59 protein-coding genes and 2 pseudogenes (1 of these 61 only partly in view) are annotated in these 54,834 nt (G+C 60.2%); 28 read left to right on the top strand and 33 right to left on the bottom strand.

All coding sequences use genetic code 11. The features are described from left to right. Both AC3WTO_RS27800 and AC3WTO_RS27795 read left to right on the top strand, forming a co-directional pair. Positions 1 to 861 carry the 3' portion of a DNA topoisomerase IB gene (locus AC3WTO_RS27800; protein ID WP_492464248.1) on the top strand. The gene continues 435 nt to the left of window position 1, outside the view, so 861 of the gene's 1,296 nt are visible here — the last part of the coding sequence; the start codon falls outside the window, past its left edge; its stop codon occupies positions 859 to 861. Positions 862 to 1,086: 225 nt separating this feature from the next. Next, the gene (locus tag AC3WTO_RS27795) at positions 1,087 to 2,028 is read left to right on the top strand and encodes a cation diffusion facilitator family transporter (RefSeq protein ID WP_492464309.1); all 942 of its coding nucleotides are present in this window, start codon (positions 1,087 to 1,089) and stop codon (positions 2,026 to 2,028) included. A gap of 61 nt (positions 2,029 to 2,089) precedes the next feature. Here AC3WTO_RS27795 and AC3WTO_RS27790 read toward each other — a convergent pair whose 3' ends face one another. Beyond that, a complete protein-coding gene (locus AC3WTO_RS27790) occupies positions 2,090 to 2,620 on the bottom strand; it encodes a PRC-barrel domain-containing protein (RefSeq protein ID WP_492464249.1) in 531 nt (176 codons plus the stop codon). A gap of 242 nt (positions 2,621 to 2,862) precedes the next feature. Here AC3WTO_RS27790 and AC3WTO_RS27785 point away from each other — a divergent pair, with 242 nt between their 5' ends. Further along, complete coding sequence (locus AC3WTO_RS27785; protein ID WP_492464250.1) at positions 2,863 to 3,228, top strand: PRC-barrel domain-containing protein; 366 nt, start codon at positions 2,863 to 2,865, stop codon at positions 3,226 to 3,228. A gap of 60 nt (positions 3,229 to 3,288) precedes the next feature. Here AC3WTO_RS27785 and AC3WTO_RS27780 read toward each other — a convergent pair whose 3' ends face one another. From AC3WTO_RS27780 to AC3WTO_RS27745, 8 genes and pseudogenes are all read right to left on the bottom strand, one after another. Beyond that, on the bottom strand, positions 3,289 to 3,732 hold the full coding sequence (locus AC3WTO_RS27780; RefSeq protein WP_492464251.1) for a PPC domain-containing DNA-binding protein: 444 nt from the start codon (positions 3,730 to 3,732) through the stop codon (positions 3,289 to 3,291). Between the two features lies 1 nt (position 3,733). Then, a pseudogene (locus AC3WTO_RS27775) lies at positions 3,734 to 4,653 on the bottom strand (alpha/beta fold hydrolase). Positions 4,654 to 4,694: 41 nt separating this feature from the next. After that, positions 4,695 to 5,087 (bottom strand): YybH family protein, encoded by a 393-nt coding sequence (locus AC3WTO_RS27770; RefSeq protein WP_492464252.1) that lies wholly within the window; start codon positions 5,085 to 5,087, stop codon positions 4,695 to 4,697. A 73-nt stretch (positions 5,088 to 5,160) separates the two neighbouring features. Then, positions 5,161 to 5,857 (bottom strand): annotated as a pseudogene (locus tag AC3WTO_RS27765) (alpha/beta fold hydrolase); the annotation flags it as partial. Between the two features lie 608 nt (positions 5,858 to 6,465). After that, a complete protein-coding gene (locus tag AC3WTO_RS27760; RefSeq protein ID WP_492464253.1) occupies positions 6,466 to 6,804 on the bottom strand; it encodes a low affinity iron permease family protein in 339 nt (112 codons plus the stop codon). A gap of 8 nt (positions 6,805 to 6,812) precedes the next feature. Continuing rightward, positions 6,813 to 7,121 carry a hypothetical protein gene (locus AC3WTO_RS27755; protein ID WP_492464254.1) on the bottom strand — a complete coding sequence of 103 codons (309 nt, stop codon included), beginning with the start codon at positions 7,119 to 7,121 and terminating at the stop codon, positions 6,813 to 6,815. 86 nt (positions 7,122 to 7,207) lie between these two features. Next, positions 7,208 to 7,687 carry a pyridoxamine 5'-phosphate oxidase family protein gene (locus AC3WTO_RS27750; RefSeq protein ID WP_492464255.1) on the bottom strand — a complete coding sequence of 160 codons (480 nt, stop codon included), beginning with the start codon at positions 7,685 to 7,687 and terminating at the stop codon, positions 7,208 to 7,210. Between the two features lie 60 nt (positions 7,688 to 7,747). Further along, positions 7,748 to 8,068: a plasmid stabilization protein gene (locus AC3WTO_RS27745; RefSeq protein ID WP_492464310.1), complete on the bottom strand. Its 321-nt coding sequence runs from the start codon at positions 8,066 to 8,068 to the stop codon at positions 7,748 to 7,750. Between the two features lie 348 nt (positions 8,069 to 8,416). On the opposite strand from AC3WTO_RS27745, the gene AC3WTO_RS27740 reads away from it, so the two are divergent. Both AC3WTO_RS27740 and ligD read left to right on the top strand, forming a co-directional pair. Further along, positions 8,417 to 8,623 (top strand): KTSC domain-containing protein, encoded by a 207-nt coding sequence (locus AC3WTO_RS27740; RefSeq protein WP_492464256.1) that lies wholly within the window; start codon positions 8,417 to 8,419, stop codon positions 8,621 to 8,623. Positions 8,624 to 8,708: 85 nt separating this feature from the next. Continuing rightward, complete coding sequence (gene ligD / locus AC3WTO_RS27735) at positions 8,709 to 11,327, top strand: DNA ligase D (protein ID WP_492464257.1); 2,619 nt, start codon at positions 8,709 to 8,711, stop codon at positions 11,325 to 11,327. Between the two features lie 225 nt (positions 11,328 to 11,552). Here the strand turns inward: ligD and ku are convergent, their stop codons facing one another. From ku to AC3WTO_RS27705, 6 genes are all read right to left on the bottom strand, one after another. Continuing rightward, a complete protein-coding gene (gene ku / locus AC3WTO_RS27730; protein ID WP_492558455.1) occupies positions 11,553 to 12,416 on the bottom strand; it encodes a non-homologous end joining protein Ku in 864 nt (287 codons plus the stop codon). A 78-nt stretch (positions 12,417 to 12,494) separates the two neighbouring features. Further along, on the bottom strand, positions 12,495 to 13,775 hold the full coding sequence (locus AC3WTO_RS27725) for a CapA family protein (protein ID WP_492464259.1): 1,281 nt from the start codon (positions 13,773 to 13,775) through the stop codon (positions 12,495 to 12,497). Between the two features lie 63 nt (positions 13,776 to 13,838). Beyond that, a complete protein-coding gene (locus tag AC3WTO_RS27720; RefSeq protein WP_492464260.1) occupies positions 13,839 to 14,687 on the bottom strand; it encodes a transporter substrate-binding domain-containing protein in 849 nt (282 codons plus the stop codon). A 45-nt stretch (positions 14,688 to 14,732) separates the two neighbouring features. Next, complete coding sequence (locus AC3WTO_RS27715) at positions 14,733 to 15,455, bottom strand: ABC transporter permease (protein WP_492464262.1); 723 nt, start codon at positions 15,453 to 15,455, stop codon at positions 14,733 to 14,735. 9 nt (positions 15,456 to 15,464) lie between these two features. Continuing rightward, positions 15,465 to 16,124, bottom strand: coding sequence for an ABC transporter permease subunit (locus AC3WTO_RS27710; RefSeq protein ID WP_492464311.1), 660 nt, complete (start codon positions 16,122 to 16,124; stop codon positions 15,465 to 15,467). A gap of 288 nt (positions 16,125 to 16,412) precedes the next feature. Then, a complete protein-coding gene (locus tag AC3WTO_RS27705; protein ID WP_492464263.1) occupies positions 16,413 to 16,634 on the bottom strand; it encodes a helix-turn-helix domain-containing protein in 222 nt (73 codons plus the stop codon). A 168-nt stretch (positions 16,635 to 16,802) separates the two neighbouring features. Between AC3WTO_RS27705 and AC3WTO_RS27700 the strand changes: the two genes are divergently transcribed. Beyond that, entirely contained in the window at positions 16,803 to 17,738 is a 936-nt protein-coding gene (locus tag AC3WTO_RS27700; protein ID WP_492464264.1) for a LysR family transcriptional regulator, read from the top strand. 682 nt (positions 17,739 to 18,420) lie between these two features. Here AC3WTO_RS27700 and AC3WTO_RS27695 read toward each other — a convergent pair. From AC3WTO_RS27695 to AC3WTO_RS27685, 3 genes are all read right to left on the bottom strand, one after another. After that, positions 18,421 to 18,789 carry a response regulator gene (locus AC3WTO_RS27695; protein WP_492464265.1) on the bottom strand — a complete coding sequence of 123 codons (369 nt, stop codon included), beginning with the start codon at positions 18,787 to 18,789 and terminating at the stop codon, positions 18,421 to 18,423. A gap of 115 nt (positions 18,790 to 18,904) precedes the next feature. After that, complete coding sequence (locus AC3WTO_RS27690; RefSeq protein WP_492464266.1) at positions 18,905 to 19,099, bottom strand: hypothetical protein; 195 nt, start codon at positions 19,097 to 19,099, stop codon at positions 18,905 to 18,907. A 261-nt stretch (positions 19,100 to 19,360) separates the two neighbouring features. Continuing rightward, a complete protein-coding gene (locus AC3WTO_RS27685; protein WP_492464312.1) occupies positions 19,361 to 19,633 on the bottom strand; it encodes a DUF1236 domain-containing protein in 273 nt (90 codons plus the stop codon). A gap of 305 nt (positions 19,634 to 19,938) precedes the next feature. Here AC3WTO_RS27685 and AC3WTO_RS27680 point away from each other — a divergent pair, with 305 nt between their 5' ends. Together AC3WTO_RS27680 and AC3WTO_RS27675 are read left to right on the top strand one after the other, a co-directional pair. Then, a complete protein-coding gene (locus tag AC3WTO_RS27680; protein ID WP_492464267.1) occupies positions 19,939 to 20,808 on the top strand; it encodes an NmrA family NAD(P)-binding protein in 870 nt (289 codons plus the stop codon). 220 nt (positions 20,809 to 21,028) lie between these two features. Further along, the gene (locus AC3WTO_RS27675; RefSeq protein ID WP_492464268.1) at positions 21,029 to 21,229 is read left to right on the top strand and encodes a hypothetical protein; all 201 of its coding nucleotides are present in this window, start codon (positions 21,029 to 21,031) and stop codon (positions 21,227 to 21,229) included. A gap of 427 nt (positions 21,230 to 21,656) precedes the next feature. Here AC3WTO_RS27675 and AC3WTO_RS27670 read toward each other — a convergent pair whose 3' ends face one another. From AC3WTO_RS27670 to AC3WTO_RS27655, 4 genes are all read right to left on the bottom strand, one after another. Continuing rightward, on the bottom strand, positions 21,657 to 21,947 hold the full coding sequence (locus AC3WTO_RS27670) for a hypothetical protein (protein ID WP_492464269.1): 291 nt from the start codon (positions 21,945 to 21,947) through the stop codon (positions 21,657 to 21,659). Between the two features lie 198 nt (positions 21,948 to 22,145). Then, positions 22,146 to 22,655 carry a lipocalin family protein gene (locus tag AC3WTO_RS27665; RefSeq protein ID WP_492464270.1) on the bottom strand — a complete coding sequence of 170 codons (510 nt, stop codon included), beginning with the start codon at positions 22,653 to 22,655 and terminating at the stop codon, positions 22,146 to 22,148. 132 nt (positions 22,656 to 22,787) lie between these two features. Further along, complete coding sequence (locus AC3WTO_RS27660) at positions 22,788 to 23,120, bottom strand: ElaB/YgaM/YqjD family protein (RefSeq protein ID WP_492464271.1); 333 nt, start codon at positions 23,118 to 23,120, stop codon at positions 22,788 to 22,790. A gap of 27 nt (positions 23,121 to 23,147) precedes the next feature. Then, positions 23,148 to 23,315 carry a Thivi_2564 family membrane protein gene (locus AC3WTO_RS27655; protein WP_492464272.1) on the bottom strand — a complete coding sequence of 56 codons (168 nt, stop codon included), beginning with the start codon at positions 23,313 to 23,315 and terminating at the stop codon, positions 23,148 to 23,150. 217 nt (positions 23,316 to 23,532) lie between these two features. On the opposite strand from AC3WTO_RS27655, the gene AC3WTO_RS27650 reads away from it, so the two are divergent. Continuing rightward, positions 23,533 to 23,712 (top strand): hypothetical protein, encoded by a 180-nt coding sequence (locus AC3WTO_RS27650; protein WP_492464273.1) that lies wholly within the window; start codon positions 23,533 to 23,535, stop codon positions 23,710 to 23,712. Then, positions 23,712 to 23,939 carry a hypothetical protein gene (locus AC3WTO_RS27645; protein ID WP_492464274.1) on the top strand — a complete coding sequence of 76 codons (228 nt, stop codon included), beginning with the start codon at positions 23,712 to 23,714 and terminating at the stop codon, positions 23,937 to 23,939. Before AC3WTO_RS27650 ends, AC3WTO_RS27645 begins: the two co-directional genes overlap by 1 nt. Here the strand turns inward: AC3WTO_RS27645 and dinB are convergent. The 5 genes from dinB to AC3WTO_RS27620 form a co-directional block, all read right to left on the bottom strand. After that, on the bottom strand, positions 23,936 to 25,057 hold the full coding sequence (gene dinB / locus AC3WTO_RS27640; RefSeq protein ID WP_492464275.1) for a DNA polymerase IV: 1,122 nt from the start codon (positions 25,055 to 25,057) through the stop codon (positions 23,936 to 23,938). The genes AC3WTO_RS27645 and dinB overlap by 4 nt on opposite strands. 172 nt (positions 25,058 to 25,229) lie before the next feature. Continuing rightward, positions 25,230 to 26,381: a response regulator gene (locus AC3WTO_RS27635; RefSeq protein ID WP_492464276.1), complete on the bottom strand. Its 1,152-nt coding sequence runs from the start codon at positions 26,379 to 26,381 to the stop codon at positions 25,230 to 25,232. After that, a complete protein-coding gene (locus AC3WTO_RS27630) occupies positions 26,378 to 26,956 on the bottom strand; it encodes a chemotaxis protein CheB (protein WP_492464277.1) in 579 nt (192 codons plus the stop codon). The genes AC3WTO_RS27635 and AC3WTO_RS27630 overlap by 4 nt, the downstream gene beginning before the upstream one ends. Next, positions 26,953 to 27,792, bottom strand: a complete 840-nt coding sequence (locus AC3WTO_RS27625) for a CheR family methyltransferase (RefSeq protein WP_492464278.1) — start codon at positions 27,790 to 27,792, stop codon at positions 26,953 to 26,955. The genes AC3WTO_RS27630 and AC3WTO_RS27625 overlap by 4 nt, the downstream gene beginning before the upstream one ends. After that, positions 27,789 to 31,220 carry a response regulator gene (locus AC3WTO_RS27620; protein WP_492464279.1) on the bottom strand — a complete coding sequence of 1,144 codons (3,432 nt, stop codon included), beginning with the start codon at positions 31,218 to 31,220 and terminating at the stop codon, positions 27,789 to 27,791. The genes AC3WTO_RS27625 and AC3WTO_RS27620 overlap by 4 nt, the downstream gene beginning before the upstream one ends. Positions 31,221 to 32,095: 875 nt before the next feature. Between AC3WTO_RS27620 and AC3WTO_RS27615 the strand changes: the two genes are divergently transcribed. Continuing rightward, complete coding sequence (locus AC3WTO_RS27615) at positions 32,096 to 32,929, top strand: carotenoid oxygenase family protein (RefSeq protein ID WP_492464280.1); 834 nt, start codon at positions 32,096 to 32,098, stop codon at positions 32,927 to 32,929. Between the two features lie 464 nt (positions 32,930 to 33,393). Here the strand turns inward: AC3WTO_RS27615 and AC3WTO_RS27610 are convergent, their stop codons facing one another. The 4 genes from AC3WTO_RS27610 to AC3WTO_RS27595 form a co-directional block, all read right to left on the bottom strand. Further along, on the bottom strand, positions 33,394 to 34,383 hold the full coding sequence (locus AC3WTO_RS27610; RefSeq protein ID WP_492464281.1) for a FecR family protein: 990 nt from the start codon (positions 34,381 to 34,383) through the stop codon (positions 33,394 to 33,396). A 420-nt stretch (positions 34,384 to 34,803) separates the two neighbouring features. Beyond that, entirely contained in the window at positions 34,804 to 35,313 is a 510-nt protein-coding gene (locus AC3WTO_RS27605) for an RNA polymerase sigma factor (RefSeq protein ID WP_492558454.1), read from the bottom strand. A gap of 208 nt (positions 35,314 to 35,521) precedes the next feature. Beyond that, positions 35,522 to 36,223: an energy transducer TonB family protein gene (locus tag AC3WTO_RS27600; protein ID WP_492464283.1), complete on the bottom strand. Its 702-nt coding sequence runs from the start codon at positions 36,221 to 36,223 to the stop codon at positions 35,522 to 35,524. Positions 36,224 to 36,234: 11 nt separating this feature from the next. Beyond that, positions 36,235 to 36,915 carry an STN domain-containing protein gene (locus AC3WTO_RS27595; protein WP_492464284.1) on the bottom strand — a complete coding sequence of 227 codons (681 nt, stop codon included), beginning with the start codon at positions 36,913 to 36,915 and terminating at the stop codon, positions 36,235 to 36,237. A gap of 841 nt (positions 36,916 to 37,756) precedes the next feature. Between AC3WTO_RS27595 and AC3WTO_RS27590 the strand changes: the two genes are divergently transcribed. The 14 genes from AC3WTO_RS27590 to AC3WTO_RS27525 all read left to right on the top strand — a co-directional run bounded on the left by AC3WTO_RS27590 (position 37,757) and on the right by AC3WTO_RS27525 (position 50,536). Beyond that, positions 37,757 to 39,406 carry a ShlB/FhaC/HecB family hemolysin secretion/activation protein gene (locus AC3WTO_RS27590; protein ID WP_492464313.1) on the top strand — a complete coding sequence of 550 codons (1,650 nt, stop codon included), beginning with the start codon at positions 37,757 to 37,759 and terminating at the stop codon, positions 39,404 to 39,406. A gap of 2 nt (positions 39,407 to 39,408) precedes the next feature. Continuing rightward, a complete protein-coding gene (locus AC3WTO_RS27585; protein ID WP_492464285.1) occupies positions 39,409 to 41,433 on the top strand; it encodes a DUF2341 domain-containing protein in 2,025 nt (674 codons plus the stop codon). 5 nt (positions 41,434 to 41,438) lie between these two features. Beyond that, positions 41,439 to 41,843, top strand: a complete 405-nt coding sequence (locus AC3WTO_RS27580; protein WP_492464286.1) for an ExbD/TolR family protein — start codon at positions 41,439 to 41,441, stop codon at positions 41,841 to 41,843. Positions 41,844 to 41,985: 142 nt separating this feature from the next. Then, positions 41,986 to 42,453, top strand: a complete 468-nt coding sequence (locus tag AC3WTO_RS27575; RefSeq protein WP_492464287.1) for a hypothetical protein — start codon at positions 41,986 to 41,988, stop codon at positions 42,451 to 42,453. A 308-nt stretch (positions 42,454 to 42,761) separates the two neighbouring features. Then, positions 42,762 to 43,244 (top strand): TonB C-terminal domain-containing protein, encoded by a 483-nt coding sequence (locus AC3WTO_RS27570; protein ID WP_492464288.1) that lies wholly within the window; start codon positions 42,762 to 42,764, stop codon positions 43,242 to 43,244. 68 nt (positions 43,245 to 43,312) lie between these two features. Then, entirely contained in the window at positions 43,313 to 45,154 is a 1,842-nt protein-coding gene (locus AC3WTO_RS27565) for a putative porin (RefSeq protein ID WP_492464289.1), read from the top strand. A 2-nt stretch (positions 45,155 to 45,156) separates the two neighbouring features. Beyond that, complete coding sequence (locus AC3WTO_RS27560; protein ID WP_492464290.1) at positions 45,157 to 45,795, top strand: hypothetical protein; 639 nt, start codon at positions 45,157 to 45,159, stop codon at positions 45,793 to 45,795. 214 nt (positions 45,796 to 46,009) lie between these two features. After that, positions 46,010 to 46,822 carry a peptidylprolyl isomerase gene (locus AC3WTO_RS27555; RefSeq protein WP_492464291.1) on the top strand — a complete coding sequence of 271 codons (813 nt, stop codon included), beginning with the start codon at positions 46,010 to 46,012 and terminating at the stop codon, positions 46,820 to 46,822. A 4-nt stretch (positions 46,823 to 46,826) separates the two neighbouring features. Then, on the top strand, positions 46,827 to 47,630 hold the full coding sequence (locus AC3WTO_RS27550) for a hypothetical protein (protein WP_492464292.1): 804 nt from the start codon (positions 46,827 to 46,829) through the stop codon (positions 47,628 to 47,630). Next, positions 47,617 to 48,258, top strand: a complete 642-nt coding sequence (locus AC3WTO_RS27545) for a YbjN domain-containing protein (RefSeq protein ID WP_492464293.1) — start codon at positions 47,617 to 47,619, stop codon at positions 48,256 to 48,258. The genes AC3WTO_RS27550 and AC3WTO_RS27545 overlap by 14 nt, the downstream gene beginning before the upstream one ends. A 102-nt stretch (positions 48,259 to 48,360) precedes the next feature. Beyond that, a complete protein-coding gene (locus AC3WTO_RS27540; RefSeq protein ID WP_492464294.1) occupies positions 48,361 to 48,837 on the top strand; it encodes a hypothetical protein in 477 nt (158 codons plus the stop codon). A gap of 132 nt (positions 48,838 to 48,969) precedes the next feature. Continuing rightward, entirely contained in the window at positions 48,970 to 49,197 is a 228-nt protein-coding gene (locus tag AC3WTO_RS27535) for a hypothetical protein (protein WP_492464295.1), read from the top strand. After that, the gene (locus AC3WTO_RS27530) at positions 49,197 to 49,913 is read left to right on the top strand and encodes a lytic transglycosylase domain-containing protein (RefSeq protein WP_492464296.1); all 717 of its coding nucleotides are present in this window, start codon (positions 49,197 to 49,199) and stop codon (positions 49,911 to 49,913) included. Before AC3WTO_RS27535 ends, AC3WTO_RS27530 begins: the two co-directional genes overlap by 1 nt. A gap of 245 nt (positions 49,914 to 50,158) precedes the next feature. Further along, on the top strand, positions 50,159 to 50,536 hold the full coding sequence (locus AC3WTO_RS27525; protein WP_492464297.1) for a hypothetical protein: 378 nt from the start codon (positions 50,159 to 50,161) through the stop codon (positions 50,534 to 50,536). 79 nt (positions 50,537 to 50,615) lie between these two features. Here the strand turns inward: AC3WTO_RS27525 and AC3WTO_RS27520 are convergent, their stop codons facing one another. Together AC3WTO_RS27520 and AC3WTO_RS27515 are read right to left on the bottom strand one after the other, a co-directional pair. Beyond that, the gene (locus AC3WTO_RS27520; protein ID WP_492464298.1) at positions 50,616 to 51,068 is read right to left on the bottom strand and encodes a hypothetical protein; all 453 of its coding nucleotides are present in this window, start codon (positions 51,066 to 51,068) and stop codon (positions 50,616 to 50,618) included. A gap of 52 nt (positions 51,069 to 51,120) precedes the next feature. Further along, a complete protein-coding gene (locus AC3WTO_RS27515) occupies positions 51,121 to 51,834 on the bottom strand; it encodes a S1 family peptidase (RefSeq protein WP_492464299.1) in 714 nt (237 codons plus the stop codon). Positions 51,835 to 52,324: 490 nt separating this feature from the next. Here AC3WTO_RS27515 and AC3WTO_RS27510 point away from each other — a divergent pair, with 490 nt between their 5' ends. Genes AC3WTO_RS27510 through AC3WTO_RS27500 form a run of 3 tightly spaced genes read left to right on the top strand, consistent with a single transcriptional unit; the run spans position 52,325 to position 54,543 of the window. Beyond that, positions 52,325 to 52,930 carry a secretin and TonB N-terminal domain-containing protein gene (locus AC3WTO_RS27510; RefSeq protein WP_492464300.1) on the top strand — a complete coding sequence of 202 codons (606 nt, stop codon included), beginning with the start codon at positions 52,325 to 52,327 and terminating at the stop codon, positions 52,928 to 52,930. A gap of 3 nt (positions 52,931 to 52,933) precedes the next feature. Then, positions 52,934 to 53,518, top strand: a complete 585-nt coding sequence (locus tag AC3WTO_RS27505) for an RNA polymerase sigma factor (RefSeq protein WP_492464301.1) — start codon at positions 52,934 to 52,936, stop codon at positions 53,516 to 53,518. A gap of 44 nt (positions 53,519 to 53,562) precedes the next feature. Continuing rightward, the gene (locus AC3WTO_RS27500; protein WP_492464302.1) at positions 53,563 to 54,543 is read left to right on the top strand and encodes a FecR family protein; all 981 of its coding nucleotides are present in this window, start codon (positions 53,563 to 53,565) and stop codon (positions 54,541 to 54,543) included. Positions 54,544 to 54,834: the final 291 nt, after the last annotated feature.

Here is a 54,834-nt window from a genome sequence, read left to right as displayed (position 1 = left end):
GCATGGACGCAGGTGTGGATCTGTCGCGATGACAGGGGGCACATCCAGGCCATCGGCAGGGATGCGCGTGGCCGCCGGCAATATCTCTATCATCCTGATTGGCTCAGCATGCGCGATGAAGCGAAGTTTTCGAGCCTGGTCCCGTTTGCGCAGGCCCTGCCTGCAATGCGACAGCAAGTGGATCGTGATCTGCGTCGGCATGGCCTGCCTCGGGAACGGGTGTTGGCGGTGATCGTCTGGCTGCTCGACAACACCCTGATCAGGATCGGCAATCGGGCCTACGCCAGGGACAATGGCAGTTTCGGGCTCACGACGCTGCGCGACAAGCATGTCGAGATCGTCGGCTCGACCCTGCGCTTCATGTTCAAGGGCAAGTCCGGCAAGGAATGGAAGCTGAAACTGGCGGATCGTCGTATTGCCGCGATCGTTCGTCACACGCAGGATCTGCCGGGCCAGACCCTGTTTCAATATCTCGACGACAACGCTGACCGCGCCTCGGTCACGTCGCATGCGGTCAACGCCTATATCGGCGACATCTGCGGCTTCAGCTCGAAACACTTCAGGACCTGGGGCGCCACGGTGCAGGCCTTGTCGCTGTTTGCGCACACACCTTTGCCGGAAACCAAAAAAGAGACGGCGCAATTGCGCAACCAGGTCATTGACAAGGTCGCCGCCAAACTTGGCAACACGCGTGCGGTATGCCGTAGCGGATACATTCATCCCCAGATCATCACGTCCTGGGAAAGCGGGCAGCTTGCCGATCAACTGAAAGCCTCGGGACCTGTGCGGCGGAAAGAATTTCTCGAAACAGACGAAGTCCGCACGCTGGCCTGGCTCAGGCACTTGCAGGTTAGCCGGTAACGATGTGGTCAAGCCTGCTATTGCGACTGGCCCAGGGCGTGCGATGCGGGTTGTTCCGTTGACGGCGCCTCGTTTATCTCCACAATAAGATAAACCGCCAACAATGCCAAAATGGCGACGATCGCTGCTCGAACGATGGCGTTCGCCCTTTCCAATGATGGGACTTCATGGGAACCGGCAAGGCAGCAGCACTGTTCCTCAAAATCTGAGTTCAGGGTTGCAGGCATGGCTTCACAGTCCAGGAAGGTGATATACGCGGCGCTGGCCGGAAATCTCGGCATCGCGATCGCAAAATTCGTGGCCGCTACCTGGACCGGGAGCTCAGCCATGCTGAGCGAAGGCGTGCATTCGCTGGTCGACACCGGCAACCAGGGCCTTCTCCTGTATGGACTGAAGCGATCGGAGCATCCTGCCGACCGTGCCCATCCGCTTGGTTATGGAAGGGAGCTCTATTTCTGGGCCTTCATCGTGGCGCTGCTCATCTTTTCGCTAGGGGCCGGTGTCTCGATCTATGAAGGCGTCACGCACATCCTTTGGCCGCAGCGAATAGAAGATCCGCTCATAAGCTATATGGTGTTAGCGGTGTCGGTCCTCTTCGAGGGCACATCGTGGTTGATCGCGTTGAAGGAATTCCGAAAAGAAAAGGGCCCGGGCAACTACGTCGACGCGGTTCTGGAGAGCAAGGATCCCACCACCTTCACGGTGCTCTTTGAAGACAGCGCAGCACTTATCGGTCTCGTGATCGCTTTTGTAGGCATTTTTTCCGCCCAGTATTTTGACGCGCCGCAGCTGGATGGGGTTGCCTCCGTGGGGATCGGGCTTGTCCTGGCGTTCGTCGCCATCGTCCTTGCGCGCGAAAGCAAAGGACTGCTGATCGGAGAGGCGGCAACGCCGCAGTTGCAGCGTTCCATCCTGGCACTCGCAGACCGGGATGATGCAGTCGACCGCGCCAATGGTGTCATCACCGTTCATCTGTCCCCTCGCCAGGTGGTCGCCAACCTCAGCTTGGAATTCATCGATGAATTGCGTGCGTCGGAGATCGAACTCGCAGTAGAGCGCATCGAAGCCGAGATTAAGAGACATCACCCCGAAGTGACGTCGCTGTTTGTGAAGCCGCAACGTTCCGGTACCTATCGAGCGGCGGCCAGCAAGCTGGCGCGCCCATGAATGCGAAGAAGGTTGCCGGCCCGTCAGGGCCGGCAACCTTCTCTCAGCAAAAGAGTGCGCGTTATTGCGCAGGGGCAGGGGCAGGCGACACAGGCGCGCCGCTACCGGCGCCAGTGGCGCCCGAGGCAGCATCCGCAAGCTTGCTTCGATCAAAAGCTGGAGCGGCATTCAGCTGGTCCTTGCTGGCCTTCATGATCAGCCAGGTCTTGCCGTCGCTGCGAACCGCTGCCTTCAGCTGATCGGGACTGACGGCGACATCCTTTTCGCCGACGCCGAGGAAGCCGCCGACGCCCACCACGATGGCCTCGATCTTGCCATCGGGGGCAAGCACCAGGTCACTGACCTTGCCGACTGTGGCGGCATCCGCCTTCTCGCTCTCATAAACGGTTTCGCCCACGAACGACGAAGCCAGAATCTGGCCTTCCTTTGGCTGGATGGATCCGACGGTGCCGGCGTCGGTCCCGGCTGGCGCCGTGAAAAGTTCCTTGGTCGTTGTCGTCGGTTCGGGGGCCGCCGCCGGCGTCGCCGTCTGTGCAAAGGCCGAGCCGGCGCTGAGCAGGGAGACTGTGAGAAGTGTGGTTGCGAGTTTCATCTGCTTCTGCCTTGTCTGTTGAACACGGAAAGACAACGAGCGCAAAACGGCCGGGTTCCAAAAAACTCACTGCTCTGAACCAATTTGCCTCGCAATTTTAAAGGGTTGCCTTGTGGTGCAGTGCGCGGCTGTCGATCGCGTGCGACAGACAGGCTAACAGGCAGACTGTTGCAGAAAATTGGAACCGTGCTGGTTTTCGGAGCTTGTTTTTGTGACGTCCAAAGTCAATGAAGGAGATGACGATGACCACCGTAACAGGCCATACCGAAGCGATCCCGGCCAGCCGGGTGATCGGCACCAACGTCTACAACACCGCCGGTGAACACATTGGCGACATCAAGGATGTGATGCTGGAAAAGACCTCCAACGGCATCATGTTTGCCGTCATCGGTTTCGGCGGTTTCCTCGGCATCGGTGAGAAATATCACGCCATACCGTGGGCCTCTTTGGATTATGACAAGGGCAAGGAAGGCTATGTCGTGCCCTATGACAAGGAACAGCTGCAGGCTGCGCCGTCCTATTCAGTCAACGAACTGACGGAGCAGGATGGCTTGCGGGCCCGGGATGATTCCCACAGCTACTACAAGGTCGATCCTTACTGGCAGTAAGAAATGAACGCTGGTAGCAGGAGAGCGAGACGGGGCCCGTTCCGGGCCTCGTTTTTTGTTTCAGCTTCCCAAGTCGATGAGGGATATTCCAAGTTCCCTGCGCCTGGTCCGGCGCAGATAGCCTGGCGTCTCAACCACGATCACTTCCAGCGTCGGCCGAACGATGCCATCCATCAGGTGCCCGCCGCGCGTGTGTCCGTCGCTCATGCCCAGAACGGTGTGAATGTGCAGTCCGGGCTTGCCGTCGTCGGCGACGGCGATGTCACCGATAGCGCTCAACACTTCGCATTGTTCGTTCACGGGGATATGGCGATAGGATTTCGACGGAAAATCAAACCAGCCGACCGTAGCGCGTTCGAAGGCGCCGATGGCCGTCACCGAGGCTGCCGCAATCCCGTTCTCGACTGCGAACGCCGTCAGTGCCTGAATGGCTTCTTCGCCTGGGTCCAGAACGACCGCAAAGGTCCGCTGGCCGGCCGTTTCACTGAGCAGTTTCGAGTTCATGTCACCTCCTTTTTAACCTTGGGCCAACACCAACGCCCTGTTTCCGTTCCGGCGAACGCACGTCCCTGACAAGAAAACGCCGCAGGCTGTCGGCGAGCTGGCCAGGGGCCTCTTCCGCCATATGGTGGCCGCTCTCGATGGGGAATGCCGAGATTTTCTCCGCCGTCCACGCCCGCCACGGCAGGGTCGGGTCGCCGTAGAGCGTCTCCATGTCGTCACGGGTTGACCAGAACACGCCGAGGGGACAGGCAAGTTTTCGACCGGCGTCCAGTCGATGCGGTCGTGGTCGTAGTCGAACGCGAGGCCGGCCCGGTAATCGGCCAGCATGCCGCCGACAACGGCAGGGTTCCGTGTCGCCTGCAGGTAGTCATCTGCATTATCCTGGCCCATTGCGACCGGGTCGCATGGATACCAAAGGTCGGGTGACCCGTTGACCGCTGCCTCTGCCTTTTCGCTCTGGGCGAAGAAGAACCAGTGCCACCAGCTTTTTGCGAAATGCCAGTCGGCCCTCTGCAGCGCCTCGTAAATGGGGACGCCATCGAGCACCGCGAGTTTTGTCACCGCGTCGGGAAAATCCATGGCCAGGCGGAAGGCGCGATAAGAACCGCGGTCGTGGCCGGCGACCGCGAAAACAGGAAAGCCGAGAGCCTGCATGCACTGGGCCAGCGCTGCGGCCTTGGCACGGCCGGAGGATTGCTCCGCTGTGGTGGGCTGGTAGCTTGCGCCGAACCCGGGCAGGTCGGGACATATCAGCGTGAACTCCTTGGCCAGCAGTGGCGCCAGGCGCCACCAGGTCGTATGCGTTCGCGGATGTCCGTGGAGCAGGAGGAGTGGCGGCCCGCTTCCACCAATTCGCAGCCGAATCCGCCCGGCGTCTACCTGCAGATGGCGCATTTCGAAATCTTGGAAAAAATCGCTCATTTGCCGCCCGGCTTGTTTGCGACGGTCGAAACCAATGCCGCTCACTCCGTTTTGGCGACGTCCGCATGACGATGGACGAGTTTCCAGTCCCCATCCTCACGCCGAAAGAGCTCCGTGATCCTTAGCGTCATCGGTACGTTTTTGCCGCCCGTCTCGACTTCGGCGTGCTGAAGACCGCACCAGTAGGCGGCATCGCCGTCTGCGTGGGCATGGATTATTTCGAGCCGGCTTTTGCCGCCGGCACCGAAGGCTGCTGCACCCTTGGCGAACGCAGCCTTGATGCTTTCCGCACCTTGGAGATTTCCACCGTCGGGTCCGAAAAAAGAAGCCAGATGGTGTCTCGCAACAAGAGCATTCACTGGCGTCGCATCACCTTGGCAATAAGCGGTAGCCGCGGCATCGCGCCTGCTCATGAAGGTCTGAAAATCCGTCATGGATGAACTCCGGTTCGCAATGGTTGATGAAACCGGCAAACCGATCCAGCGTCCGTTGGTTCCTTTCAATGCATCAACGAGGATAGACACGATGCAGAAACGCGCGCGTCAGGTCGACGACTTCGCCGAGATGCGTTTCCAGCAACCAGTGGCCGCCATCGAGCAGATGGAGTTCGGCTTCGAGCAGGTCGCGCAGATAGGCGCGCGGATGATTCTGGCATGTAGCCGTCATGCGGGCCCCAGGCGATCAGTGTCGGCGGCTGGTGCTCGCGCAGATAGGCCTGGTAGCGCGGGAACCAGGCCATATTTTCCCGTAGGCCCGCGATGATCGAAGCATAGATATCGGCGCGCCTCGGCGGGGTCTGCGCCCAATGCAACTGCCACAGATCGGGCGGGATCGAGCCGGCGATGTCCTTGTCCGCGACATCGTTCAGGAACTCTTCGCGGAATTGCTCGAGCGTGATGGCGGCGCGGATTTCGCGGTAGCGCGTCTCGGAGGGGTCTGCCCAATAAGCCTAGAGCGCCGCGTATTTCGGGCCCAGCACATCCTCGTAGATGTAGCCATTCTGGATGATGCAGCCGGCGATCATCTCGGGCCTGGCGATGGCGAGCCTCAGGCCGATCTGCGAGCCGAAATCATGGAGGTAGATGACAAACCGCTCGACCCCGAGGCGCTGGGCAACGCGCAGCAGGAATTCGGCATAACCGTCGAAGGTGTAGTCAAAACCGGCGGGCGTGGCGCTATAGCCGCAGCCGGGAAAGTCGGGCACTCCAATGACGCAACGATCGCCTGCTCCCGATGGCGCTTCCATCCGCCACAGCCGACATTTTTGTAACGGCTGTCCTCCAAGGCTTGTGCCCTAAGAGTGTGCAACTCCCCGACATCGGAGCTTCAGATCAACTCTTTGAAACCTGTCCTGTCCGGAGACGTTTTGCTGCAGGGAGGTCTTGGGGACACTGTCACCAAAGCTTAAGGAGAAGCACATGCTGCGGATTTTAGCCACGATCGTGTTGGGGTACTGGGCGTATCGCGTGGGTCGCGAGTTCGTCGACAGCGTGCCGGACGATTTCGACATCGTAGGTCGACCGAGTCCAGTTCCGGAGCGGGTGACGCCACGCCGCAATGTGTCTGCCAATCACCTTCACTGACCGCCACTGTCAGAGGGAGATGATATTTTTAGCCGGAAAGCCGTCGCCGCGCATCTTGTGATCCTTTGGAAGCAGGACCACTTCCAAGGATCACCTCAGAAGTAGTGTTTCTTCCTGTGCGCTACAGTCTTCCCGATCGCGGCTTTCCCCTTACGCCGCAGTTGGCGTACACCTCTCAATCCGACCCAGTGGGCGTTGGCTTTCCACACAACGTAGGCGGCGTGTGCAACTAACGGTTTCCCGCCCTTCGTTGCCGTTCGATTTCTTCCGGTTCCTCTTGGTCGATCGTCGTCAGTTGGTCTTGCGCTTTGGAGTTCGCGCGCAGCAATTCATCGAGTTTTGCCTGCAGCGCCTGCGTGTCGCGATGTTCTGCTCGCTGAATGAAGAGTGTCATGGCCCAGGTCGCCAGCGTGGCAAATCCATGCCAGTCAAAAGTCTCCCTTTCGAAGGTGAGCCACATCGCAGCATAGCCGACCAGGACCAGAAATGCCCATGGACGGGCAGTTGCCGTTCCCAGATGTGTCAGGATGCTTGCCGTGCGCAATTCAGTCGTTCCTTCTTTCGACAACCACACCCTCACATTTGGTCGTTGTAAGGCTCCTTGGTCCGACCAACCTGCTTGGCGAGTTCAGAAAACGTTGGCAGCGTTGCCCTGCGTGACTCCGTGTTGGCGAGCCTGAGCAACCGCACGGGAAAGCAGACCGCATCCCGGTTCGACGGTGACATATCCTCGAAGAGGTGTTCGTCGCCAGTGAGGGATGCTTCGATCTTGCGCAAAGCGAGATCGATGTCCTCGACAGAGATCAGGCCTTTGCGAACCAGTTCGCCATTGATGGCCGCAAGGGCCATCAACAACCCTTCGATCTGAAGATTGGCTACGTTCATCGGGCGTCATTCCTCACCACTTGATGATCTCTGGACTGTCGGCAGAGCGTCGAGCCAAGCCGTGGCATGGCGCAACGAGACTGCAGTTAGTCGAGGCGCACAGTCGCAACCTTGTCCCGATAGTCCTCCTTCGGATCGCCCATGCCGAGAAAAAGCTTGACGCCGGCGACGACGCTTGAGGCATCTTTCCAGATTTCGGCTTGCCCCGGCTCGAAAGCGAGCAGGCACAGTCGAGGGTCGTCCTTGCCGCCCTCGAACCAGGCAGCCACGTAGCGGTTCCACAGGCGATCGATCCGGCTGCGATCGTTGTCTGTTTTCAGGGTGCCCTCGACGGTTGCGAAGATATCGTGCCCCTTTGCCGCATAGATCAAAGTGGCATGCGTCGGCGTTGACGCATTTTCGGCAAGGTCGGTATCTTTAGCGGTGAAGAAGAAGACTGTCCTGCTATCACCATCGAATTGCGCAGTCATCGGCTTCGGGTGAACCGCTTCTGTCCCGACCATCGCGGTCATGTCGGATTGAAACGATTTCCAAAACTTCTCGGCAAATTCCTGTTCATTGGCCATGATACGGTTCCGTCTGAGTTAGCGTTGTGAAACGATGACTGGGGTAGCGCCGCTTCCCCGTCAGTGATGGGCGTGCTGGTCAGCGCTGCGCTTGCGGGTGGCTGCCGCCTTTTTGGCTGAGGCCGAGCGTTGCGCCTTCGATCGCGATGCGGAAGCTTGACCGCCCTTTTCTCCACCCTCATGGGCTGCCGGATGGCCGGTACGTTTGCCGCGGCCCGAACCACCTTCCATTTTGCCGCCACCGTAATCCTTGTTGACCGTAGCCCAGGCGCGGCGTTCGGCTTCTTTTTCCGAAACGCCCCGCTTTTCGTAGCTGTCGGCGTTATGATCGGCCTTGCGTTCCTGCTTGTGGGTATATTGGGATTTTTCGCCACCCGGCATGATCAGACTCCTTGGTCTTGCGTTGGAGATCGTTTCCAGCAACCCTCCAGAATGCGGTGCGTTCCGAAAAACTAAAAACTGCTGTTCGACCAGATGCCGCGGGAGGAGGCGCTGCAGGACGGACGGAACAAGGTGCTCGTCTGCCGTTTCGTTGGCCAGGAAGAGAAACCGGGAAAAAGGCTTCCTGTTCACCGTACCGTCAGGCCCGGTTGACACGACCTGCAGCGTTTGAACAACGCGACAGCACCTTGATGGTGCGTTTGTTGTTCAGCACCTGGTTTCCAAAACCGGGAACCATTCAGGCACGCGAAGCTTGGAGTGAAGATGTGTTTTTGCATGAGTTGAAACATGCCATCGACCTCCATCCGCAAGTTCGAATACGACCCGAAGCGAGAGGTTCTTTCTGTCTGGTTTGTGACGAGTGGCAAACGGTACGACTATGAAGGCGTGTCCGCGCGCACCCATTCTGAGTTTCGCAGGGCTTTTTCAAAAGGCCGCTTCTTCAACCGGCGGATACGCGACCACTACCGATATCGGCTTGTTCCGGACGCTTGAAACGTGAGACGGCCAAAAACCCGGAACCCGAGCCGTTCCTTTCGCATTGGACATTGGCAGTTCTCGCAACAGAGCGGGGTGGAACGTGCCAACTGACAAACTCTCTACCTACAAGTCGAAGCGGGATTTCGAAGCGACGCAGGAGCCGAGTGGCAGCCTCGACGTCAAGGCATCGAACCGCCTGCGCTTCGTCATCCAGAAACACGATGCAAGCCGCCTTCACTACGATTTCCGGCTCGAATTGGGTGGGGTGTTCAAATCCTGGGCGGTGACCAAAGGCCCGTCGCTCGACCCGCATGACAAGCGCCTGGCCGTCGAAGTCGAGGACCATCCGCTGGAGTATGGCGATTTTGAAGGGACTATTCCGAAAGGGCAGTATGGCGGGGGTACCGTCATGCTGTGGGACCGCGGTTATTGGGAACCAGAAGGCAAAGGTTCGCTCGAGCAGCAGCTTCGAAAAGGCGATCTCAAGTTCCAGCTTGAGGGAAAACGCCTGAAAGGCAGCTTTGTCCTGGTGCGGATGGACAGCGATCGCTTCAAGGGAAAGCGTAACAACTGGCTGCTGATCAAGCATCGCGACGAGACATCGGTCGAGAAGGACGGCGCCGCAGTTCTTGAAGACAATGCAACCTCGGTGGCTTCCGGTCGCTCGATGGAGGAGATCGAATCCGGCAAAGGCCGCAAACCCAGACCTTTCATGCTTGCGGCAAATGCCGTTGAAGCCGACGCTGTCTGGGACAGCAAGACCGGACTAGCGGCGGAGAAGCGCCAAGCCGCACGCGGCAAGACGGGTTCACATGCCGAGATACCTGCTTTCATCGAACCGCAGCTTTGCCAGACGCTGTCGCGCCCTCCGAACGGCAAGGGCTGGCTACATGAAATCAAATTTGACGGCTACCGCATCCAGATGCGCATCGCAGATGGGGAAGTAACCCTCAAGACCCGCAAAGGCCTCGACTGGACTGGGCGGTATCCGGCCATCGCTGCTGCGGCAAAAGATCTGCCCGATGCAATCATCGATGGTGAAATCTGCGCGCTCGATCACAACGGCGCCCCCGATTTTGCGGCGCTGCAGGCAGCGCTCAGCGAAGGCAAGACGACAGATCTTGTCTACTTCGCCTTCGATCTGCTTTTCGATGGCAACGAGGATTTGCGATCCCTCCCTCTGACCGAGCGCAAGGCCCGCCTGCAGGAAATGCTTTCTGCCTTCGACGACAGCGACAACATCCGTTTCGTCGAGCATTTCGAGACTGGCGGCGATGCGGTCCTGCGATCCGCCTGTCGCCTCTCGCTGGAGGGCATCATTTCGAAGGAGGCAAAAGCTCCTTACTTTTCGGGACGATCGACGACCTGGGCAAAGTCCAAATGCCGGGCAGGACATGAAGTCGTTATCGGTGGATACGCCACCACGCAAGGGCGCTTCCGCTCCCTCCTGGTCGGCGTGCATCGCGGCAAGAACTTTGTCTACACGGGCCGCGTCGGCACGGGCTTCGGCGGGAAAAAGGCAGAAGCGCTGCTTGCGTCGCTCAAGCCGTTGGAGACTTCACATTCGCCATTCACCAGCGGACTGGTGTCCAAGCGCGGCGACACGGTCGTCTGGGTCAAGCCTGACTTGGTCGCTGAAATAGAATTTGCCGGATGGACGGCCGATGGCCTGGTACGACAGGCCGCCTACAAAGGCTTGCGCGAAGACAAACCCGCCGGCGATGTCGAGGCGGAAAAGCCTGCGGATCAAGCCACAGAACTTGTCGAGCCTGCGCCTGCGACATCGCGTTCGTCGCGGCGTGGTGGCAAGGCAAATGTCATGGGTGTGCTGATTTCGAGCCCTGACAAGGTGCTATGGCCTGCCGAGGCCGGAACCAAGGAAATTACCAAGGAAGATCTGGCACGCTATTATGAGGCCGTCGGGCCTTGGATGATCGACCATATCCGCGGTCGTCCGTGCTCGATCATCCGCGCGCCGGATGGCATCAATGGGGAGAAATTCTTCCAGCGTCACGCCATGCCCGGCACGTCCAACCTGCTCGAGCGGGTCGAAGTTTTCGGGGACCGCAAACCCTATCTGGAAATCGTCAACGTAGAAGGTTTGGCGGCGGTCGCGCAGCTCGGCGCAGTCGAGCTGCATCCGTGGAACTGCGAACCGCATCAACCGGAAGTTCCGGGTCGCCTGGTGTTCGACATCGATCCCGCCCCTGACGTGCCGTTCGACCTTGTTGTCGAAGCCGTGCACGAATTGAAGGAACACCTCGAACGGCTCAAGCTCGTCACGTTCTGCAAGACCACTGGCGGCAAGGGTTTGCACGTGGTTACGCCGCTCAAGGTGGGAAAGCGCCGGAAACCCACCTGGGACGAAGCCAAGGCGTTCGCGCATGCCGTTTGCATGGTCATGGCTTCCGAACGTCCGGATCGCTATCTGACCAAGATGTCGAAGAAGCTTCGACAGGGGCGGATCTTTCTCGACTACCTGCGTAACGACAGGATGGCGACCGCGGTCGCGCCCTTGTCGCCGCGCGCCCGGGATGGTGCGACCGTCTCGATGCCGCTGACATGGAGCCAGGTCAGAAAGAACCTCGACCCAAAGCGCTTCACCCTGCGCTCGGTGCCGGGGCTGCTTTCCAAGACTTCCGCCTGGTCGGATTATTGCGATGGCGAAAGGCCGTTGGAGGACGCCATTTCTGCTTTGCGCCGGGCCGCGAAAACGTAGATGGCGAAGGATCCGACGTTTCCGCTTCCAGCCGACACCGCGCCGATGGAAGCGAAACTGGCAGACGCGATTCCTGTCGAAGACAGGGTCTGGCAGTACGAACCGAAGTGACGCCTAGAACCAACCGGCCCTCAACAGTATGACGATCCAGGCAATGCTGATCGCTCCAAAGATCGCTGCCACCGTCAGCAGCGTTTGCGCGTCACGACGTGTCTGCATAGAAGTTCACCGCGCTTTCTGTTTTTCCTTAGCAAGACTGGCCCGCAGGGCGTCGGTTATGGAAATGACGTTGCTGGCCGTCCCCGGTTTGGAGGTCTTGTGTGCCTTCGCCGATTTTTTCGTGTCGGCCGCGCGCTTCTTGATCAGCCTGCTCAAGCGGTCCTGCAACTGGTCTTGGGAAAATTTCGGGCTCCAGGCAGCGGTCTCTTTCGCAATGGCCCTGCGCATCGGCTTCAGGGTTTTCTCGGCGATCTTTCCGCTGTCCATTTCGCCAAAATAATCCGCCGCGTCGCGGACTTCGTCGCCATAGCGCAGGGTCCAAACGACAATGCCTTTGTCGCGTGAGCGTAACAGGACCGCGCGTTCGCGATTGGCGATCACCAGTCTAGCTATGCCTGCCATGCTGGTTGACTTCATGGCCTCGCGGATCACCGCGAAGGCCTCCGCGCCAACCTTGTCATCTGGCACTAGCAGGTAGGGCCGGTCGTACCAGATCCAGTCGATCGACTCGACGGGAACGAAGGTCTCGATGTCGATGGTGCGGGTGCTTTCAAGGGCGACGGCCTCCAGCTCCTTGTCCGTGAAAACAATCAGTTTTCCTTCCTCGACCTCGTAGCCCTTAGCTTCATCGTCCTCGGCAACCGCTTTGCCGGTTTCCGCGTCGAAATACTGGCTTCTGACGCGATGTCCGCTCTTGCGATTGATCGTATGAAAACGGATCTGCTCATTGCTGGAAACCACCGGCGTCATCGCGACGGGGCAGGTCACGAGAGACAGTTTGAGGTATCCCTTCCAGAAAGCCTGTCGCGCCAAAAACTTCGTCTCCATGCTGATAGGAGACGAAAGCAGATCGCGCGAAAGACGTTCCAATTTTTCGCCTTGGCCAATGGAAAAGGGCGGCCGGCGCGCCGGGCAGGGTGAAAAGTCCAAGATAGAACCAAGGGCGCATCAGCGCGTCTCCCCGACGGGGACCTTCTCTGTCCACAGTGGTGGATCGAACGCGACGCAAGCCGAAGCGGCCGAGATCGCGATTTCAGTGCCGAACCTTCGCGACCGCGCGGCGAAACCCTCCAGGATCGCGGCTGCGACGCTTCCGGTCGCGGCAAGCGGAACCAGCCGGTTGCTGGTGCCGGTGTCTGTTGCGCCATCGCTGTCGCCCAATATGATGGGAAGCAGGTCGATGCCGTCGAGTGCTCCGTCTGCGGTATAGCGGCATGTGGCAACGATGCTTTGCCAGACCTCCGGAGCGCTCCATTCGGTTTCTTCCGCCGGCACGTGGAAGAGGAAATTTCCGAGCCCGTAGAAGATCGGGCAGGAATTGTAGATTTCCAGCGCCTGAAGCACCGGGGCGCCATGGCTGACGAAAAGATCGGCTCCGGCATCGATGCAACTGTGCGCAAAGTCTTGGACCCAGGCAGGCACGTCCTGCCATCCTGCCTCCCAATGATGGTGATGCAGATAAGCGATGACGAAGTCGCCACGCTCCGACGCCCGCCGCATCGCGGAGAGATGCTGATCGAGATTGTCCCGGTCGACCTCGACGAAGCGGCCAAAGCCGACTGCCTGTCTGAAGAGGGTGCCGTAGAAATTGAGTTCGCTCTCGTCCTGCGCCGGTATCGGATCGTCAGGCTGCGCGTAGTTGGCCAGCTCGGCCGGCGATGATCGCAGCTTTTCGCTCAGCAGCCCCAGACCGCGAAAGGTCTCAACCGGCACACCAACCGTGCGCAGGGTCTTCAGCCGGTTCACGCCAGGTCGCGATGGTCGGGACGCAGATCGGTTTTCGGCATACATGTTGGCTGGCCCGGGGCCGGCATCCATCGCAAACAGCGTGACGTTGCGGTCGCCAAACTGCCGGCGTCCGGGCTTCGTCGCATCCGTTTCGTCGGTTCCGATGCCCGCATGCAGAAAGCCTCGTGACCACACTTCACTCAGCGTCGACAGGATCCCGGCCGGTCCGAGGTCGAAGGCGTGGTTGTTGGCCAAAGCGAGCGTGTTGAACCCCATCGACTGCAACGTGTCGAGGACCTCCGGCCGCGAACAGTCGAAATACCTGCCCTTGGTTGGCCATCCGCCATATTGGCCAAGGATTGTCGATTCAAAGTTGGTGAACACAACATCGGCCTGTTTGAGGACGTCCAGGACCTCCCAGAACTGTTCCTGCCGGATGTGCCGCACATCCTTCTTGATCAGCGACTGGCCGGTCAGGGCCACACAAAAAGAACTCATCATCGAACTCGCCATGATTGGAGATCAAGAGCGCTGCTGCGCCCGTCACGGAGAAACGCCGGTGTCCTATTTCGTCGACGCCGGCGAAATGTCGGTCTTGAACCATTTCTGGCTCAGTGCCTTGATCGTTCCGTCTTCGACCGCCGCCGCGATGGCTTTGTCGAAACGCGCTATCAGGTCGGTGTCGTCCTTGCGCATCCCCGCGCCGACACCCGGTCCCCAAAGGCCACCATTCACCTGTGGCCCAAAGAAGACGGCCGCGTGGCCTTCCGGCGTTTCAAGGAAATCGCGCCAGGTGAAATAGTCGGCAAGCCCGCCGTCCACACGCTCGGCTGCGATATCAAGCTTGAGATTGTCGAGGCTATCGTAGCTGCGCAGCGTCACGACATCGCCGAACAGCTCCTTCAGCACTGCCTCTGAATTGGAGGAGCGCAGCACGCCGATCGTCTTGCCGCCAAGTTGCAATCGCAGACGCTCGATCAGAGCCTTTTCGCTCGTCCCTGGCGCAGTGAGACTGAGCTTTTGCTTGACGTCGCCGGGGTCGAGGGCCAGCGCCTTGCGCACGATGAACTGGTTGTACCCGGCGGCGTAGGGAACCGAAAAGGCGATCGATTTCTTCCGCTTCTCGGTAATCGCCATGCCCGACATGATGACGTCGTACTTGCCGACAAGCAGCGCTGGTATGATGCCATCCCAATCCTGGGCGACAAACTTGCACTTGATGGCGATGCGCCGGCACAAGTCGAGGCCGACATCGATGTCATAGCCGTAGAGCTCACCATTGGCATCGGTTCCGTCCCAGGGTGGCGAAGCTCCTTCGGTGGCGATCGTTATCGAACGCTGGTCTTGGGCATGGACTGCTGTCGCCGGAACTAGGGCAATGCAAAGCAGAGCGCTGGCCATGGCTATGCGCATGAGACACCTCTTGTGGTTGCGGTTGATCGGGAATGAGAGCTGACGCTAGGGCGCGTGAGCCGGATGGATGCGCAATGCGCGCCGCTTCGGTCGTCTTTCGCTCGACAGGTGGCGTTCAAGCAGCCGCGTCGCCTTGACGGCGATCGATGTCAGCAGCAGGTAGATCAAGCCGGCGACGACGAAGATTTCGTAGGGTGCGAAGGTTTCAGAGACCATCCGCCGGGCCATGCCGGTCACTTCAAGCAAGGTCACGGTGCTTGCCAGCGACGATGCCTTGATCATGCCGACGACCTCATTGCCGTAGGCGGGCAGCGAAATTCTGAACGCAATTGGAAAGGTGATGAGCCGGGCAACCTGGAAGCGCGTCAGCCCAAGAGCGGCAGCGGCCTCGATCGTGCCTTTCGGCACGGACTGAAGGCCCCGGCAGAGAATCTCCGTGGTGTGCGCGGCGCTGTTGACAGAAAATGCCAGCAGCGCACACCAGAAGGGATCGCGCAAGACGATCCAGAAAACACTCGCCCGCACGGCGCTGATCTGCCCCAGGCCATAATAGAGCAGGAAGAGCTGGACCAGCAGCGGCGTGCCGCGAAACACATAGGTATAGGAGAGCACGGCAAGCGACGCTTCCGGCCGCGCGAAGGCGCGGATGAACGCCAGCGGTACCGAGACGACAAAGCCAGCGGCCAAGGCGAGGACGGTCAAGGTGAGCGTCAGCTTCAGCCCTGATGACAGGACTATGGCCGCGTCGAGCATCGTGCCGAGTTCCATGTCCTGCCCCTACCTTCCCAAGGCCGGGTAGCGGCGTTCGGCAACCCGTATGGTGAGAAGCGTCAAGCTGGTGAGCGCCAGATAGCAGCCCGAGGCCGACAGATAGAAGGCCAGCGGCGCGCGCATCGAGCCGGCGCCAACAAAAGCCACGCGCATGATGTCGGTCAGCCCGATGACCGAAACCAGCGCCGTATCCTTGAACAGCGAGATCCACAGATTGCCATAGGCCGGCAGGGCGAAGCGCCACATCTGGGGAGCGACGACCAAAAGCCAGCGTTGCCAGGCGTTGAGGCCGAGCGATTTTGCAGCTTCCGCCTGGCCTGCCGGGACTGCTGCGATTGCGCCGCGAAACACTTCGGTTGCATATCCGCTGAACACCACCGTGAGAGCGATCACGCCCGCTGTGAATGCATTGACCTCCACGTAGCGCCCCGCAAGGCTGGTCGCGAATGCCGTTCCGCCGAAGTAGATGAGCAGGATGATGACAAGCTCGGGAACACCGCGAACGACGGTGGTATAAGCGGTGATCAATCCGGCAATCGCCGTCTGGTTTGCAGTGCGCGCAATCGCCATCGACAAACCCAGGCTGGTGCCAAGGACGCCGCTGACCAGGGCGAGCCCTGTTGTGACCAGGAATGCGTGCGCAAACTGATTGGCAAAACCATTCATGTATAGACCGCGTCCCGTCATCCAGTCGATCTCGAATATATATCAAAACATTGCTTGGATATAACTCCAGGTTGTTGATATTATTTCGAGTAACTGGAAGTTAATTTGTCTTTATTTCGACAGGATATTCGGTCTGAAATTCAGTTCAATCTATAAATTCCATTATTTTTGCTATAAAATCTGATTATATACTTGTAAGCCGGGTTCGGTGCTCTGGGACAATGAAACCTGTCCGCCGGACGAGACCGTCGCCGCCGTGAGGGGAGCGTTCGCAGACCGAGTAAGACGCTACCGGTCCAGGTCGATGGGACGCAACAAGGTGTGGACCTCGCTTTCCAGAACGCTCGAAATCCGCTCCATGACGCTGAGGCTTGGATTCCTTTGCCCGCGTTCGATGCCGCCCATGTAGCTGTAGGCAAGCTCGGCTTCCGTCGCGAGTGTCTCCAACGTCATGCCGCGTTGCAGGCGAACCCTGCGCACATTTGCCCCGAAGATCTCCGCCAGCCGCATGCGCGCATAGCGATAAGCAATCGGCCTGCTTTACCAGTCACTATAATGACTATACGGTGACGGATTCGAGTTTGGCGTTGCTTCAATCCAGCAACAGTCCAGGGCTTGCAATGCTGCCCGTTGCCAGGCGCACTTTGGTTCGATCCGACATCCCGAGGAACACGACACATGGAGTTGTCGCACAGCGGACTGAAACTGCGGCAGCTTCAGGTCTTTCGGGAGGTGCTGCGAGCCGGTTCCACCCGACGCGCCGCGATGGCCCTGGGCATCAGCCAGCCGGCAATCAGCCAGAACGTCAAGCAGCTCGAGGCGACCCTGGGAATTCCCCTGTTCGAGCGCTCGTCCAACCGGATCCTGCCGCTGCACAAGGCCTGGGAATTGCTGCGCAGCGTCGAACTGGCGCTGAATGCGCTCGAACGCCTAGAAGCCTCGATCTTCGCCATGAAGAACGAGGAACGGCCACGCATCGGCATCGCAACGCCCGCGGTGTTCGGCTTCGTCACCTTGCCCAAGGTTGTCGCAGCGATCCGTGCCCAGACCGGTTCCAATGTGCGGACGATCTCAGGCACGTACGATCAGATTGGCGAGCATATCCTGGCCGGTCGGGCCGACCTTGGCATTTCGCGACTGCCAATCGACCAGCGCCTGTTCGAATGGGTCCCCCTGGGCTCCGCGCGCAACGTCTGCGTCTTTCACCCCAGCCATCGGTTCTCCGAACTGTCGCTGATTGAAGCGCGTGATCTGGCCGGCGAGACGATCGTGGACATCGATCCGCACTACGCATCGCACCAGATGAACATGAACGCCTTGCGCTTCGAAGGGATCGAACCGGACATCCTGGTTGAATACGATTCCAGCGGCCACGAAGCCGGTTTTGTTTCGGCGGGGGTTGGCGTTTCGATCACAAACGAAATCATCGCCCGCGAATACGCCGCCTTTGACCTGGCGTCGAAGCCGGTCCAACCGTCGGCGCTTTACCACTATGTCGCCCTTTGGCAGAAGGGCAGGGTGTTTTCTGGCCCGTTGAAGGCGTCGCTCGACGCGATCGTGTCGACATTCGGCAGCGCTGTTGCACCGACCGACATGCGCAACCCGGTCGGATGATTTCCAACGATCGCAGGCTCGAAACCCGAAGCCCGCATATCCCGCCGGTGTTGCAGTCAGCTTCCCGGAAGGAATGGCTTCACCTGGCATTCTGATCCTAGCCGAGTACGCCTCACCGGAAACGAACCATCATGGCTGCGAGCAGAAAATCAACGGCGAGAGCTGCGACAATCCTCGATCAGAAGCTCCTTCGAGGAGAAAGCGGGGAACTTCACCAACTCAGTGAAGGCGATGCAGCCGTACTGACAACCGCCTAGGGCGGTCTGGTTTCGCATTATCCCAACACCCTCAAGGTTGATGCGCGCGGGCCGGCGCTGTTGCTGAGCGATGAAGCCGCGCAGCATCTTACCGAAGAAGCAGCCGCGCCGGACTTCGTGGCCAATGCCCCCTCATCGCAAATTCATCGGCTATACACCAAGCGCCAAACCGCTGTTGCGGAAGGCAGGGATAGAATTCGAAGGCGATGAAGGGCTCCTCGCCTTGGACGGTAAAGGGACTATCGCCGCATTGGTCACCTGATGCCGCAAACTGCGGCTGTGGGCGCGCGATGGCGGTGAAATTCTAGGTCGAAACCGTTGCCGGCCGCTATCTCGCCGACCGGCGAGGCTCATTCCTCTGCGCAGTCGCGTTCAGTGCGTGTCCAAACACGGTGAGGGAGCCAGCCGCCGCAGTTGCTGTCCGCCTAGGTTTCGGACAGCAACTGCTGGAAGGAGGCGACGATGGCCTGGTGATGGTAGGGCTTCGGATAGAAAACACTGCCTTCAGGAATGTCGGCGGCGTCGACCTGACGGTGCCCGGAAGTGATGACGATCTTGACCGGCGGCCAGCGGTCCCGCACGGCCGCGGCCAGTTTCAACCCGTCCATGCTGCCGGGCATGTCGATATCGGTGAACAGGATCCGGATCGACGGCTCTGTTTCCAGAAGCCTGACCGCTTCATCGGCGTTCTTGGCTTCGAAAACCCGATAGCCCTCGTCCCTAAGTTGATCGGCAACGTCCATGCGCACCAGGAATTCGTCCTCGACCACCAACACGGAAATCTCTGCCGTCATGACTTGCCTTCCTGGTGATCTGGTACGCGCATGAACCTCGTTAACAGGCTAACCGAGACAGGGTTACAAAGTTCCCACTTCCATCGATCGATCTCACACATTGGCAGCAATACTTTCACCAGCTGGCATACGCCATGGTCCAACAGACGTCGGGCGTGATCGCATTGTTGGTGGGGGTGCGGTAGTGCGAGGCGTTGCCGGGAGCTTCTGCGAGGATGCCGGCTGCCAGGCAGAAATCGTGAAAAGCCGCGTAACCGGTCTCGATGGAACTTCTGCCGGCCTTCTTCGCATGCAGGGCGATGGTGGCCATGTGAAAGAAGGTCGAGCGATCGGGCGGTGACCAAGTTGGCCAGAAATTCAATCCCTTCGTCGACGGTCGAAATGGGACAGGGAGAGGGGAACCCTCCTTCGACCCAAAGGATGGTTGCAAATTTCAAAGGAAAGCCTGTGAGTGATCAACGCGAAGGCGTCGCGTTCTTAAATCAGCGTTCGTCGACGACGTCGACGGGCGGGCGCAAAGGATACGAACGAAATCCGCCGCCATTCGCTGGAATGGCGGCGGATGCACGGCCTAGTCGTAGACCTTGATGATCCTGCGGGTTGCGGGGTCGACAAGGACGGTCCTGTCGTCGATCACCACGTAGCGATATCTGACATCGGGAACTTCCTCGAAACTGTAGAGTTCAACCGTGTCTGGTACCGACGATCCGATATTGAGTTCGATCCCTGGCACGGACACCGATGCCAGCGGTTTCTTCTTGACGTACTCGTGAATGACGGTGTCCTGCTCGGGCGTGACAATGATATCCTGCGCACCGGCCACGATTGCACTGGCACTCACCATCAACGCCGCCAGAACCGGAACCATCGCTGTCTTCGGACGTAAAATCCTCATCACATCGTCTCCGTTTTGAAATCCCTTCCGAGCGTTAATTCGGCTGGTTGCCAGAGGTTCCTGCTTTCTTTTGTGTGGCGATCGACAGAACCTGAGAGCGAGCCCCAGCGGCTCCAAAGTCTTTTTCTCGGCCTGCGCGGACATATGCGCCGCTTTTTTGATAACGCGGAGGTGCTGCTTCCCATCGGCAGGAACCGCGTGGACGCCGACCCGTTTTGTGAACAGACCCACTCTACAAACCGAGGAGAGAGATCTTGCACATTGTTCTTGGCGCAAGCGGCCATGTTGGCTCGGCGGTGGCGCGCACTTTGCTGAAACACGGGGAAGCGGTGACTGTGGTGACGCGTGATGCCGCGCGATGCATTGACCTGAAAAATGCGGGGGCGGAAATTGCGGTCGCGGACGTGCGTGACATCACTGGACTGCGCAATGTCCTGCTTACAGGCAAGCGCGCATTCCTGCTCAATCCGCCGGCTGCACCGTCAAGCGATACCGATGTCGAGGAACGGGCCACCGTTGCAGCAATCGTAGAAGCCCTTGAAGGATCCGGGCTGGAGAAGGTCGTCGCCGCATCGGCGATAGGAGCTCGTCCAGGTCAGCGCTGTGGTGACCTCACCGTGCTCCACGGGTTCGAAGAGAAGCTGAAGGCTCAGTCCATTCCGGCCGCGATCAATGGCGGCGCCTATTACATGAGCAATTGGATGACGTCTCTCGATACGGTGAAAAATGAAGGCAAGCTTCCCAGCTTCTTCGCCGCCGAGATGACGCTCCCGATGGTCGATCCGGCGGATCTCGGCGAGGCAGCCGCTCGCCGGATGCTCGAGCCGGTCGACAACACCGAAATCCGCCATGTCGAAGGCCCGCAGCGCTACAGCGCCGGTGATGTTGCGCGGGCGTTTGCAGCTGCGTTGCACCGCGACGTGCAGGTCGCCACGGTGCCGCGCGAAAAATGGCTGGAGACGTTCATGGAACTGGGTTTCTCCGAAGCCGCCGCCCATTCCTATGCCTGCATGACGGCATCGGTTGTCGATGAGCAAAGCCCGACGCTCGAAAACCTCGAGCGTGGCCGCACGACACTGAACGAGTATGTCGCCGCGCATGTGCAGGCAACAGACAACACGTAAGATTGCTGGAGGAAGCCGCCGGCCCGACGCGGAAGGGACATAGCGCATCGGGCCGACACTGGCGCGCGGATGGAAGTGGGTGCCAGTCTCACACAACTTGCCAGGCCCACGTCCGTTCCAAAAATTTGAGACCGCTGCCATCCCGCAAACGTTTTTGACATAAGGTTTTTGCGTCCCGGACTTCGCCGCATGGCGGCTTTACCGGCAAAGGAGAAGCGCTATGCGCATACGCCAAAAGCTGGAGGAGGCTGGCGGGTTCAAGCCCGCCGAGATTGAGATGCTTGTCAGGGTGTTCGAAGCGACTTGCCCAAAGTCGAGAATTTCTGGGACCAGCGCGCGGCGCATCATCGTCCAGTATCAAGCCGGTGTCAGGGATGAGGCTGAATTGACCGAACTGGCGCGAAAGCCACTTGGCCATTAAGGTTCCGGTACCGGCCCGATGGAGTGTGGACAACATCGGACCGGCCCGGATCGCCAACGGAGAGGTCCATCAGCCTGAGATAAACAGCCGGCGTCGTCCGCCGTTCCCGAAATATGCGACGGCCAGCCCAAAAAAAGGCGCCGCCTCGAGCGGGCTCAAGGCGGCGCAACTGGCAAGTTGGACCGCAGCTCAACGCAATCATGCGATGCCAGGTTCAAAAAAGTTTTGGGGAAAGAGCGGCCGGCGCCAAAGTGCGGCAGCGCCGGCCTAACGCCGGTTAGGCTCCAGCGCCGGCTAAGATCGTACCCAAGCCTGTCGAGGGTGCATCACCCGTTTGGGGTAGGGCGGCCGGTTGGTGTTGTTGACCGCCCGGGGGCGTCACCGGCGCGCGAGACGCATTCAGACACAATCGAGGCAGCTCCGCCGTCTAGTTCGCACCGCCGAACTGCTTCGTCATCTTGCAGAAATTGTCATGGTCGGCCGCAATGGTCTTGCCGCTGCAGTCCTTCATCACGCTGTCGCGGTCTTCCTTGGTCAAAGCCTCCCAGGCAGCCTTGAAATCGGCTTCCGACTTGAGGGTCTTCATGTCCTTGTCGGTGTAGAAGGGCGCCATCTTTTCTGGGTTGTCGAGCGCCGACGATCCGGTCTCGCCGGCGGCCAGAGCCGAACCGGTCATGACTGCCAACGCAACAGCGCTTACACAAAGAAATCTGGTCATTGTTCTTCCTCCGGGTTCTTGGACCGCGAGATCGCGATCTCATGAACCAACGGAAGCTCACCGGTATCGTTCCGGAAACCTGTCGCGGCAGGTCGTTTGAAACGCCACCGCCGATGCGGCGGGCTCGAATCTCCTCGACTGACTGGCCAGATCCGTTCCCTTTGCATATCGCTGGCAGCGAGCCATGCCATGAGGCAGTCAATCGTTGGGCAGCATGTCATCCGAGACCAAGCGACCCGTGTGTTGCGGTGTGATGAGGTCAGCAAGGTCGAAGCCCTGGCGCTGGGCTTCAGACAGATAGTCGCCCCGGATTTCCGGGGGCAGCGAAACGTCGCGAGAAAGCAGCCACAGATGCTTGCGGTTTGGTGTTCCGACCAGCGACACCTGATAGCCGGGGTCCAGTTTGAGCACCCAGTAGTCCCCAACCGTGAACGGGAGCCAACGCAGGCCCTTGGGGAGAAAGGTAACCTTCAGCCGCGTGTTGGTACCATCCACGGGCGTCGCTTCGCCGAGAGCCCGTGTCGGTTTGCCATTCTTGTCGAAACAGCGATTGTCGACGCGGACTTTGCCGTCCTCATTCAGGGAATAGGTCGCGGTGATGTCGGTTGCCGCTTCATCCTCCCATCTGAGCGGAAGCCGGCAGATCTCGTGCCATCGACCGAGGTAGCGGTTGAGATCCAGCGTGGGGATGGTCGTGACTTCGCTCATGACAGTTCTCCAAATACGCGCAACCGAATGGCCTGCCTGACGCGATGCGCCTTCGAAAATTCTTGGGGGGAAGTGCTGGTTCCGACCCCGGAAAGAAAAGGCCGAATCCGTAAGACCCGGCCTCTCGCATGTTCAGCGGCGTCGGCTCTCTGCCTGACCGATCAACAGGCCAACCAGAAGGCCAACCGCGCCGCCAATGAGCATTGCGCTGGAAACCGTTCCGGGGTTTTCCTTGACGGCTTCCGAGACGGAATGCGCGCGCAACCTCAGTTGCTCAGCCGCGCGCGATGCCCTGTCCGAAGCCAGATCGAGGAAACCATTGGTCTGTTCGGCAAGGTCGTCTGCGCGCTCGGCCAGCGATCGGTTGATCTTGTTGATCTCACGTTTGAGGCTGGCAATCTGCTTCTCCAGCGCTTCCTGCACTTCGCTTGTGATCTGCTCGGCGGTGCTGTTGCTGTTTGCCATTTCTGGCTCCTTTCCAGGTGAATGGGATCAGAACACTGCGAGATATTTCAGCAGCGAGATGATGCCGATGACAATGACGATGAGCTGGATGATCTGGCGCATGCCGCCTTCAATCGGCAGCCTCTGAACGAGATACAACACCAGGACGATAACGAGAAAAGTTATAAGAATTCCAATAAGTACGCTGGAAGCCATTGTTCCCTCTCAGATGCAGCGCCAAATGCGCGTTGGTTAACTGCAGTTGCCTCCGCGGGTTCCAATTGATTGACGGTCGAGCCTGCCGAAGGGCGTCAAGCAGGCTGTCCTGGCCTGTCGCGATGCGGTGGTTCACGCAAGAAGGCGTCTTTGCCGAAAATCACAAATTTGGAACCTCCATCGATACTCTCCGTTCGGGGCGATGGAGGAAAATCCAATGGGAGCTTTCATTCTGATCGCAATGATGACCGCTCTTGTTGCATGCGACAGCGGCCCGACCCTGCAAAGAGGCAAAGGTCCGGTGGCGCAGCAAGCCGACACCGACGGTCTGCCGGTCGGCACGGAGAACACCAAGGAGACCACCCGGCCGGAAAAGCGCTGCACTAGGAGTACCTGATGTTCCAGAACGAGCAGATGTTCAGCGGAGAGATCGGCTTGCTGGTGCTCACCGGTGTGCCGATCTTTGTAGCAGCGCTGGTCGGGTTGGCGATTGTGTTGCGGCGCGACCATGCGATGGTCCGGGAAACCGGGAGCGCCGATCCTATAGACACATACGACACGGGCAGCGTGCGCTTTGGCACAGAACCTTCGCCCCGCCCTGGATATCTCGGGCGTGTTCCTTAGAGGCCGAAGGAGAGCTGCGGCTGCTGGTTGGGTGCGGCGACGAGGGAAGACAGGGTGATCCCGAGCAGGCGGATGCCTTTGCGTGTCGGAAATGTTCCGGCCAACAAGCCAACCGTCAGTTCAAGCAGTTGCGCTTCGCTCGTCACGGGAGCGACAAGTGTCCTGCTGCGTGTGATGATCTGGAAGTCGGCATATTTGATCTTCAGTGTCACGGTCTTGCCGGAGAAATCGCGAGACTCGCAATATTGCCAGACCTTTGCCGCCAGCGGCGACAACTCAGCCTTGGCAGGCTCAAACGCCACAACGTCCGTGGCAAAGGTGTCTTCCGCACCGATCGATTTGCGCGGCCGGTCGGGCTGGACAGGCCGATCGTCGATCCCGCGGGCGATGCGGTAGTACCACGCGCCCGCCTTGCCGAAATTCTCCTGCAGGAACGGCAAGGAACACGCTTTCAGGTCCGAACCCGTCAGGATACCCAGCCTTTCCATCTTCGCCGCCGTCGCGGGTCCGACGCCGTGGAATTTCTTCACCGCCAGCGCCTCGACAAAAGCCGGTCCATGCTTCGGCGTGATGACAGCCTGGCCGTTGGGTTTGTTCAGATCGCTCGCCATTTTTGCGAGGAATTTGCAATAGGAAACGCCAGCTGACGCATTGAGACCTGTGACGTCCTTGATGCGCGCGCGGATCAGCGCTGCGATCTCGGTGGCAATGGCGATGTTGTGCTTGTTTGTCGTGACATCGAGATAAGCCTCATCGAGCGATAACGGCTCGATCAGGTCGGTGTGCTCGGCGAAGATTGAGCGGATCTGCTGTGACACCGCCCGATAGACGTCAAAGCGCGGCCTCACAAAGATGAGATCGGGACAGCGGCGTTTGGCAGTGACCGAGGCGAGCGCCGAGTGGACGCCGAAGGCTCGCGCCTCATAACTGGCTGCCGCCACGACACCGCGCGCCGCCGATCCGCCGACGGCCACAGGTTTGCCGCGCAGTTCGGGATTGTCCCGCTGTTCGACCGACGCATAGAAGGCATCCATGTCGATGTGGATGATCTTGCGGACACCAGATTCGACGCCCTGTTTGTCGCGACCGTTCTCGTCAGTCAGGACGTCGTCTACCATTGGCGCTTTCCAGGCACGAATGCGCCGGCCATCTGGCCCGCATTCCCGGGCGAGACCCCGGCGCTGAACCGGCGGTCTCGTCTTTCTTCGGTGGGTTGAAAATCCGATCCGAAATTGAATGTGCGACGACACTCGAAAAAACGCTAGTCTCGTTCAGACGCGCCGCTGCGGGTCAGGCTCCATCGCTTTTCACAGGCGTTTTTGGTGGCAGCAAGCTGCCGAGCGGAATGTCGAGCTTCAGCGCGAGCCCGCTGTCTTGCCAGTCTCTGAGGATGCGCCCGTCCAGACCCCGCAGAACGGCCTTCTCCAGCGCTGTACCGAACCCCTCCCGGCCGGCATCCCTGCGCGAAGCAAGGTTTGCTTCCTCCTTCCAGGCAAGCTGCAGATCCTCGCCTTCGTTGGAAATCGTGACTCTCAGCCGGCCCTCCGGTGTCGACAGCGCACCATATTTGGCGGCATTCGTGGCAAGTTCGTGCAGCAGCAGTGCGAGTGACGTCAGCGCACTGCCCGAAATCGGCACATCGGCGCCCGCAACTTCGATGCGTGAGGCGTGCTCAAGTTCGTAAGGGGCTAGGATGGCTTTCACGAGGGCAGCAACCGTTGCGGCAGAGCTGACCGGGGTCTGGCCGTTGTTGAGATCGGGAAGCGTCAGATCGTGCGCTGCCGCCAGCGTCCGCAGACGCCCTTTCAGGTCATTGGACAGTTCGTCCACCGTCTGGGCGGTTTTTGCGCTGAGCGAGATCAGCCCGGAGGTCAGGCTGAACAGGTTCTTGATGCGATGGTTGACCTCGCGCAGCAGCACATCCTGCTGCGCCCTGGCATCCTGATGCAGGCTCAGATCCTGCGTCAGCGTCAGCAGGAATTCGTCCTTGCGCCGGCCGGCTTCGGCGAGCGCTTCGGCCTGAGCCTGCAATGCATCGCGCTGGGCTGAAATCTGCTGGCGCTGGCGGTAGAGTTCGAAGAACACATCCGCCTTGCTGCGCAGGATGTCGGGTTCGATCGGCTTCTGGATGAAATCCACGGCCCCGGTCTCGTAGCCGCGGAACCGGCGCTGGCCGCTGGCGCTGCCTGCCGTCACGAAGATGATCGGGATGCGGCGGGTCCGCTCATTGCCACGCATCAGCTCGGCGAGCTCGAAGCCATTGAGGCCAGGCATCTGCACGTCGACCAAGGCGAGCGCGACGTCGTGCTGAAGGAGCAGCTCCAGGGCTTCGTCGCCTGAGCGGGCCTTCAGCAGAACAAGGTCATCCCGGCGCAGCAGACCTTCGAGCGAGAGAAGGTTCTCTTCGAGATCGTCGACAAGGAGAAAATGAACTGGGTTCATGGACGGGCCTGCATGGTTTGGAGAGTGGCGGCGATCTCATCAAGCGACATGACAAGGGCGCCGGGAACTGAATGGATTGCCGCTTCCGGCATTGCCGACGCGAACGCGCCGGCCGGGTCCTGGACGAGCGCGGTGCCGCCGTATGCGACGACTGCCCGCAATCCGCGTGCACCATCCTGGTTGGCGCCGGTGAGGACAATGGCGAGCAGGGCTGGCCCATAGGCGTCTGCTGCGCTCTCGAAAAGAACGTCGATCGACGGGCGCGAAAACAGGACAGGTTCGTCGCAGGAGAGTGCCAGTGTGCGCTCGACCTCGACCAGGAGATGATAATCTGGCGGGGCGACGTAAACCGTGCCGGCGACAATGGGTTCCTTGTCCTCGGCTTCCTTCACGGCAACCAGGCACTTTGCGCGCAGCAGCTCCGACAGCAGGCTGTGGCGGTCAGGCGGAACATGGACGACAACCAGGATCGGAACCTCGAAATCCCGCGGCAATTTGGGAAGGATCGCGGAAAGCGCCTCAAGTGCCCCGGCCGAGGCTCCGATGACGATGGCTTCTGCAGGGCTTGGCGTCATGGCCCGCGCCTCTGGTAGATCTTCTCCTCGCGGACAAAATCCTCGAAAGCATCGCCATGGTGCGAAAAGCGCAGGCTCTCCTTGGCGCCGAGGCCCAGGAAACCTTTGCGGGCGAGCGAGTCCTTGAAAAGCCCGAGCGCCCGGTCCTGCAGATCGCGATCGAAATAGATCAGGACGTTGCGGCAGGAGATCAGGTGCATTTCTGCGAAGACCGCGTCCGTCACCAGGCTGTGGTCCGAAAACACGACGTTGCGGCGCAAAGTCCGGTCGAACGAGGCTTTGCCATAAGCGGCCTGGTAATAATCCGAGAGCGACGATCTGCCCCCCGACTTGCGATGGTTCTCCGTGAAAAGCGGAATCCGGTCGATGGCGTAGACGCCGGCTTCCGCGGCATGAAGCGCGTCCTGGTTGATGTCGGTGGCGTAGAAGATGGTGCGCTCTTCCAGACCTTCCTCGCGAAACAGAATGACCAGCGAATAGAGTTCTTCGCCCTCGCTGCAGCCTGCGATCCAGACCTTGAGGGAAGGGTAGGTCTTCAGGTGAGGCACCACCTTTTCGCGGATGGCGCGGAAGTAGCTCGGATCCCTGAACATCTCGCTGACCTGGACTGTGAGATAGCGCAAGAGATGCGGCAGCATGGCCGGCTCGTGCAGGACCTGTTCCTGCATCGCCGAGAAGGTGGCGAACCCCATCTGCTGGCGCGCCTGCCGGAGCCGCCGCTTGATCGAGGCCATCGAGTAGTTGCGGAAATCATAGTGGTAGCGAACGAACAGGGCCTCCAGCAGCAGCCGGATTTCGATGTCCTCGACCTTTGCGGGCGCACCGGTTTCCGTCACTTCGGCATCCAGACGCGTACGAGAGACAAAAGCTTTTCGACATCCAGCGGCTTTGCCATGTAGTCGTTGGCGCCAGCGTCGATGCAGCGTTGTTGGTCATCCGGCATCGCCTTTGCGGTGAGCGCGATGATGGGCAGTTTCTTCCATTGGGAATGCCTGCGAATTTCCCGCGTCGCGGTCAGCCCATCCATCACCGGCATCATGACGTCCATCAACACGAGGTCGATTGGCTTGGCCTGTTCGTTGACCGTGCTGGACAGGGCATTCAGGGCTTCTTGCCCATTGCGGGCGATTTCGACGCTTGCTCCACGCGGCTCCAGCACATTGGTCAGCGCATAAACATTGCGAATGTCATCCTCGACAATGAGGATGCGCCGCCCTTCGAGCAGGGCGTCCCGGTTCCTCGACTTGCGGATCATCTTCTGCTGTTCCTGCGGCAGCTCCGAAATGACCTGATGGAGGAACAGACTGACCTCATCGAGCAGGCGCTCGGGCGACTTCGCGCCCTTGATGATGATCGATTTCGAATAGCGCCGAAGACGCTGTTCATCGTCGGCCGTCAGGTCCTTGCCGGTGTAAACGATCACCGGAGGGAAGGAGTAATCGCCTTCCTGACTCAGCTTTTCGAGCAGCGAATAACCGGAGGCATCCGGCAGCGTGAGGTCGAGCACCATGCAGTCGAATGTCTGCTCGCTGAGGAGCTTGAAGCACTCAGCCGCCGTACCCGCGGTGACGGTTTCGACGTCGTCTGCGGCCAGCAGTTTCGACACCGCTTCGCGCTGGACGGGATCATCCTCGACGATCAGAATGCGGTTCGCGCGCTTGGTGAGCCTTGCCTCGAATTTCTGCAGGACCTCGACCAGTTGTTCGCGCTTGACCGGCTTGATCTCATAGCCGACGGCGCCGAGCGAAAATGCGGTTTCGGCGTGATCCTGCCCCGAGACGACATGAATGGGGATGTGCCGGGTCTGGTCGTCGCGCTTCAACCGGTCGAGCACCGACAGGCCGGACTGGTCCGGCAGCCCGACATCGAGGATGATTGCGCTCGGCAGGAAGTCCCTTGCGAGGTTCAATGCTTCGTCGGCGGTTCCCGCGACAAGCGCATGAAATCCCATTTCCCGGGAAATATCGCGCAGGATGGCGGCGAATTTGTCGTCATCCTCGACCACCAGAAGCACACGTTTAGCATCGGCTATTGCGTTGCGGTCGTCCTTCACACGTCGCAGGACCGTTGGCCGGGCCGAGCGCGGCGCGTCCGTAACGGTCGGGACGACGATGGTCGCGACGCTCGCCGGGATTTCTCGAGAGGGCAGCCTCGCCGGATCGAACCCCGCCGGGATCGTGACCGTGAAGGTGCTTCCTTTTCCTTCCTCGCTTTGGACATCGATCGTGCCACCCAGCAGCTGGGCAAGCTGACGCGAGATCGACAAGCCAAGGCCAGTGCCGCCGAATTTGCGGCTGATGGTGCCATCGGCCTGGTGAAATGCTTCGAAAACGCGTTGCTGCTGCTCCGCGCTGATCCCGATCCCGGTGTCGGAGACGGCGAAGGAAATGCGCTCGTTTGTCGCCTTTCCTATCGACAGCTTGACCTGGCCGGTCTCGGTGAATTTGCAGGCATTCGACAAAAGGTTCTTGAGGACCTGTTCGAGGCGTTGTGGATCGGTTTCGATCTCGGCAGGGCAACCCGCTTCTACATCGACGATGAGAGCGAGCTTCTTTTCGGCAGCCACGGGCTCGAAAAGCTGACGCAGATTGCTGGCGAGCCTTTCCACCGGAACGGCTTCCGGGCGGATCTCGACATGACCAGCCTCGATCTTGGACAGGTCCAGAATGTCGTTGATGAGGGTCAGCAGGTCGTTGCCTGACGACTGGATCGTCTTGGCGTATTTGACCTGCTCCTCGGTCAGATTGTCGTCGGTGTTGTCCGCCAGCAGCTTGGCAAGGATCAGCGAGGAGTTGAGCGGGGTGCGCAGCTCATGGGACATGTTGGCAAGGAAGTCGGACTTGTACCGGCTCGCCTGCTCGAGTTCGCGCGCCTTCGACTGCACGGCGGCGTTGACACGCTCCAGATCGTCGCGCTGCGTTTCCAATTGCTGGGTCTGTTCTTCGAGTTGTGAATTGGTCTGTTCGAGCTCGGCCTGCTGTTGCTCCAGCCGTCCCTGGGATTCCTTGAGCGCACGTCCTTGCTCCTCAAGTTCCTCATTGGAGACGCGCAGTTCCTCGCTTTGCGTCTGGAGCTCCTCGGCCTGACGCTGGGTCTCGTCCAGGAGGGTTCGCAATTCCTCGCGGTATGTTGCTGACCGCACAGCAGTGGCAATGGCGGCGGAGGCTTCTTCCAGAAGCGCTACGGTGCGTTCGTCGATCGGGTGAAGGAATCCGAGTTCAAAGACCGAATTGACCTTTCCGTCCAGGCTTGCTGGCACCAGGGCGAGATAGCTGGGACGTGCCTGGCCGAGTGCCGAACCGAAGGCCAGATAGCCTTCGGGCGCGTCGTCGACCACCAGGGTTCGGTTTTCGGCAACTGCCTGTCCCAGTAAGCCTTCCCGCGGCTTGATCTCCAGCGGAAGCTTGGTGCCTTCCGGCACGCCGTAGGTCGATGCGCGCCGATAGACGCCGCCACCAACGAACAAAGCGCCCGCGACAGCGCCTGTATAGCTTGCCAGGAATTGCAGCACGCTGTCACCAAGCTGCTCCAGCGACTGGTCGCCCAACATCGCAGTGGCAAGTCCGACCTGGCCGGCCTGCAGCCACTCTTCGCGTCGCCGGGCCAACGTGGCCCGGCGAATGAGGAAACCGATCGTCAGCGTCAGGATCAGACCGAGTACCCCTGAAAGGACGCTGCTGACGAGTGCCGTGGCCTGTGCGCTGGCCATCTGCGCGAGACGTTCTTGGCGCACCCGCGTTTCTTCGGTTGCCATTTCCGCGAGCTGGACGCGAATGGCATCCATTTCGGTCTTGCCGCGGTCTGAATTCACAATCGCGAGAGCGGCTTCGAGACCTTGGGAACGACGCAGCTCGATGGTGTCCTTCATTTCGTCGAGCTTGGCGTCCAGGTGCTGTTTCAGCCTGGCAATCCTGGGCGCCTGCGTTGAACTTTCGCCGGAGAGATCGCCGATTTCAGCGAGCTTCAGCGGGACTGACCGCAAGGCTGCGGTGTATGGCTCAAGGTAGCGGGCGTCGTTGGTCAGCAGGAAACCGCGCTGACCCGTTTCCGCGTCCTGAACAATGGAGAGCATCTGATCGAGTGCGACGATGGCGCGGTGGGTCTGGACGATGCGCTCATTGCCCTCGCGTAGCGCTTGCAGGTTCAGATATGCGATCGCCCCACTGACCAGAAAAAAGATTATCGCTGCGCCGAGACCGATCGCAATGGCCGGATCCAGCCCAAGGGTACGCCTGGAAACGCCTGTATTTGCAGAAGAGGTCATGACAATCTCGCGGTGGAGAAAGCGCCACTTAACGCTCGCTCTAGTTGAATTGTGTCGAGAAAGACGATTCGGCGGCTGCCACCGTCGATATCATCGGAACATTAGCTGTTCCGTATCAAAGTGGACATATCGTCGGTCGAGTTTCTCACGACCTGGCACTCATAGAGGCCGGACACTCAGCTCGACTTTCAGTTCAGCCACCATGCTCAAAACAGCATGCGCTCGCCTAGGAGCGCAGGCGCAACTGCAACCATACGATTGACGCGCCAGCCAAAATCACTGCGATCGCCTTGAACCACCGACGCTCCCAAAGGCGCGGTGGCCGCTCCCAATTGTAGCCTGGCATGCTGATATTCCCCCTTGGCCCGTTTCATCATTGGCATGCCGGCGAAGCATTGTGGAGGCGGACTGCGATCCAGCAAGGCAATATTCGACCTGGGAGCGCATCCTCTTCTGCATGTCTTCAGGCATGTCGTCCCACGATGACCCGTCGATTTCGTAGAAAGCCCGCGCAATGTTGTCGATCACGGTTGCGTATGTCGTCACGTGGCACTCTCGGTTTTGGGCGACGGTTGAGGTGATCTTCGATCGTTGGCGAGGTGGCGTTGTAGCCAAAACAGCATCAAAAACGCCCGCCATATGCGCCGGTTCCAAAAATCTATCACTTGCCGAACACCGGTAGATTGCGATCCGACGCCGAACTCAGGCGAGTATCTTCCGTATCGCCGAGGCCACACAGCGGATGACCGGGTCAGCTTCCCTTCGGACATGCCAGGCGACATGGATCGCAAAACCATCGACCGGAATGGGAAGTGCAAACGAGGCAAAGACATCTCCGGCTGACTTGGGCAGGCATTTTGTCGGGAGCATTCCGGGTGTCGCCGGCGGGCGAATTGACCGATGTGGAAGTTGTCCCCGGGGCAGGGCTATCGATCATGCACGACTTCGCGGTGACCGAAAACTACGTGATTTTTCTCGATCCGAGCGTGGTCTTCGATCCCAAGAGCAAACTGGTGTTCCCCTATAAATGGGACCGCAACTATCAGGCCAAGATCGGCGTGATGGCGCGCGATCGATCGAAGGGTCCTGTCAAGGGGATATCGGTTGATCCGAATTTCTATTTCCACATCAGCAACGCCTGGGAAGAACCGGACGGCACGCTTCGCATGGAAGCGACCTACTATGAGGAAAGCGCTTGGAAGAAATTCAGCCAGTGGCTACCCGGCGCTCCCGGCCACGGACACTACATCGTGGAGGGCGACAAGTTTGCGCGATGGCATATCGATCCGGTCGCGGGGAAGGCCACTGCGGAAATCCGCAGTGACATCTCCGCCGATTTTCCGACCATCAACCAGACTTTCCTCGGTCGGGCAAATCGATACATCTACGCTGCAGCGTTTCCCAATGGGGCGTTAAAGAACAACGCCCTGGTGAAGTATGACGGTCGAACCGGTGCGGTTACACTGCGCGAGTTTCCTGAAGCGCAAATGCCGGAGGAACCCTGGTTCGTTCCAGCTCGTGATGGGACCGAAGAAGATCACGGATGGCTATTCAGCTATGTCGCCGACATTGCGACGAAACGCAGCTCGTTATGGATCATTGACGCAACCGACATACGAGCGAATCCGGTCGCGATCATCGATATTCCCGGCTGGATCCCAGCGGGGGTGCATGGCAGTTGGATAGATGACAAGGTTTTGTTCGGATAGGCGGATCGCCGCTTTTGATCTGATGCCGGGTGACGGTTCATCGCCGCTGTTTCATGCGTCTGCATTGTAGAGACCGGTATGGCCCGTGAGTATGCATAGTACCTTCGCCTGTCGCACAATCTCTGCCAACTCTTGCGTCTGAAAGAACCCTCCAAGATCTTTGCGCGAGTAGCGATTGGTGCGCCCTCCCGCAACCAAGTTTCGAACGAAAAACCCCGCCTTTCCGGCGGGGTTTTTTGTTTGGAGAGAAGGCGCAAGGGTTCCGACGAGATCAACAGGCATCCCACGACCTGTACGGCGTCGCCTGCCGCTTCCGTGTGCATTCCGTCTTGCGCCGCCTTTGCCCAAGCAATCGTCCAGAAACTATCCCGCTGAAATCGCAACACGTTCCTGATGGAACAGTGGACGCACATGCACCGTCACTCCGTCCATTCCCGGCTTCGCATCAAAGGCGCGCGCCGACTTCAGCTCAGGATGACGAGCCCGCCGGGGAGTTGGCGAATGCTGGCGCCGAACAACTGCTGGACCTGGTTCGGAAAATTCTCCAGCCGATCGAGGTGGAAGGTGCCATTGACCAACCTCTTGGCGAGTTCGTCACCAGAAACGATGATCCGGCCCGGGCGGTATCGATTGACGTCCGCGACCACGTCAGACAAGGGGCGGTCGCGAACGACAAGCAACCCACTCCTCCAGGCAGTCGTCTCGCTGGAATCGACGTTGACGGGTGCGCCAAGACCACGCGTCATCGAGAACGCAACTTGCTGGCCGCCCTGGAGCTTGATCGGATTCTGTCCGTTATCGACCTCAACCTGACCGTCGACGCAGGTCACCATGACATCACCGTCAAGACAGCGCGTGTTGAATGTCGCTTTCGTCACGACCATCTGCACGCCCAGCGCCTGCACGGTCATCGGATGGCCCGCGGCGCGCTCCGCCGTTACCGAGACCTCGCCGGCGATGAGTTCGAAACGCGGACTGTTCGGATCGGAGGATGGAAGAGCCGACAGACTTGTCATGGTGTTCAACGTCGCCGTGACCCCATCGGCAATGTTGATATCACGCCGTTCGCCCTTCGCCGTGCGATAGTCGGCATTGAGTTCTTCAAATGAAGGCCACAGTTGCATCGGCGGATTGTAAGCCAGATAGGCGGCGGCCGATGCAGCGACGGCACCACCGAGAAAACCACGCCGGCTCATCAGCAGTCTTCCGGACGGTGCCGCACTGACCGATCTCCGCTTTCCTTGCTGCGACCGGGACAGTTGTTCTGCCGTTTGCTTCAGATCGCGCCACAATGTCGCCGCCTGCCTGAAGGCGCGATCGTGCTCGGAACTCTGGTCCCGCCAGGCCTGCAGGTCCGCCAGATCGGCGTTTGTCGCTTCGCCCGAGCGCAACCGAACAACCCAGGCCAGCGCTTCACGCTTCAATGAATCGGGCTCATCGGTCGGCTCGGTCAAATGCCCATTACCCAAATTGATCCACCGTCACGGACGGGATCGTTGGCTCGAAACGCAGGTATAACACGCCTGTCCTTCTCAGCGAGTCAGGCAGGAATGCCCTGCGAGATCTGATCTCATGTCGCCTTTTCGAAAGGCGTGAATCTCGCTTGCCGGCCGTCTTCTCGGTGCCATTCAATCCTCCGGTTTGGCGCCTCGCAGTCTTCCGCTCGTTCGTGTGGCGGTCGATCCTGCTTCACTTCCCATATTACATAGACACTTCGGCGTGATGTGATCCGCCTCATATCATCAAAAATTCTGCCATGGCCATCCCGCTCCGAAAAGGGCGGGGTCGTAGGTGCCGGCCATCCACGGCCAGTGCAAATGAAGCAGTGCGATCCGGCTTCGCTCGTCGTCTTCCCACAATTGACAAAGTTTCTCTTAGGACCGCCTCGGAGGGGGCACCACCTTGCGCAGGGCTCCATAACCGAGCACCCGGGAACAGTGATCGAGCGCGGTATGAACATCGCGCTCCACGGTCCGTATGGAGATGCCAAGGTTCGCGGCGATTTGCGCATAGGGCAAATCCTTAAACAGAGCCGCCTCAAAGACCTGGCGCGTGCGCAAAGGCAGTTCCTCAAGTGCCCGCAGCAGCGCGTCCATTTCGGAGCGTGCTTCAGCGATCTGTGCCGGATCGGGATTGTCGGCAGCCACATCGAGGACGGCGTCGATGTCGGCTGCCGAGGCGCGCAATCGCTCGGCCCGAAGGCGGTTCTTGCCGACGTTGATAGCCGCGCGAAAGAGATAGTCCTTGGGATTTTTCAAGACTGTCTCGTCGGACATCCCATCGAGACGCGCGAATGTTTCATGCAGTGTCTCGCTGGCAAAGTCGGAAGAGCCGAATCGACGTGTCAACCGCCTGACGAGGCCGTCATAGTCGGCAGTGAGCACCGCTTGTAGTATGCTGCGATTAGACGCGCCCAACACTCTACCCCACGCACCCTGCTCACGAAGAGCCTCGTTTCAACTCGAACCAGTTGAAATCGTTTTGGGGCTCCGTAACCGGCCGGCATGACAACGGCGTGACTGTGCGGTGCACTTCTCCAAGATCTCATCACCTGCTGGACACATTTTCGCCGACATCCGTTGCCGAGACCGCTCATGCCGGATCAAACGAAATCGGAATCTTGACCGTGATACGAGCCGGCATGTCCGCAGGAATATGGGGCAGTGGCTGTGCTCGCCGGATCGTTTCAGCAGCAGCTTCGTCGAGCGCCAGATGCCCCGAACTGCGCGCCACCCAAACATCTATGACGGTGCCGTCGCGACGCATCGAGAACATCACCTGGGCAACGCCGTGGTGGCTGGAGAGGGCTGAGGGGGTGCGGTATCGCGCGATATGCGCGTAGAGCTTCCGTTGGAATTCCCAGGTTTTTCCGCTCGCAACAGGCCTCGGCTTCGCGATCGCGGTGACGCTGCCGCGAGTGAGCGCGGTCGTTGGTGCGCTATCCGCCGATGCAGCCTCGCTTTCTGTCCTCTCCTCAGGAATGGGCCGGTGGGGACTATCGAGCAGGTTGTCGTTCACGCCCTTGTTCGTCGTCGGCTGAGAGGGCGCGATTAGGCGCGGGGCTTCCAGGGAGGCATCGCGAACGAGTTGAACCTCGACGGCATTGACCATCGATTGCGCTTGTGGACCGACGGGTTGATGACGCAACCAAAAGACTCCCGCACCCAGAAAAAACGGCACAACGATCACGACACCCCACAACCAGCGGGTATCGAAGGTTGGTGGCGCGAGGTGCCTTCCGTGCGCCGAGGGCGCCCTCCTGATGACTGGTGTGGTGAATTGGTCTTCGTCCAAGATCTCTGCTTTCACATTGACCTGACGACGATCATGACACGCACGGGCTGAGGCGTATCGGCGGGTGCGGTGCTTCGAATGGTAAGCCCCTCAAGAGCGCGCATGATTGCATCGTCGCGAGTGCCATCCCCCGTGGAGCGGAAGACATCAGCCCGTGTGACGCTGCGGGACGGATCCACCCACAGATCGACGCCCACGCGATAGCTGCCCTGTCGGGTTTCCGTTTTTTGCTTCAGTGCGACCTGAACTTCCTGTTGGATCGCGGCAATATAGTCGGAGAGCGCCTTGCTGGTTGGGGCCGGCTGTCGTTTGGCCGATGCTACATGGAGCACGTCCAGCGCCATATCTGCCGCGCCACGAAGGCTTTCAGGAGGCGCGTCGGGATCGAAGGAGGCTGGGTCTGCCAACGTCACTGCGTCGGAGCGCGCGTAGCGCACGATGATGTTCGTGTTGCCGAGAAGCTCTCTGAGCGCCGCCTCGCGGGTGAGATCGCCGCGAACAGGGGCGGAATACTGGCCGGTCTCGACACCACTCTCATAAAGAACAGCAACACCGCTGGCCGCGCTGTAGGCCTGAAGGGCTGTGACCAGCGATTGCTTGGGAATATCAAACATGACCGTCGGAGAAACAGGATGGTCCTGGGCGCCGGCCGTGATCACAAAGGCAAGCCCTGTGATGAAGCCGAGCAACATACGCTCTGGTCCCCTGACACGATAGCCAGTGTGCCGACCGGAGCGGCAACGCTTAGCTCTTCGTTGTCGGTGCTGCGTCATTTTGTGAAGAAGACCTCTGTCCGAGATGCCGCAGGAGCGGACCATGCAGGCTGGTTCGCGCCGACCAAGTTCCGCGCAAAATCCAGGACAGTTTGTCTTTGGCGCGTGAATGTCACACTTATGTGACAAGCCGGACCGCGGGTTTGTCACAGAAACGATGCGTCAGGGCCGCGAACTGCTGTGGCGATGCGATCAACCGGAAACCTTGTTGTGTTCGTTCCCGGTTTCGAAATGGCATTTGCGAATTTTCGACCTCTGGCATGATCTGCCGTTTGGCCGCATCTCGGGACCGCAACTTGTCGGGGACCATGTGCCTCGGCGCCATTTCCCTTTTTTTCAAAAGCCGGCTCAACAATTGCCTGGCGACCTTGGTCCGCTGTGGATTTTCAGGCGCAACGTGCCTCATCATTTTTGTTCCACGATCGCATTTTCGATAATCACTTCAACTTTCGCGCCGCGGCCAGGTTCCTGAAGATTCGTGAGCCGCCACGGTTGCCGCGAGCCCGATTGGATCGGCGGCCTCGCACGTCAAACGGCGCCGCGATCACGACACGAGTTGGCCGCCTTCGAATTTTTCTGATTTTTTTTGGCGGGTCGGTGCGCGCCCGCGTGTCTTCTGAACATAGCGACCTGTTGGCGGATGTTAGCCGGCACCGGGCGTCTGTTGTCGGGGCGAAGAGAGGCATCTGTGGCTAGGGTGGATTATGAGGCGCGTGAGCGGGAACTCCCGTCACGGCATGGGTCGCGGCTTGCCGCTGCTATGGTTGTCGGGGTGATCGCTGCCGCGGTCTCACCCATAGCCAATGCGCAAGAAGCGAAATCTGAGGGGCCTGCACCCGCGGAGCAGAAGGTCGCCGATGCGCCTGCAGCCGATCCTGCCGTGCCAAGCAATTTCGACATCGACGAATTTCGTGTCGATGGTGCAGACACACTCCCGCAGATCACCATCGAAGAAGCAGTCTACCCGTTCCTCGGCCCAGGCCGCACCGCTGAAGATGTCGAGAAGGCGCGCGCTTCACTGGAAAAAAGTTATCACGATCGTGGTTACCAAACAGTAAACGTCTCCATCCCGCAGCAAAACGTCGCCAACCGCGTCGTCGTGCTCAAGGTCACCGAAGGCAAGGTGGGGCGTCTGCGCGTTGCCAATTCCCGCTACTTCGATACCGAGAAGATCAAGAACAAGGTGCCCTCGCTGAAAGAGGGGGTGGTTCCAAACTTCGACGAAGTCACGAAGGATCTCGTCGCCCTCAACCAATGGCCAGGTCGCAGGGTGACGCCCGCGTTGCGAGCCGGCGTCACGCCGGGCACGGTCGACGTCGATCTGACTGTCGAGGACAAGCTGCCGTTTCATGGCAGCGTCGAACTCAGCAACCGGCAGTCGGCGAACACGACTGCAACGCGCCTCAACACAACACTGAAATACGACAATCTCTGGCAACTCGGCCATTCGATAAGCCTGAGCTATCAGATCGCCCCTCAGCGCCCGGATGACGCGCAGGTGATTTCGGGGTCATATCTCGCTCGGCTGACCGACTGGACCAGTCTTCTCGTCTATGGCGTCAAATCGCGCAGCGATCTCGCCACCGTGGGCGGGATGAACATAGTCGGTCCCGGTCAGGTGTTCGGCGCTCGTGCCGTCATGACCCTACCAGCCCAGGACAACTATTTCCATTCGCTGTCCTTCGGCATGGACTACAAGCATTTCGGACAGACCGTCCAGCTCGGCAAGGATTCATTTGACTCCCCGATCACCTACTACCCGCTCACCGCCAGCTATGGCGGAACATGGCAGCAGGAGAAGGCGCTAACCCAGTTCAACCTGGGTCTTACATTCAATCTTCGTGGGCCGGGGAGCGGCTTTGAGGAATTCGACGCCAAGCGCGGTTACGCGAACTCCAGCTTTATCCATCTCAATGCCGATATTGCTCACACACGCGAGCTGAAGCACGGCTTCGAGCTCTTCGGCAGCGCCAAGGCACAGGTAGCCGACGGTCCTCTCGTTTCAAGCGAGCAGTTCAGCCTCGGCGGCCTCGATACCGTTCGCGGCTACTACGAATCCGAAGCAATCGGCGACAATGGGCTGGTCGGCACGCTCGAACTGCGCAGTCCCAACATTGGCGACTGGCTTCAGACCAAGATCAATGCGGCTCACAAGGGGACGCCGGACGTCACAATCTTCAAGGATTGGCGCTTCTTCGGCTTCATAGACGGTGGCGTCGCCACAATCCACAAGCCGCTTCCCGACCAGGAATCGACCTTCGGCCTGTGGAGCTACGGCATAGGCACGCGTTTCAAGCTGTTCAACGAACACATGAGCGGAATGGTCGCCGTCGCCGTGCCCTTGGCCGACCAGAGCTACACCAAGAAAAACGACCCGCGCGTGCACTTCAGTCTCAGCGGGGAATTTTGATCATGAAAGGCAAGACAGCGATGGCTCCCTCCGCGCGACCCAGTACCAGGGATATTGTCCGGGCATCCGTCTCGCGGGCGAGCCGGTTCGCGTTGATGCTCGCGGTGGCAACCGTGGCATTCACCAGCTCGGCCAATGCCTGGTGGAACGACGAATGGTCGATGCGCCGGCAGATCGGCATCGACACCAGTTCGGCGGGCGCCAACATCACCGATTCAATCGGCACCACGCCAATCCTGGTAAGACTTCACGTCGGAAATTTCCGGTTCTCCTCGGCCAAGGCCGACGGCAGCGATCTGCGCTTTGTCGCCGAAGACGACAAGACGCCGCTCAAGCACCACATCGAGAAGTTCGACTCGCTCCTCGGCGAAGCGCTGATCTGGGTCAACGTTCCGAATGTGCAGCCGGGCGCGAAGGCCAATATCTGGCTGTACTATGGCAGCGAGAAAGCGATCGCGGTCGATGGTTCCAAGGCGACCTACGATCCGGAAACCTCGCTTGTCTACCATTTCGCAGAGCGCGGTGTGCCGGCCCAGGATTCATCGAGCTGGGCAAACGGGGCGCAGAGCGTCGGTCAGCCTTCCGATGGCGCGCTGATCGGAACAGGGTTGCGTCTGGATGGGCAGACGCCACTCACCCTTCCGGCGTCTCCATCGCTCGCCGTTGCGGACAACAGTGCAATGACCGTTGCGATGTGGGTCAAGCCAGGCGCTCTTCAGCGCGATGCGGCGATCTACAGCCGCCGCGACGGCCGCAATGGGCTTGTCATCGGCATCGATGACGGATCGCCGTTCATCGAGCTCACCGTCAACGGCGTCATCCAGCGCACCGCCGCGTCGGCACCGGTTGCACCTGGTGGCTGGCATCACGTCGCGATGGTGGCAACGCCCGGCCTTATGACGCTTTATCTCGACGGCAGGCCCTACGCGACGCTGAACGCTTCCTTGCCGGCGCTGAACAGTACCGCATTGTTGGGCGGCGACACGGTCATCGCTGCGCCGCCGCATCCGGTAGCGCCGGTCGAGCCAGCAGCTCAGCCAGACGGGGCGGCTGGGGCCGCTGCCACAGGCCTCGGTGAAGTCGTGGCGCCGCCTGCCGTTGCTCCTGCGCCAGTCATTCCCGCGAAGGCAGGATTTGCTGGCGATCTCGATGAATTTTCGATCGCGAAGTCTGCCCGGTCGGCCGGATTTGTCATGCTGGCCGCTACCAGCCAAGGCTCCGACCCATCCAAGCTCATTATCTTCGGCGTCGACGAGGAAACGGCGAGCTGGCTTTCAGGCTATTTCGGTGTGCTGATCAAGGCGGTCACCTTCGACGGCTGGGTCGTTATCGGTATCCTGGCGATCATGGCCATCGCCAGCTGGATCGTGATGGTCGAAAAGCACGGTTACCTGAAGCGCCAGAAGCGAGCCAACGCGAAGTTCCTTCCAGCCTTCCGCGATCTTCAGAACGATCTGACCGTCTTCCTCCAGCGCGATGTCGGTACTTCCGGCAAAGGCGAGAAAAGCCAGCGGTTCATAGGTAAGCATTCCTCGCTCTATCGCATCTACCAGGTGGGTGCCGACGAAATCCGTCGCCGCTTCCCGGATGATGCGACGGGCGGAAGCCATGTCCTGAGCGCAGAATCCATTGCTGCGATCCGGGCTGCCCTGGATGCGGTTCTCGTCCGCGAACTCCAGGCCCTCAATCGGCTGATGGTGATCCTGACCATTTCGATCTCGGGCGGGCCTTTCCTCGGACTTCTCGGAACCGTCATCGGCGTCATGATCACCTTTGCGGCCATCGCAATGTCAGGCGACGTCAACATCAACGCAATCGCGCCCGGCGTGGCCGGCGCCCTGATGGCGACCGTTGCCGGCCTCGTCGTCGCGATCCCGGCGCTTTTTGGCTACAACTGGCTGACGCTGCGCAGCAAAGACCTCACCAGCGACATGCAGGTCTTCGTCGACGAATTCACCACGAAGATGGCCGAAGTCTACAGCAGCAATCGCCCCGATCCCGTCGTTCATCGACTGGCTGCGGAGTAACGGGCATGCAGATCCAATCCGACAACAAGGCCTACGACGACATCAACGTCACGCCGATGCTCGATCTGGCGTATGTGCTCCTCATCATCTTCATCGTCATGACGACCGCGACGGTGCAGGGCATGAAGGTCAATCTGCCCAAGGCATCCGCCTCGCCAAGCCTGGCGCAGCAGACCACCAAGGCGATCACCGTCGGCAATGACGGCAAGATCTTCCTCGACACGATCCCGGTAACGATCAGCGAGCTCGAGCAGCGCCTGATCCAGCAGAAAGCACTGACGCCGGAATTTCCCGTCGTCCTGCGGGGCGATGCCCAGACGCAATATCAGAACGTCATGGACGTCCTCGATCTCCTTGGGCGTCTGAACATCACACAAGTCGGCCTTGCGACCAAAGCTCAAGCGAAATGAGTGGGCGGCCGCGATGACACCGACAAATCAGCAGTCGATGGTCGGGCGGGGCATCGCGATCCGTTCGAAAGAAGGATGGGCGCCGATGGCCCTAGCTCTCCTCCCGACATCCGAACAAGACGCTACACGCGGGAGCTTCTCCGTGAAACTTCGCGAATGGCTGAGGCTGCTCCGACCGGTCGCGCTCTTTTCGGTCGTGTCGAAGCCCTCCGATGCTGGCCGACGATCTGAGGCTGCCGGACGCGGCGAAGCCGCTTGCGCGGCGGCTCAGCCCAATGCCGGCACCGGGACAATCGTGTCGTTCCCCAGCCAGTTTCATGCGCCATTGGCCGACCTGGCCCGGGACCTCAAGTGTCACTTCGCCACTCTCGGTCTTTCTGATCATGCCCCCTTTTTGTTGCGGATCGAGAAAGGGGAGCGTCCACGACTCTGGGTCGATTCCATGACCTATATCGAGTTCGTCGGAACCGGATATCGGGCTGTCGCGGAAGACGTGTTCGACGTCCGGATCACGATCGAGGCCGGCGACATAGCGTCGATTGCCGGTTTCGCGCGTCACTACATTATCGCGCGCCTCGACGACGTCCTTGAAAGGGAAGTCGCATCATGACGGCTCCCATGCGCATATCCAGTCGCGAGGCACAGCCGATCGGAGACGCGGACGCACCTTTGCCCGCGCCGGCTCAAGAGGAACGCGCGACTTCACCAGCACGCTTTCTTCGTGAACACGCGACCGCCGCGATTGCCGGCGTTGGAGCCGTCGGCCTTCTGGCCGCCGTCATTTTCTTTCTCGCGTCCGGCGATGACCTGCCCCCGCCAAAGCGCGTGCAGGAGTTCACAATCGTCAACGTAACGCCGCCGCCGCCACCGCCTCCTCCGCCACCTCCACCCGAGCAAGAGGTGCAGCCGGAGCCGGAGATGATCGAACAGACCCCGATCGTCGAGCCTGAAATCAAGGAAGAAGCCAAGGTCGAAGAGCCGAAAGATGCTCCGCCGGAGGAGGCCAGCGATGCGCCACCTGCGGAGGGGCCGCTCGGACCCGGATCAGACCTCCCAGTTGGTCCAGGGCCTTCTTCCTTCGCACCAGGTTCCGGTGGCGGCGGCGGTGGTGGTGGAGGTAGCCGGTGGGGCGCTTACTCCGTGATGGTCACGCGAGAGATCGAAGCTGCAATCCGTGCCAATCCAAAGACCAGGAATGCCGTGATGCAGGTTCGTGTCCGGCTTTGGGCCGACGGCACGGGACGCATCACGCGGGTGCAGCTCGTCTCGTCGAGCGGAGACGCCGAAATCGATGCTCTTCTTCGCGGAAGTGCGTTGGGCGGCCTGCAGCTTTCCTCCGCACCGCCTTCCGACATGCCTATGCCGATCGTCACCCGCATCACTGCCCGGCGATCAGGTTGAAAACCGCCATGACCAACAAGTCTGAAAAATCGAACAACGCTGATTGTAACGTGTGAGGCTGGGGACAGATGTCTATCTCAACTTTTATTGTGAACGGCTTGCGGACCCCGCTGGCCTCCGTGTCGCTGCTGGCACTCGCCATCGGCATGCAGACGATCGCCGGACCAGCCTTTGCGCAGGATAGCGAGCGCCCCACGGTATCGAAAAAGAAGCCGGCGACGGCCGGATCGACCGTTGCCCTCGTGAACATTCTTGTCGAACAGGGCGTCATTACGCAGGAGCAGGCGCAGAACCTGATCAAGCAGGCGGATGACGAAGCCTATGTCGCCCGCCAGGCAGCGCGGGATGCGAATGCGAAAGCGACGGAGGCGGCCGCGACGGCCGCTGCGGCCGCCGCAGCAGCCTCGCCTCCCGGCAGCAAGCGGGTCACCTACGTGCCGGATATCGTCAAGCGCGAGCTGCGGGAGGAAATCCGCCAGGAAGTGATGGCCAAGGCCAAGGACGAAGGTTGGGCATCGCCAGGCAAGTACCCCGAATGGGCCTCGCGTATCCGCATCTACGGCGATATCCGGGGCAGATGGGAAGGGATGTGGTATCCAAGCGGCTACAGCTCCGGCGAGCTGATCGACTTCAATGCGATCAATACCGGCAGCCCCTACGATGTTTCGGCTGCCAATCTGAAAGGATATCCGACCTACAACGGCTCGGAGAGCCGCAACCGCTACCGCATGCGGGCCAGGCTAGGGCTGGAAGCGGATCTCGCCGAAGGCTTCATCGGTGGCTTGCGGATCGCGACAGGTTCCGATTCTTCTCCGGTCTCGACGAACCAGACACTTGGCAGGAGCGGAGGCAACTTCTCGAAATATGCACTCTGGCTCGATCGCGCCTTCATCAAGTTCGAACCGTTCAAGAATCCTCATATCGGACCCAATTCCGATTTCGCCCCGGATTCGGTGTCGCTGACCTTCGGTCGCTTTGACAACCCGTTCTGGTCGCCGACGGATCTGGTGTGGGACAGCGATCTCGGGTTTGACGGTCTTGCGGTCAACGCCAAGCGCGAAGTGTCGCCCGGTTTCACGCCCTTCTTCGCGGCCGGCGCCATGCCGATCTTCAACACCGACCTCGATTTCTCGACGACGGAGAAGGAAAAGTTCAAGAGCACCGACAAATATCTCTTTGGCGGTCAGATCGGCTTCAACTGGCAGGCGACGCCGCAAGTCGGGCTGACCCTGGGTGCGGGTATTTACGACTACACCAATGTGCAGGGAAAAAAATCCAGTCCATGCGATGTCTCCATTTCGCAGAACTGCGACACAGACAATCTGCGTCCGTCTTTCGCGCAGAAGGGAAATACATATGGGTATCTGCGCGACATCATTCCGCCGCCCGGCTGGAACGGCTCTGATCCCTATGCCAACCCTCAGTATTTCGGACTTGCGAGCGATTTCCGGCCGGTCGTCATTTCCGGCCGGGTCGATCTCAATCATTTCGACCCGATCCATGTCGCGATCGACGGCGAGTTCGTCTGGAACAGCGCGTTCAACCGCGCTGAAATCGAGCAGAACTACGTCAACAACTACTCCGGCACTCCGGGCAAGCCCGGAAAGTTCGAAGGCGGCAACATCGGTTGGACAACCAAGGTCACCGTCGGACATCAGAAGCTGGACGAGTACGGCAAATGGAGTGTCAATCTCGGTTACAAGTATCTTGAATCCGACGCCACGCTGGACGCTTTCGCCGACAGCGATTTCGGTCTCGGCGGTACCAATCTGAAAGGCTATTTCCTGGGTGGCTCGCTCGCTTTTTCGGATAGCGTTTCCGGAACTGCGAAGTGGATGAGCGCAACCTCGATTGCCGGTGTTCCCTATGCCGTCGACCTGCTTCAGTTCGACGTCAACGCGAAGTTCTGACGATGCCCAGGCTCTTCGCTTCACTTGGCAATGGACTTGCCGCGGCGGGTACCGCGGCAGTCATAGCTGCCGTCGGATTCTCGATGATGACGTCCGGCGTCGGCGCGCAGGACCAATCGGAGACCGACCGGCTGCGTGAAGCCTTACGCAGCTCGACCGCACAGGTCCGTGCGCTGGAAGATCAGCGCACGGCGATACAGGCACAGTTGAGCCAGATGACAGGCGAACGCGACGGGCTCAAGGAAGAGGTCACCGAGGCCAAGGCTCAGGCCAAGAAGGCCGAAAAGGACTATCGGATCGCGGTTCGCGAATTCAACGATCGGCTCGAGGAGCGCAATGAAGCGCTCGGGAAGTGGAAGGATGCCTACGCGGAGGCGGCCGATGTCGCTCGAACCAAGGATGCAGAACGCGCCAAGTTCGAGTCAGAGGCCGCAAGCTGGAAGGCACGCAACAATGCCTGCGTCGGCAAGAATCAGGAATTGGTGAAGGTCGGACGCGACCTCCTCAGCCGCTACGAGGACGTTACGCTCGGCGACAAACTTGTGGCACGCGAACCCCTGATAGGGATCGGACGTGTTCGCGTGCAAAACCTGCTTCAGGACTATGGCGACAAGGTCCTCAACCAGAAGATCGATCAGTGAGGCATTCATGAAGACCGAAGCTGTGAGCTGTGGGCCAGTTACTGAAATGCAGAGGCGGCGCTATCCGTGGCGCCTTGCGACACTTGCCGCCGGTGGGTTCCTGATCGGCTCGATCGGGTTGGCTCTTGCCCAGAACAATACCACGACCGCGCGCCCGAAGTCCGTGGCTCCGGCGATCGCCAAGGCGGGATCTGGGGGCGATGTCGTCGCCCGTGTGGGTGAACGCGACATCACCATCGAAGAGGTTCGCGCCTCTCTCGCTGGGCTGGGGCCGGAACGGCAGGCCGCGCTCACACGCGATCCGGCGGCGCTAAGCCAGACGATACGCCTGTTATTGGCCAGCCAGCTCGTCCTGAAGGAAGCGAACGACAAGAAGTGGGCCGATCAGCCCGCAGTCGCTGCGCAACTTGCGAGTCTGCGCGACAGCGCGGTCGCCGAAAGCTATCTTCAGGCGGTGTCTGTTCCGCCGGAATCCTACCCTGCCGATGCGGACGTACAGCAGGCCTATGAGGCCAACAAAACAGCATTCGTCGTGCCTCGCCAGTTCCGCCTGGCACAGATCTTCGTCGCGCTCGAGCCGGACGCCGACAAAGCGAAGACGGATCAGGCGAAGAAGAAGCTCGCAGACGTGCAGTCACGGTTGAAACCGGCGCAGGCGGATTTCGCGGCGATCGCAAAGGAGCTCTCCGATCAGCGCGACACAGCCGAGAGCGGTGGCGAGATCGGTTGGGTCGCGGAAACGCAGGTCCGTCCGGAAATCAAGGATCACGTGATGGGCCTTTCCAAGAACGGCCTGAGCGAGCCGATCAAACTCGACGACGGCTGGCACATCATCAAACTGGTCGATACGAAAGCCGCGACGACACGCTCGCTCGACGAGGTAAAGCCGCTTCTCGTTCAGCGTCTGCGCGAGCAAAGGCAAGAGGTGCTGAAGAGAGAGTATCTGGCACGTCTTCTTGAGCAGAACCCGCCAGCGATCAATGAACTTGCGCTCAGCAAAGTCTTCCCGTCAGCACCGGCAAACTAGCATCATGCGCGACGCACCCAAGCCTGTTTCCATGATCGAAGAGGTCCTTACGGGCCTGCATCGCAGTGGCTACGGTGTTCAGCGCATGCCAGCCAGTTCGCAGCACAGCGTCAGACCCAGCGGATGCAGTCTGATGCTGCAGTTCGGCGACGAGCCCGAAGAGGCGAAGGCGGCCCGTGTCCTGGGATTGACCTGCCAGATCAGCGTTCGCGGCGACATTCCCGGAGAAATCCGCCACTGGGTGGTTCGCCGAAGACTGCGGCCGCGGTCCGGCGATCTGCTGATCAATCTGGAGATCACCATCGTTATGGAAGGCGACATCAGCGCCGCCTTCCTGCGTCACGAGGCGCGCGCCAGCCTCCACACACTCCTGATGTTGCTTGCCGATGCCGCGACGACAATATCCGAACTGCGGCCTCCGCCAGCATCCAGCCGGGTGCCTGCCCCTGTCGTCGTCATTCGTCTGGCCGCAGTCGGCGAGGTCGCGGCCGGACGCAGCGGCCTGCTTCGGCGCGAGGATGGCGTCCATCTCGCCACCAAGGAGGCGCGCCATGCAAGGCTCGCTGTCTGCGACCGTCTGAGCGAGGAAATCCTCCCCGACCTGGCCACTGCCTGTCTGCGTGCATTGGCGCAGTCTCGCGCGTCGAAGAACGAGGGGTACGACATGATCAAGGCGGTGGAAGCGGGTTCGTTGCTTCTTCCCGCCGATGCGTCCGCCAAAGCCAGGCGCAAACTCTTGCGCACCCCCCTATCCACATCACCTAGCCACAATGATCGAAGCACCCGAGGTCGTCATGTCCACCAGTGAAACCACCTATCACGCCGAACCCAAGCTCGCTGCGCGCGAAGACTTGCCCAGCCAGGTTCTGTCCACTGCCACCAAGAACCTATTCGGCGCCGCTTCCGCCTCGCAGGAAGACACCGATCTTGTCACCGGACTGACCCTCGATGCGCTGGGCGATCATCTCAAGGCATGCGGCCTTCGTGTCGAGACCGTACGCGACGGCGAGGTTCGCTTCCTGCGATCGGCAACGAACGGACTTCCCTTCGACATCCGTCCAGGCAATGTCCCTGCTGCGGCTTCCCATCAATTTGTAGACGTCACCTTTGTGGCGCTGTTTGCGGTAAGCGGTACGCTGCCACTCGATCTTCTCAATCGTTGGAACAAGTCGCACAGGTTCGGACGCCTCTTCCTCGATGATTTCGTGCCAGGCAGTACTTTCCTGGTTTTCTGCATGGACGTGTCGGTCGCCGGCGGGGTGATGTCGAGCCACATCCACAATCAGATCGTGCTGTGGGATGGCCTCATCCAGCAACTCATCCCCTGGCTTCGCGAGGAGGTCAGCAAGATCGCCCCTACCGTCGATACCGCATCGAACGTGGCGGATGTCGGCAAGGCCGAGGCGCCCGACGCTTCCGAGGTCGTGGTCAATTGATCCGGAAACGGTGCGATCCGCACGCTTGAGTAGCGCAGGCCCACCGAGCGTCGACCGGTCGGCGATAGTGCGATGCGCCGTGGAACAGGAAGGATGACGAGGATGAAAGCCACCACTGAGAACCGGGAAGCGACAAGGCTTTCCCGCATCGGGTGGTGGGGCAGGGCAATTGCCGGCTCCCTGGGGCTTGTTGGCGGGACAGCAGCCGCAGTGGTGCCCGCCGCTGGGCAGTCGCCAACATACCGATCATCCGAAGCTGCGCCGATCGAATGGCGGGAATTTGCCGCGAAGCTCCAGACGCACCTGCGTGAACGCCTCGCGTCCGATGACGAGGCGACGCTGCAATTCCGGCGTCGTCTCGAAGAGAATGCCAAGGCGGAGGCCCAGCCCGACCTTTTTACGGCCAGGGTCTGGGCCACTCCGGACGGTGTCATAGAACGCCTCGAACTGGAGGGTGGCGACGCTGCTCTTGCCGCCGAATTGCAGGCGCTCCTTGGCGGCCAGAAGGTTGGTGCATCGCCTCCGGCCGACATGCTCCAGCCGCTTCGCATCAAGTTCTCACTTGAGCGCGCTCTCTGAGGGCGGAGGTTGGAAAATGCCGGTGCAGCCAATCCTGCCCAGCGAGAATGGCCGTTCGCACCGTCGCCCGAAACAGGCGCGGCGCCCCTGGCATCGAACGCAGGTTGCACAACAGTCGGATTTCTTTCGTCCATGAAGAAACATGTCATAGACCGTGTTGCTCTCGACCTGGGCCTCGACGAAGCCGGGCTTTCGAAACGTCTTGATCTTTCGGTGAGGGCGCTGCGTGCCTGCAAGCGTCAGGGGTGGACGCCGCTCTACGTGAAGCTCTCGCTCGCGGCACTTCTTGCCGGCATCGATCCCGACAAGGCTTTGGCTGGTCAATCGAGGTTTGAATCGGCTGGGAAAGAGGGCTGCTGATGCGCGGCTTTGGCAGCATGCAGGGACGAAAGGCGATAGCAGCCGCCGTTATGACGTTGTTTTTTGACAGCGCAGCTACCTTTGCTGATCCAGCTGACGCCAAGCTCTCCGATGTTACGAACAACGATCGCGCAATCGCCGCGCCATCTACCAGACGCGCCGAAATCGCCGCAATCATAGATCGAGAAGCCAAGCGGGCCGGAATTCCCTCAGCGATTGCCGAAGCGGTCGTCCATACCGAAAGCGGTTATGTCGAGAGTGTGATCGGGGGAGATGGCGAGATCGGCCTCATGCAGGTTCTCCCGTCGACCGCAAGAATGATGGGCTTTACCGGTTCCCTAACGGAACTCGCGGTTCCCGAAACCAATATCCGATACGGTGTCTCCTATCTCGCGCAAGCCTGGCGACTCGCCGGCAGTGACATCTGCACGGCCGTCATGAAATACCGCGCCGGCCACGGAGAGAGCCGCTTCTCGCACCTGTCGGTCGACTACTGCGTAAAAGTCCGCACAAGGCTGAGCGCACGCGGCTATGCCGTGACGGGCACGGTTCCTGTTGCAACTTTTGGGCGGCTGGCGGGCAAGAGCAAAGGCGGAGGTGGTTGTGGTGGAAAATGTATCGGCGGTACGAGCGGAAGCGCCGATCTGGAAGCCTTCAACAGCAAGATCAACCAGATCATCGTCAAGATCACGGTGAAAGAGATTCCACGGCCGTGACCGGTACACCGGATTGGGCAAACTGATGAACAGCAATCCTGTCATGGGTGAGGAAGAGCCACCGGCTTCGGCCCTGTGGCGCGGAACGGATCGTCGGGTTGTTCAGGCGCCATGCTTGCGGAGAGCTGGTCACAAAGAAACGACGCTTGTCATCAAACGATCAGATGCCCATCCGAAAAATGAGCTACGATAAATCTTCGGCAGGCCCCTCCATTGGTCGTGAACGACAGCCGCAGGGAGATGTCATGCGCAGCCTGATGCTTGTTTCCTTGGTGATGATTGTGCCGGCCACACCGGCTTTTGCAGATCCCCAGGGCACGTTGCTGCCACGGATCGTGATCGGTGGCGATGCTCCGGATGAGACGTCGGTGGACCGATGCATCGAGGTGGAGATTGGCGGAAACCGCGCCTACAACTGCATCAACGAAAAGCTCCGGCGGCAGGTTGATCGTATCAACCCGAGCGCCAATTTGCCGCCCATCGACGCGCGCTCCGCCGATATCAAGCTCGGCGTGGTCAGCATTCCGGGCGTTCAGCAGCAATACGGCAAGAACTTCGGAAATTCCGTCGTTCCCTACAGGCCGCCACCACCGGTATTCACCCCGCCGTTCGGGCCCCAATGATCAAGCCGGCGTATCCCAGTCGCATGCCCCGCGTGCAAATGACGGGAGGAGCGAGGGGCCATCCGCCAGCACGCCGTCGTCACCTGGCCTTGAGCGAAAAGCGCAGGTTAACTGGCTGAAGCATCTCCGGGGGCGGGGCTTCGCCGATGTTGCCGCGCGTCAGAATGGTCTGCAGGTCCTTGGTCGCCCCCTCATCCTTGAACGCCGTGAACGACACCCGCTCCACACTGCCATCGGGATTGATCCAGGCCCGCACCGTCAGCGCCGCAGGCGGTCCGTCCGACATGCCCGCGTGGATCTTGAGGTAGGTTCGAAACCGCGCGGCAATGCTGTCGTCGCTTGCAACCCATTCCTCGAAACGAAACTTTACCAGCGAAGCGAACTGCATCCAGGAAGGTGGCGCCGCGTTCGGCTTGCGGTAGTCGAGCTTCTGCGCCTGAGTGCCTGAAATCCCGATCGCGCCAAGTCCGCATGCGAGGAAGGCCAGGAGCAAGGCAGCGCGGCGAGAAAACGTTAAGAGGCGGAACAGCATGTCGGAATCGGCTTTCAGTTGGCCAATGGCGATAGACGCTCAGCCTGCCGCACTATCTTTGCAGACAGGTGACACGCGCCGATATCGACGCGGCGCGGTGGGCACGTGAGCCGTTCGCTGCGATCTGTGGTCTGTCATCCTGGCGCACATGCACGCCCTGCCTAGCGAGAAATGATCTGGCCTCCGTAGCACCCACGGCCAGCACCCGGTTGATCATGGTGCGGCGACTGACCACGCCCTGCACCAGTCCGTTGCGATCGAGCACCGGTGCGCCACTGGCGCCGGACCGGACAGGCGAGTCGAGTACGAGGTGTCCCATTTCGCTGCCGCCGAACGAGCTGATTACCCGGGCATTGGCGAGGACGCCGCCGCCTGACAGGAGGCCGGGCAATGCGTCATAACCTGCGGCGAACATCATATCTTCGATGCTGGCCCCGCTGGTGCGTGGGAACACAGCCGCCAGCCCCAGCGTCCTGCGGGTCTTGATGAGGGCAATATCGTATCGGTCGGACACTGCGACCACGCGTGCATCGACCTGCCTACTTTCCTTGGTGATGATCAGACGCGCGCAGTTTTCCACCGCGTGGCGCGCCGTCAGCATATGGCCCGTCTCGTCCACATAGAAGGCCGTACCGGTCAATTGCCGGTTGATGGCGGGCGCCTGCTCCTGCGGCTTTGAAGTCTGCGCCGCCGCCTGCCCGATGGCGAGCGCAAGAAATGCGGCGAGCAGAACAGCTTTCAGGCGGTCGCTGTGCGATCTCGACATCATCGAACCAGGAAAATCTGACGGGGAACGTTTTATTCTGTTCGCTTTATGGCCTCACTGCCAAATGCGCAAGCACGCGTCCTTCAGCCTTCAAGGAAATTCAGCCCGATCTGGAAAGTCCGATATTGCAAGCGAGCACGTGGCTGTGCGGTCGTCTGCAGCGTCGAACATAGGATTCGCACAAGAGCCTCTTTGTCGTGAAATCGTAATCTTGGGTGGCTAGCCTCCAAAGCGTTGTCTGTGTCGCCGACACGGGATTTTGGTAGGGCAGGCGCTCCGGCCTCATCGAAGCTAGAACGGCCACCTGAACTGCACGGGCAGGTGGTGAAATGTGTGGTAGCGGCGAGTTTGCAGTGGACCGAACTGAAACCGTCGCGGTTGGACATCCCTTCGAAGCATCTTCGGCGAGGCCGGTGATCTCGGTTGGCGAACCCTCGGTATCAATGGACCCGACCGATCCTTGCGTCATACGTTCGTGATGGGAATAGGGTTGACGATGCTGAGTTGTGCGGCATTCGCGCAGACGGAGGCGAGTGTCGATTTCGCGATAGCTGCCCAACCGCTTGCGACCGCGCTCGATGCCTACAGCGCAACATCAGGTGTTGAGCTTTTCTACGATGGCGAATTGGCCATCGGCCGGCATTCAAAAGCTGTCGAGGGGCATCTGGCGCCCGATGCGGCGCTGCGCGAACTGTTGGTCGGCAGTGGTCTCGTCGCGCGAGCGACCGGTCCCAACAGCTTTACCATCGCGTCTCGGCCCCCGTCGCGGATAGCTGATTCCAGCCACCAGTCGTATTTCGGCGCGATCCAGGCGCGTGTGGCGCAGGTCCTGTGCGCGCGTCCGCAAACCCGCCCAGGCAAAACAGACGTATTGCTTCGGTTATGGATCGGGCCCTCCGGATTGGTCCAGCGGGCGCAATTGCTCGATGCTCCGGGTGATCGGCTGCTGGAAAACCTGTTCGCGGCGGCACTGGATGGCGTGTCGATTGGCGCTCCACCGCCAGCAGGGTTGCCGCAACCCATTACAATGGTCATCTTTGCCCGCGCTGACGGTGAGGCGTCGGGATGTGCCGACCCTGCGACGACGGCGCGCTGAGATGTGCAAGGCGCGCTGATCGTGAGCAGTTCCAACCGTGAAACGCTCCGTCGATCTTTTCTGCTTGGTTACGAGGAACTGCGTGCGCGGCTGAGCCGACGCCTGGGGTCTGTCGACCTCGCCAGCGACGCGCTGCACGAGACCTGGCTGCGGATCGACAACGCAACCCCGGCCGGGGACGTGCGCAGTCCGAAGCATTATCTGTTGCAGATGGCCTCGAACGTGGCCTTGAAACGCCTGGGTGCCGAGAACCGTTTTGTTACGCTGACAGACGCCAAGATGGCGGTCGGCCTGGTCGACAATGCGCCCGACCCCGAACGTGCCGCCATCGCACGCTCCGAGGTCGAGGCGCTTGCCCGTGCATTGGCGGAACTGACACCGCGTCGTCGCGACATCCTGTTGGCTTCGCGTTTGAACTCGATCCCATTGTGGGCAATTGCCGAGAGCCTGGGTATTTCGCAGCGTCTGGTCGAGATTGAATTGAAACATGCGCTTGCCCATTGTGCGCAACGGCTGCAGCGAAACGTAATAAGGAGATTCGGTCCCAAGCCTTCAGAAGGATCTAAGGCAGAAGAGGACCCGATCTGATGTCCGGTGGCAAGCAGCCACGCCGGGCTTGGTGTGGATAGACGATGGCTACGCATGTTCCCGATAATCCGGCGGTTTTCCTGACGCCAGTGGATCGCGAAGCGCATGACTGGATGACGCGCTTCACGGGTGGCAATGCCACCGCCGCCGATCTGCAGGCTTTCAGGGAATGGTCGGCGCGCGACCCTGTTCATACAGAAGCATTCGCGCGCGCCTGCCGGCTCTGGGAAGCTATCGGTCCGGCGAGTGACCTGTTGAACGGTCGGCAGAGCGCTCATGTTCCGAAGTCAAACAAGCTTGTGGGCCGCCGCGCATTCCTTGGCGGTGCGCTTGCCGCGTCAGCCGCCGCGGCTGCCTACCTCGCCGGGCAGCCGCCGCTTGGCCTCTGGCCGTCGCTGTCGGAACTCGCCGCCGACTATCGGACGGCTCCGGGCGAACAGCGCAGTCTTGTGCTTGCCGGAGGTCCGTCGGTTGAACTGAACACACGCAGCAGCATAGCCCTGAGACCATCTTCCGACGGTGCCGAACGCTTGGAGTTGCTTGGTGGCGAGGCGACGATCTCGACGCGCCCCGGGATGAACGTGGAAGTGATCGCCGGGGAGGGCCGTGTCGCCACGACCGATGCAGTCTTCAACATGCGCTATGAACGCGGCATCGTGTCCACGACCTGTGTGGGTGGCGCACTCGATGTCACCTGTGGCGATCGTTCCGTCCGGCTTCGGCCCGGCGAGCAGGTTGTCTATTCCCCGAACGGTTTGAGGGCCGTGGAGAGGGTGGATCCAGTTGCCGTGACCGCCTGGAAGGATGGCATGCTGGTGTTCCAGTCGACGCCCCTCGACGAGGCTGTCGCCGAGATCAATCGCTACCGATCCGGTGCCATCATCATCACCAGCGCGGCATTGGGGCGGCGCTTGTTCAACGCCCGGTTCCACATCGCAAATGTCGACGGCGTCGTCGCGCAGATACAGCAGGTTTTCGGGGCGTCAGTAACGTCCTTGCCTGGTGGTATCGTTCTGCTCGGCTGATCAAGCGCGGCGAGCTTGTTGTCGGGCTTCGGGGTGAAGCCGGATGGTTGAAGATTTTTTTCGGTCTCGGCCTTCGAGAAGGATCTAGGCAGGGACCGCGGTGCCAGAATGGCAATGCCGGTCTCTGCGTTTCCTCCGTTCTCGTGAGAGCCCCATGTCCGTCCGCCCAGCCGCCCAGCTCGTTTCCATGCACCGCAACATCCGCCACACCGCCCTGCTTGCCGGTGTCAGCCTGGCCGCGCTGCTGCTTTCGGGTCCGCAGGGGCTGGCCCTCGAGCTTGGCGGTACGGC

This window comes from Mesorhizobium sp. EU05-FHT14A09 (assembly GCF_058790995.1).
Note: the sequence above shows the minus strand (reverse complement) of the source record. Positions and strands in the feature narration are given on the sequence as shown.

Excerpts from the sequence above, each read along its gene's own strand:
- AC3WTO_RS27795 (WP_492464309.1), top strand. The coding sequence starts at position 1,087 with ATGGCTTCACAGTCCAGGAAGGTGATATACGCGGCGCTGGCCGGAAAT.
- AC3WTO_RS27790 (WP_492464249.1), bottom strand. The coding sequence starts at position 2,620 with ATGAAACTCGCAACCACACTTCTCACAGTCTCCCTGCTCAGCGCCGGC.
- AC3WTO_RS27785 (WP_492464250.1), top strand. The coding sequence starts at position 2,863 with ATGACCACCGTAACAGGCCATACCGAAGCGATCCCGGCCAGCCGGGTG.
- AC3WTO_RS27780 (WP_492464251.1), bottom strand. The coding sequence starts at position 3,732 with ATGAACTCGAAACTGCTCAGTGAAACGGCCGGCCAGCGGACCTTTGCG.
- AC3WTO_RS27770 (WP_492464252.1), bottom strand. The coding sequence starts at position 5,087 with ATGACGGATTTTCAGACCTTCATGAGCAGGCGCGATGCCGCGGCTACC.
- AC3WTO_RS27755 (WP_492464254.1), bottom strand. The coding sequence starts at position 7,121 with ATGAACGTAGCCAATCTTCAGATCGAAGGGTTGTTGATGGCCCTTGCG.
- AC3WTO_RS27750 (WP_492464255.1), bottom strand. The coding sequence starts at position 7,687 with ATGGCCAATGAACAGGAATTTGCCGAGAAGTTTTGGAAATCGTTTCAA.
- AC3WTO_RS27745 (WP_492464310.1), bottom strand. The coding sequence starts at position 8,068 with ATGCCGGGTGGCGAAAAATCCCAATATACCCACAAGCAGGAACGCAAG.
- AC3WTO_RS27740 (WP_492464256.1), top strand. The coding sequence starts at position 8,417 with ATGCCATCGACCTCCATCCGCAAGTTCGAATACGACCCGAAGCGAGAG.
- AC3WTO_RS27725 (WP_492464259.1), bottom strand. The coding sequence starts at position 13,775 with ATGATGAGTTCTTTTTGTGTGGCCCTGACCGGCCAGTCGCTGATCAAG.
- AC3WTO_RS27720 (WP_492464260.1), bottom strand. The coding sequence starts at position 14,687 with ATGCGCATAGCCATGGCCAGCGCTCTGCTTTGCATTGCCCTAGTTCCG.
- AC3WTO_RS27715 (WP_492464262.1), bottom strand. The coding sequence starts at position 15,455 with ATGGAACTCGGCACGATGCTCGACGCGGCCATAGTCCTGTCATCAGGG.
- AC3WTO_RS27710 (WP_492464311.1), bottom strand. The coding sequence starts at position 16,124 with ATGAATGGTTTTGCCAATCAGTTTGCGCACGCATTCCTGGTCACAACA.
- AC3WTO_RS27705 (WP_492464263.1), bottom strand. The coding sequence starts at position 16,634 with ATGCGGCTGGCGGAGATCTTCGGGGCAAATGTGCGCAGGGTTCGCCTG.
- AC3WTO_RS27700 (WP_492464264.1), top strand. The coding sequence starts at position 16,803 with ATGGAGTTGTCGCACAGCGGACTGAAACTGCGGCAGCTTCAGGTCTTT.
- AC3WTO_RS27695 (WP_492464265.1), bottom strand. The coding sequence starts at position 18,789 with ATGACGGCAGAGATTTCCGTGTTGGTGGTCGAGGACGAATTCCTGGTG.
- AC3WTO_RS27690 (WP_492464266.1), bottom strand. The coding sequence starts at position 19,099 with ATGGCCACCATCGCCCTGCATGCGAAGAAGGCCGGCAGAAGTTCCATC.
- AC3WTO_RS27685 (WP_492464312.1), bottom strand. The coding sequence starts at position 19,633 with ATGGTGAGTGCCAGTGCAATCGTGGCCGGTGCGCAGGATATCATTGTC.
- AC3WTO_RS27675 (WP_492464268.1), top strand. The coding sequence starts at position 21,029 with ATGCGCATACGCCAAAAGCTGGAGGAGGCTGGCGGGTTCAAGCCCGCC.
- AC3WTO_RS27670 (WP_492464269.1), bottom strand. The coding sequence starts at position 21,947 with ATGACCAGATTTCTTTGTGTAAGCGCTGTTGCGTTGGCAGTCATGACC.
- AC3WTO_RS27665 (WP_492464270.1), bottom strand. The coding sequence starts at position 22,655 with ATGAGCGAAGTCACGACCATCCCCACGCTGGATCTCAACCGCTACCTC.
- AC3WTO_RS27660 (WP_492464271.1), bottom strand. The coding sequence starts at position 23,120 with ATGGCAAACAGCAACAGCACCGCCGAGCAGATCACAAGCGAAGTGCAG.
- AC3WTO_RS27655 (WP_492464272.1), bottom strand. The coding sequence starts at position 23,315 with ATGGCTTCCAGCGTACTTATTGGAATTCTTATAACTTTTCTCGTTATC.
- AC3WTO_RS27650 (WP_492464273.1), top strand. The coding sequence starts at position 23,533 with ATGGGAGCTTTCATTCTGATCGCAATGATGACCGCTCTTGTTGCATGC.
- AC3WTO_RS27645 (WP_492464274.1), top strand. The coding sequence starts at position 23,712 with ATGTTCCAGAACGAGCAGATGTTCAGCGGAGAGATCGGCTTGCTGGTG.
- dinB (WP_492464275.1), bottom strand. The coding sequence starts at position 25,057 with ATGGTAGACGACGTCCTGACTGACGAGAACGGTCGCGACAAACAGGGC.
- AC3WTO_RS27635 (WP_492464276.1), bottom strand. The coding sequence starts at position 26,381 with ATGAACCCAGTTCATTTTCTCCTTGTCGACGATCTCGAAGAGAACCTT.
- AC3WTO_RS27630 (WP_492464277.1), bottom strand. The coding sequence starts at position 26,956 with ATGACGCCAAGCCCTGCAGAAGCCATCGTCATCGGAGCCTCGGCCGGG.
- AC3WTO_RS27620 (WP_492464279.1), bottom strand. The coding sequence starts at position 31,220 with ATGACCTCTTCTGCAAATACAGGCGTTTCCAGGCGTACCCTTGGGCTG.
- AC3WTO_RS27595 (WP_492464284.1), bottom strand. The coding sequence starts at position 36,915 with ATGTTGCTCGGCTTCATCACAGGGCTTGCCTTTGTGATCACGGCCGGC.
- AC3WTO_RS27590 (WP_492464313.1), top strand. The coding sequence starts at position 37,757 with ATGGTTGTCGGGGTGATCGCTGCCGCGGTCTCACCCATAGCCAATGCG.
- AC3WTO_RS27585 (WP_492464285.1), top strand. The coding sequence starts at position 39,409 with ATGAAAGGCAAGACAGCGATGGCTCCCTCCGCGCGACCCAGTACCAGG.
- AC3WTO_RS27580 (WP_492464286.1), top strand. The coding sequence starts at position 41,439 with ATGCAGATCCAATCCGACAACAAGGCCTACGACGACATCAACGTCACG.
- AC3WTO_RS27570 (WP_492464288.1), top strand. The coding sequence starts at position 42,762 with ATGATCGAACAGACCCCGATCGTCGAGCCTGAAATCAAGGAAGAAGCC.
- AC3WTO_RS27565 (WP_492464289.1), top strand. The coding sequence starts at position 43,313 with ATGTCTATCTCAACTTTTATTGTGAACGGCTTGCGGACCCCGCTGGCC.
- AC3WTO_RS27560 (WP_492464290.1), top strand. The coding sequence starts at position 45,157 with ATGCCCAGGCTCTTCGCTTCACTTGGCAATGGACTTGCCGCGGCGGGT.
- AC3WTO_RS27550 (WP_492464292.1), top strand. The coding sequence starts at position 46,827 with ATGCGCGACGCACCCAAGCCTGTTTCCATGATCGAAGAGGTCCTTACG.
- AC3WTO_RS27545 (WP_492464293.1), top strand. The coding sequence starts at position 47,617 with ATGTCCACCAGTGAAACCACCTATCACGCCGAACCCAAGCTCGCTGCG.
- AC3WTO_RS27540 (WP_492464294.1), top strand. The coding sequence starts at position 48,361 with ATGAAAGCCACCACTGAGAACCGGGAAGCGACAAGGCTTTCCCGCATC.
- AC3WTO_RS27535 (WP_492464295.1), top strand. The coding sequence starts at position 48,970 with ATGAAGAAACATGTCATAGACCGTGTTGCTCTCGACCTGGGCCTCGAC.
- AC3WTO_RS27530 (WP_492464296.1), top strand. The coding sequence starts at position 49,197 with ATGCGCGGCTTTGGCAGCATGCAGGGACGAAAGGCGATAGCAGCCGCC.
- AC3WTO_RS27525 (WP_492464297.1), top strand. The coding sequence starts at position 50,159 with ATGCGCAGCCTGATGCTTGTTTCCTTGGTGATGATTGTGCCGGCCACA.
- AC3WTO_RS27520 (WP_492464298.1), bottom strand. The coding sequence starts at position 51,068 with ATGCTGTTCCGCCTCTTAACGTTTTCTCGCCGCGCTGCCTTGCTCCTG.
- AC3WTO_RS27515 (WP_492464299.1), bottom strand. The coding sequence starts at position 51,834 with ATGTCGAGATCGCACAGCGACCGCCTGAAAGCTGTTCTGCTCGCCGCA.
- AC3WTO_RS27500 (WP_492464302.1), top strand. The coding sequence starts at position 53,563 with ATGGCTACGCATGTTCCCGATAATCCGGCGGTTTTCCTGACGCCAGTG.